The organism is Nostoc sp. CCY 9925, assembly GCF_963920935.1.
In the GTDB taxonomy this organism is placed as follows: Bacteria; Cyanobacteriota; Cyanobacteriia; order Cyanobacteriales; family Nostocaceae; genus Nostoc.
This window is the reverse complement of sequence record NZ_CAWUDO010000040.1, coordinates 1-57,671: the sequence shown is the minus strand read 5'-3', so window position 1 is coordinate 57,671 and position 57,671 is coordinate 1. Positions and strand designations below refer to the sequence as shown.

46 protein-coding genes and 1 pseudogene (1 of these 47 running past the window's edge) are annotated in these 57,671 nt (G+C 40.9%); 23 read left to right on the top strand and 24 right to left on the bottom strand.

Annotated features, from left to right (window positions below; translation table 11 throughout):
* Both panB and ACM0OY_RS20400 read right to left on the bottom strand, forming a co-directional pair.
* Positions 1-741: the 5' portion of a 3-methyl-2-oxobutanoate hydroxymethyltransferase gene (panB, locus tag ACM0OY_RS20405; protein ID WP_414570675.1), read on the bottom strand. Its footprint begins 30 nt before the window's first position; 741 of the gene's 771 nt are visible here — the first part of the coding sequence; its start codon is at positions 739-741; its stop codon lies beyond the left edge, outside the window.
* Positions 742-897: 156 nt separating this feature from the next.
* On the bottom strand, positions 898-2,004 hold the full coding sequence (locus ACM0OY_RS20400) for a two-component regulator propeller domain-containing protein (RefSeq protein WP_414570674.1): 1,107 nt from the start codon (positions 2,002-2,004) through the stop codon (positions 898-900).
* 843 nt (positions 2,005-2,847) lie between these two features.
* Between ACM0OY_RS20400 and ACM0OY_RS20395 the strand changes: the two genes are divergently transcribed.
* From ACM0OY_RS20395 to ACM0OY_RS20350, 10 genes are all read left to right on the top strand, one after another.
* On the top strand, positions 2,848-4,278 hold the full coding sequence (locus tag ACM0OY_RS20395) for a form I ribulose bisphosphate carboxylase large subunit (protein ID WP_414570673.1): 1,431 nt from the start codon (positions 2,848-2,850) through the stop codon (positions 4,276-4,278).
* A gap of 119 nt (positions 4,279-4,397) precedes the next feature.
* The gene (gene rcbX, locus ACM0OY_RS20390) at positions 4,398-4,796 is read left to right on the top strand and encodes a RuBisCO chaperone RbcX (protein ID WP_414570672.1); all 399 of its coding nucleotides are present in this window, start codon (positions 4,398-4,400) and stop codon (positions 4,794-4,796) included.
* Positions 4,797-4,868: 72 nt separating this feature from the next.
* Positions 4,869-5,198: a ribulose bisphosphate carboxylase small subunit gene (locus ACM0OY_RS20385; RefSeq protein WP_073640462.1), complete on the top strand. Its 330-nt coding sequence runs from the start codon at positions 4,869-4,871 to the stop codon at positions 5,196-5,198.
* 121 nt (positions 5,199-5,319) lie between these two features.
* Entirely contained in the window at positions 5,320-5,946 is a 627-nt protein-coding gene (locus ACM0OY_RS20380) for a GDSL-type esterase/lipase family protein (protein WP_414570671.1), read from the top strand.
* A gap of 45 nt (positions 5,947-5,991) precedes the next feature.
* Positions 5,992-6,684 carry a Uma2 family endonuclease gene (locus ACM0OY_RS20375; protein ID WP_414570670.1) on the top strand — a complete coding sequence of 231 codons (693 nt, stop codon included), beginning with the start codon at positions 5,992-5,994 and terminating at the stop codon, positions 6,682-6,684.
* Between the two features lie 239 nt (positions 6,685-6,923).
* Positions 6,924-8,186, top strand: coding sequence for a ribulose bisphosphate carboxylase small subunit (locus ACM0OY_RS20370; protein WP_414570669.1), 1,263 nt, complete (start codon positions 6,924-6,926; stop codon positions 8,184-8,186).
* Between the two features lie 270 nt (positions 8,187-8,456).
* Complete coding sequence (locus tag ACM0OY_RS20365; RefSeq protein ID WP_414570668.1) at positions 8,457-9,212, top strand: DUF2993 domain-containing protein; 756 nt, start codon at positions 8,457-8,459, stop codon at positions 9,210-9,212.
* Positions 9,213-9,317: 105 nt separating this feature from the next.
* Positions 9,318-11,012, top strand: a complete 1,695-nt coding sequence (gene crtO, locus ACM0OY_RS20360) for a beta-carotene ketolase CrtO (protein WP_414570667.1) — start codon at positions 9,318-9,320, stop codon at positions 11,010-11,012.
* 276 nt (positions 11,013-11,288) lie between these two features.
* Positions 11,289-12,269 carry an ABC transporter substrate-binding protein gene (locus ACM0OY_RS20355; protein ID WP_414570666.1) on the top strand — a complete coding sequence of 327 codons (981 nt, stop codon included), beginning with the start codon at positions 11,289-11,291 and terminating at the stop codon, positions 12,267-12,269.
* A gap of 9 nt (positions 12,270-12,278) precedes the next feature.
* On the top strand, positions 12,279-14,069 hold the full coding sequence (locus ACM0OY_RS20350; RefSeq protein ID WP_414570665.1) for a diguanylate cyclase domain-containing protein: 1,791 nt from the start codon (positions 12,279-12,281) through the stop codon (positions 14,067-14,069).
* Between the two features lie 251 nt (positions 14,070-14,320).
* Here the strand turns inward: ACM0OY_RS20350 and ACM0OY_RS20345 are convergent, their stop codons facing one another.
* Positions 14,321-16,252: a pentapeptide repeat-containing protein gene (locus ACM0OY_RS20345; RefSeq protein WP_414570664.1), complete on the bottom strand. Its 1,932-nt coding sequence runs from the start codon at positions 16,250-16,252 to the stop codon at positions 14,321-14,323.
* Between the two features lie 293 nt (positions 16,253-16,545).
* Between ACM0OY_RS20345 and ACM0OY_RS20340 the strand changes: the two genes are divergently transcribed.
* Both ACM0OY_RS20340 and ACM0OY_RS20335 read left to right on the top strand, forming a co-directional pair.
* Positions 16,546-16,683, top strand: a complete 138-nt coding sequence (locus ACM0OY_RS20340; protein WP_414570663.1) for a hypothetical protein — start codon at positions 16,546-16,548, stop codon at positions 16,681-16,683.
* A gap of 323 nt (positions 16,684-17,006) precedes the next feature.
* Positions 17,007-17,750, top strand: coding sequence for a tetratricopeptide repeat protein (locus ACM0OY_RS20335; protein ID WP_414570662.1), 744 nt, complete (start codon positions 17,007-17,009; stop codon positions 17,748-17,750).
* 32 nt (positions 17,751-17,782) lie between these two features.
* On the opposite strand, the gene ACM0OY_RS20330 is transcribed toward ACM0OY_RS20335, so the two are convergent.
* From ACM0OY_RS20330 to ACM0OY_RS20320, 3 genes are read right to left on the bottom strand one after another with little or no spacing between them, the layout of a single operon-like run.
* Positions 17,783-18,169, bottom strand: a complete 387-nt coding sequence (locus tag ACM0OY_RS20330; RefSeq protein ID WP_414570661.1) for a DUF4351 domain-containing protein — start codon at positions 18,167-18,169, stop codon at positions 17,783-17,785.
* A complete protein-coding gene (locus ACM0OY_RS20325; protein ID WP_414570660.1) occupies positions 18,132-18,401 on the bottom strand; it encodes a hypothetical protein in 270 nt (89 codons plus the stop codon). Before ACM0OY_RS20325 ends, ACM0OY_RS20330 begins: the two co-directional genes overlap by 38 nt.
* Positions 18,355-20,748 (bottom strand): tetratricopeptide repeat protein, encoded by a 2,394-nt coding sequence (locus tag ACM0OY_RS20320; RefSeq protein WP_414570659.1) that lies wholly within the window; start codon positions 20,746-20,748, stop codon positions 18,355-18,357. Before ACM0OY_RS20320 ends, ACM0OY_RS20325 begins: the two co-directional genes overlap by 47 nt.
* Before the next feature lie 772 nt (positions 20,749-21,520).
* Here ACM0OY_RS20320 and ACM0OY_RS20315 point away from each other — a divergent pair.
* The gene (locus ACM0OY_RS20315) at positions 21,521-24,658 is read left to right on the top strand and encodes a plasmid replication protein, CyRepA1 family (protein WP_414570658.1); all 3,138 of its coding nucleotides are present in this window, start codon (positions 21,521-21,523) and stop codon (positions 24,656-24,658) included.
* Between the two features lie 28 nt (positions 24,659-24,686).
* Here ACM0OY_RS20315 and ACM0OY_RS20310 read toward each other — a convergent pair whose 3' ends face one another.
* From ACM0OY_RS20310 to ACM0OY_RS20295, 4 genes are all read right to left on the bottom strand, one after another.
* Positions 24,687-25,706 (bottom strand): diguanylate cyclase domain-containing protein, encoded by a 1,020-nt coding sequence (locus tag ACM0OY_RS20310; protein WP_414570657.1) that lies wholly within the window; start codon positions 25,704-25,706, stop codon positions 24,687-24,689.
* Between the two features lie 595 nt (positions 25,707-26,301).
* On the bottom strand, positions 26,302-26,541 hold the full coding sequence (locus ACM0OY_RS20305) for a DUF6737 family protein (RefSeq protein ID WP_414570656.1): 240 nt from the start codon (positions 26,539-26,541) through the stop codon (positions 26,302-26,304).
* A 41-nt stretch (positions 26,542-26,582) separates the two neighbouring features.
* A complete protein-coding gene (locus tag ACM0OY_RS20300; RefSeq protein WP_414570655.1) occupies positions 26,583-27,350 on the bottom strand; it encodes a class I SAM-dependent methyltransferase in 768 nt (255 codons plus the stop codon).
* 263 nt (positions 27,351-27,613) lie between these two features.
* Positions 27,614-29,233 carry a cyclic peptide export ABC transporter gene (locus ACM0OY_RS20295; protein ID WP_414570654.1) on the bottom strand — a complete coding sequence of 540 codons (1,620 nt, stop codon included), beginning with the start codon at positions 29,231-29,233 and terminating at the stop codon, positions 27,614-27,616.
* A 241-nt stretch (positions 29,234-29,474) separates the two neighbouring features.
* On the opposite strand from ACM0OY_RS20295, the gene ACM0OY_RS20290 reads away from it, so the two are divergent.
* The 5 genes from ACM0OY_RS20290 to ACM0OY_RS20270 all read left to right on the top strand — a co-directional run bounded on the left by ACM0OY_RS20290 (position 29,475) and on the right by ACM0OY_RS20270 (position 37,721).
* On the top strand, positions 29,475-31,130 hold the full coding sequence (locus ACM0OY_RS20290) for a B12-binding domain-containing radical SAM protein (RefSeq protein ID WP_414570653.1): 1,656 nt from the start codon (positions 29,475-29,477) through the stop codon (positions 31,128-31,130).
* A gap of 962 nt (positions 31,131-32,092) precedes the next feature.
* On the top strand, positions 32,093-32,698 hold the full coding sequence (locus tag ACM0OY_RS20285) for a CDP-alcohol phosphatidyltransferase family protein (RefSeq protein WP_414570652.1): 606 nt from the start codon (positions 32,093-32,095) through the stop codon (positions 32,696-32,698).
* 114 nt (positions 32,699-32,812) lie between these two features.
* Complete coding sequence (locus ACM0OY_RS20280) at positions 32,813-33,490, top strand: 2OG-Fe(II) oxygenase (protein WP_414570651.1); 678 nt, start codon at positions 32,813-32,815, stop codon at positions 33,488-33,490.
* 201 nt (positions 33,491-33,691) lie between these two features.
* On the top strand, positions 33,692-35,362 hold the full coding sequence (locus ACM0OY_RS20275; RefSeq protein ID WP_414570650.1) for an alpha-amylase family glycosyl hydrolase: 1,671 nt from the start codon (positions 33,692-33,694) through the stop codon (positions 35,360-35,362).
* Between the two features lie 763 nt (positions 35,363-36,125).
* A complete protein-coding gene (locus ACM0OY_RS20270) occupies positions 36,126-37,721 on the top strand; it encodes a glycosyltransferase family 39 protein (RefSeq protein ID WP_414570649.1) in 1,596 nt (531 codons plus the stop codon).
* Here the strand turns inward: ACM0OY_RS20270 and ACM0OY_RS20265 are convergent.
* The 9 genes and pseudogenes from ACM0OY_RS20265 to ACM0OY_RS20225 form a co-directional block, all read right to left on the bottom strand.
* A pseudogene (locus ACM0OY_RS20265) lies at positions 37,692-37,854 on the bottom strand (IS4 family transposase); the annotation flags it as partial. The gene ACM0OY_RS20270 and the pseudogene ACM0OY_RS20265 sit on opposite strands and share 30 nt — an antisense overlap.
* 538 nt (positions 37,855-38,392) lie before the next feature.
* Positions 38,393-39,529, bottom strand: a complete 1,137-nt coding sequence (locus ACM0OY_RS20260) for a cob(I)yrinic acid a,c-diamide adenosyltransferase (RefSeq protein WP_414570648.1) — start codon at positions 39,527-39,529, stop codon at positions 38,393-38,395.
* 364 nt (positions 39,530-39,893) lie between these two features.
* Positions 39,894-41,717 carry an ABC transporter ATP-binding protein gene (locus ACM0OY_RS20255; protein ID WP_414570647.1) on the bottom strand — a complete coding sequence of 608 codons (1,824 nt, stop codon included), beginning with the start codon at positions 41,715-41,717 and terminating at the stop codon, positions 39,894-39,896.
* A gap of 112 nt (positions 41,718-41,829) precedes the next feature.
* Positions 41,830-42,882: an aliphatic sulfonate ABC transporter substrate-binding protein gene (locus tag ACM0OY_RS20250; RefSeq protein ID WP_414570646.1), complete on the bottom strand. Its 1,053-nt coding sequence runs from the start codon at positions 42,880-42,882 to the stop codon at positions 41,830-41,832.
* Between the two features lie 92 nt (positions 42,883-42,974).
* Positions 42,975-43,973, bottom strand: coding sequence for an aldo/keto reductase (locus ACM0OY_RS20245; RefSeq protein ID WP_414570645.1), 999 nt, complete (start codon positions 43,971-43,973; stop codon positions 42,975-42,977).
* Positions 43,974-44,051: 78 nt separating this feature from the next.
* A complete protein-coding gene (locus ACM0OY_RS20240) occupies positions 44,052-44,726 on the bottom strand; it encodes a class I SAM-dependent methyltransferase (RefSeq protein WP_414570644.1) in 675 nt (224 codons plus the stop codon).
* Positions 44,727-44,733: 7 nt separating this feature from the next.
* The gene (locus tag ACM0OY_RS20235; protein ID WP_414570643.1) at positions 44,734-45,387 is read right to left on the bottom strand and encodes a dienelactone hydrolase family protein; all 654 of its coding nucleotides are present in this window, start codon (positions 45,385-45,387) and stop codon (positions 44,734-44,736) included.
* Between the two features lie 75 nt (positions 45,388-45,462).
* The gene (locus ACM0OY_RS20230) at positions 45,463-47,001 is read right to left on the bottom strand and encodes an amidohydrolase family protein (RefSeq protein ID WP_414570642.1); all 1,539 of its coding nucleotides are present in this window, start codon (positions 46,999-47,001) and stop codon (positions 45,463-45,465) included.
* Between the two features lie 146 nt (positions 47,002-47,147).
* Positions 47,148-48,512, bottom strand: a complete 1,365-nt coding sequence (locus tag ACM0OY_RS20225) for an LLM class flavin-dependent oxidoreductase (RefSeq protein WP_414570641.1) — start codon at positions 48,510-48,512, stop codon at positions 47,148-47,150.
* Positions 48,513-49,134: 622 nt separating this feature from the next.
* Between ACM0OY_RS20225 and fraC the strand changes: the two genes are divergently transcribed.
* The 4 genes from fraC to ACM0OY_RS20205 all read left to right on the top strand — a co-directional run bounded on the left by fraC (position 49,135) and on the right by ACM0OY_RS20205 (position 52,183).
* Entirely contained in the window at positions 49,135-49,677 is a 543-nt protein-coding gene (fraC, locus tag ACM0OY_RS20220; RefSeq protein WP_414570640.1) for a filament integrity protein FraC, read from the top strand.
* Between the two features lie 60 nt (positions 49,678-49,737).
* A complete protein-coding gene (gene fraD / locus ACM0OY_RS20215) occupies positions 49,738-50,745 on the top strand; it encodes a septal junction protein FraD (protein ID WP_414570639.1) in 1,008 nt (335 codons plus the stop codon).
* Between the two features lie 122 nt (positions 50,746-50,867).
* Positions 50,868-51,644 carry an ABC transporter permease gene (locus ACM0OY_RS20210; protein WP_414570638.1) on the top strand — a complete coding sequence of 259 codons (777 nt, stop codon included), beginning with the start codon at positions 50,868-50,870 and terminating at the stop codon, positions 51,642-51,644.
* A gap of 200 nt (positions 51,645-51,844) precedes the next feature.
* Positions 51,845-52,183, top strand: coding sequence for a diguanylate cyclase domain-containing protein (locus ACM0OY_RS20205; RefSeq protein ID WP_414570637.1), 339 nt, complete (start codon positions 51,845-51,847; stop codon positions 52,181-52,183).
* Between the two features lie 254 nt (positions 52,184-52,437).
* Here the strand turns inward: ACM0OY_RS20205 and ACM0OY_RS20200 are convergent, their stop codons facing one another.
* The 3 genes from ACM0OY_RS20200 to ACM0OY_RS20190 all read right to left on the bottom strand — a co-directional run bounded on the left by ACM0OY_RS20200 (position 52,438) and on the right by ACM0OY_RS20190 (position 53,888).
* Complete coding sequence (locus tag ACM0OY_RS20200) at positions 52,438-53,097, bottom strand: pentapeptide repeat-containing protein (protein ID WP_414570636.1); 660 nt, start codon at positions 53,095-53,097, stop codon at positions 52,438-52,440.
* 244 nt (positions 53,098-53,341) lie between these two features.
* On the bottom strand, positions 53,342-53,677 hold the full coding sequence (locus ACM0OY_RS20195; protein ID WP_414570635.1) for a type II toxin-antitoxin system PemK/MazF family toxin: 336 nt from the start codon (positions 53,675-53,677) through the stop codon (positions 53,342-53,344).
* Positions 53,664-53,888, bottom strand: a complete 225-nt coding sequence (locus ACM0OY_RS20190; protein WP_414570634.1) for a ribbon-helix-helix domain-containing protein — start codon at positions 53,886-53,888, stop codon at positions 53,664-53,666. Before ACM0OY_RS20190 ends, ACM0OY_RS20195 begins: the two co-directional genes overlap by 14 nt.
* A 219-nt stretch (positions 53,889-54,107) precedes the next feature.
* On the opposite strand from ACM0OY_RS20190, the gene ACM0OY_RS20185 reads away from it, so the two are divergent.
* Positions 54,108-54,437: a helix-turn-helix domain-containing protein gene (locus ACM0OY_RS20185; RefSeq protein WP_229496735.1), complete on the top strand. Its 330-nt coding sequence runs from the start codon at positions 54,108-54,110 to the stop codon at positions 54,435-54,437.
* Positions 54,438-54,481: 44 nt separating this feature from the next.
* Here ACM0OY_RS20185 and ACM0OY_RS20180 read toward each other — a convergent pair whose 3' ends face one another.
* Positions 54,482-54,673 (bottom strand): hypothetical protein, encoded by a 192-nt coding sequence (locus tag ACM0OY_RS20180; RefSeq protein WP_414570633.1) that lies wholly within the window; start codon positions 54,671-54,673, stop codon positions 54,482-54,484.
* Between the two features lie 7 nt (positions 54,674-54,680).
* On the bottom strand, positions 54,681-57,380 hold the full coding sequence (locus tag ACM0OY_RS20175; protein ID WP_414570632.1) for a caspase, EACC1-associated type: 2,700 nt from the start codon (positions 57,378-57,380) through the stop codon (positions 54,681-54,683).
* Positions 57,381-57,671 lie beyond the last annotated feature (291 nt).

Here is a 57,671-nt window from a genome sequence, read left to right as displayed (position 1 = left end):
AGCATAATCTTGCACAGCTTTAGTAATCATCTCCCGTAAATTTGTGTAAATTTTGGCAAATGGTGGACTCTTTTCCGCAAGACCAAGTATATCTGAGGTAACTAAAACTTGGCCATCACAGTGAGGCCCTGCACCAATACCAATTGTGGGAATGGTAAGTTTTTGTGTAATTTGCATTGCCAAATCTGCGGGTATATGCTCTAACAACATAGCAAAAGCACCGGCTTGTTCGAGGGCGATCGCTTCATTTAAAATTCTCTGACTCGCTTCTTCGGTTTTACCCTGTTGTCGTAAACCAAGTTGATGTACTGATTGGGGCGTCAAACCGACATGACCCATAACTGGAATTCCGGCTTGCACCAAACGAGCCACAGTTTCCACCATTTCTGGATAACCACCCTCTAACTTCACACCTTGCGCTCCGGTTTCTTTCAAAACCCTACCCGCTGAATGTATCGCTTGTTGGATGCTTTCCTGGTAGCTCAAAAACGGTAAATCAACCAGTAAAAAAGCGCGTTTAACTCCTCGACGTACAGCTTTGGCGTGGTAGATCATTTCATCTAAAGTTATTGGCAGAGTTGTTTGGTAGCCTAGAACTACTGCCATCGAGTCACCCACGAGGATTAAGTCTACACCAGCTGCGTCGAGGAGTTGGGCGATCGCATAATCCCAGGCGGTCAACGCCACAATTGAACGTCCCTGTTGTTTCCATTGAATTAATTGCTGGGTAGTAATTGCCATTGCCAATTTTGGATTTTAGATTTTGGATTTTGGATTTTTTGTCCTCTCTTACAAAGTTCTGATCGGAGGAAACCTCCGCTCAGACTTTGCGCTTTGTCATTGGTCATTAGTCATTTGTCATTTACTAAAGACAGAGGACAAAGGACAAATAACTAATCACTTTACGGCGCGACTGAAGGCAATATGGGGTTTTGCACTGGACATTTTCGGCATTAACCAAGCTAGACCTTCACTAGTACCGATCCACAATTTGTTGCCGATGTCAGGTGCAAGGGCAAGAATCCGACTAGAAGGAAGTCCAGCAACTTCAGCGTCTAACACAGCTCCTGTATTTGGATTTAATCGTAACAAACCATCGTGAGTACCGACCCAGACACTACCATCTTTAGCAAAACGTACTGCTGTGACGTTACGCCCACGTAATCGCGTTACAGACCGCAACACTGCCCCAGTTTTTGGATTAATGACTAGCAAATTATTCGGCATTCCCGCCCAAATCAACCCTTCTGGACTGATAGCTAAGGCTTGAACGGTGGTTCCCGGTAAATCTGCGATTCGCTTCATAATTGCAGCACTAGCAGTATTAACCCGCACTACTCCATCAAGAGTGCCAACCCACAGGTGACCTTCAGCATCTAAGGTCAGGGTGTTGGCGCTGACACCAGGCAGATTTTTTAATGTTGTCATAATCAAACCTTGGTCGGGACTAATTAGGGCTAAACCACTATCAGTTCCAGCCCACAAATAGCCGCGCTTGTCAACTAACAGCGACAATACCCGTCTAGAAGGCAAAAATAAATTCTGCGCGGTAATTTCGCTCGTGCGGGGATCTACTCGCATCAGTCCGCCATAACTTCCCACCCACAAGCGTCCTACTTTGTCTTGGGCTAAAGCACCAATGGCAATATTCGGTAAGGTAACACGAGAAACAATCTTGCCAGTTTTCGGATCGATCCGCGATAGTCCTCGCCAAGAACCTACCCAAAGATTACCTGTAACATCTGCCAGTAAGTTGCCTACACGATAATCGGTTTCTGAAGAATTTTCTTGCACTCCCCGTTCATCGGGTAAAGGATCTACTCGCGGAGGCGGCGGTGAAGATGGGTAAGCAGGAGCTAGATCGGATGAATTAATGTCAGGAGTTTTTTGTGCCCATGCGATACTCGGCAGAGTTATTAACCCCAGCAAGATAGAAGAAATCAATAAACTAGTACGCTTGCAAAACAATACCACGATGACATTTCCTTTGGAGACACTACCCATAGCCGTTGTCTAAACAGGCTTTTGGTTAACTTCAGTGTTCCCCTCACTTGGATTTTTTAAACATTGAAAATTGGGCATGGGGCATTGGGTATGGGGCAAACAGAGAGTGTTGACTGTTGACTGTTGACTGTTGATGCTCGAAGTTATTCTCCTTGTCTCTGTTGTCCCCCTCATCCCAATGCCCCATTCCCCAGACACTATTAATGACATTTTGTAAATCTTTCTTAACAAAATGTTTAAATCTTTATGTAATAACAAATTTAAATAAATAAGTTAAAAACTTTCAAAGAATAACTTATCGAATTCTTGATATATTGTGAAACAAGTTACAAATTACGTGGTGTGCAATTTTTTATCTTTCACTTACCACTCTGCTAAATCTCTGTCAAGCAAATTCTTTTCTGGTATCTTTCCCAATCAATGGGAAGATAAAAGGAGTGTGGAGGCCCGAATGTGTGCCAGCCAGCCCAATCGCCTGAATACCCCAGTTTGTGGGGGAATTATCTAAATGCTGCCCGCAAAGTGCGGAAGTTTTGGTGAAATTGAGAAGGTTTAGTCGGGTGCGAGAAACAGATAAAAAAGAATTTTGATGTATAGGAAGAGGAAACAGTAGAAGCGCTAGGTCGTGTGCCCCTAGAAGGGGAGAACACTGGTGAGGAGGGTTACCACCGCTACCAAAGTGTCCGCCGCAAAAAAAAACTGCTAACCTCTGCCAAAAGCAACCCCTAACAAAAATTTTTCCCGATCTTCTCCCCGCTCAAAGGGGGAAAGAGCGGGGTGTGGGAAAGTTGCACAGTACGTGATTTGATAAGTAAAAAGAGTGACTTCTGGGAAGGATAAAATATGTCTTACGCTCAAACGAAGACTCAGAGCAAATCTGGGTATCAAGCCGGGGTTAAGGATTACAGACTAACTTATTACACCCCCGATTACACACCTAAAGATACAGATCTTCTAGCAGCATTCCGTGTTACGCCCCAGCCCGGAGTTCCTCCCGAAGAAGCAGGTGCGGCTGTAGCGGCTGAGTCTTCCACTGGTACTTGGACAACCGTGTGGACTGACTTGCTCACCGACCTCGATCGCTACAAAGGTCGTTGCTATGACATCGAACCAGTTCCCGGCGAAGACAACCAGTTTATTTGCTATGTTGCCTATCCTTTGGATCTGTTTGAAGAAGGTTCTGTAACCAACGTATTGACCTCGATTGTAGGTAACGTATTTGGTTTTAAAGCCTTGCGGGCACTGCGTTTGGAAGACATCCGCTTTCCAGTAGCTTACATCAAGACCTTCCAAGGTCCTCCTCACGGTATCCAAGTTGAGCGTGACAAATTAAACAAATACGGTCGTCCTTTGTTGGGTTGTACCATCAAACCCAAATTGGGTTTGTCTGCTAAGAACTACGGACGCGCTGTATATGAGTGCTTACGCGGTGGTTTGGACTTCACCAAAGACGACGAAAACATCAACTCAGCACCATTCCAAAGATGGCGCGATCGCTTCTTGTTCGTATCTGAAGCTATTGCCAAAGCCCAAGCAGAAACCGGTGAAATCAAAGGTCACTACCTAAACGTCACCGCTCCCACCTGTGAACAAATGTTGCAACGGGCTGAGTACGCTAAAGAACTCAAACAGCCCATCATCATGCATGACTACCTGACAGCAGGTTTCACCGCTAACACCACATTGGCTCGTTGGTGCCGTGACAACGGTATTCTGTTGCACATCCACCGCGCTATGCACGCTGTTATCGACCGTCAAAAGAACCACGGTATTCACTTCCGTGTATTAGCCAAAGCCCTGCGCTTGTCTGGTGGTGACCACATCCACACCGGCACCGTAGTTGGTAAGTTGGAAGGTGAACGTGGCATCACAATGGGCTTCGTTGACCTATTGCGTGAAAACTACATTGAGCAAGACAAGTCTCGTGGTATCTACTTTACCCAAGACTGGGCTTCTCTACCTGGTGTAATGGCAGTTGCTTCTGGTGGTATTCACATTTGGCACATGCCTGCACTCGTAGAAATCTTTGGAGATGACTCCGTACTGCAATTCGGTGGTGGTACTCTCGGTCACCCTTGGGGTAATGCTCCTGGTGCTACAGCTAACCGCGTTGCTTTAGAAGCTTGCGTTCAAGCTCGTAACGAAGGTCGCAACTTGGCTCGTGAAGGTAATGACATTATCCGTGAAGCTGCTAAGTGGTCTCCTGAATTAGCCGTTGCTTGCGAACTGTGGAAAGAAATCAAGTTTGAGTTTGAAGCTATGGATACCGTCTGATCCAAAGTTAGGAGTTAGAAGTAGAGACGCGACTAATCGCGTCTCTACAAGAGTTAAGAGTTACATTAACTCATAACTCATAACTCATAACTCATAACTGTTAAGGGCTGGGGTCAAGCATGAATCTCAAGCAAATTGCGAAGGACACATCCAAAACTCTCCAAAGCTACCTGACATATCAGGCGCTAAGGACAGTATTGGCACAGCTGGACGAAACTAATCCTCCGTTAGCACTTTGGCTGCATAACTTTTCTGCCGATAAAGTCCAAGATGGAGAAACTTACATCAAACAACTATTTCGAGAAAAGCCAGATTTGGCATTGCGGATTATGACTGTTAGAGAACATATTGCCGAAGAAGTCACAGATTTCTTACCGGAAATGGTTCGCACTGGCATTCAGCAAGCCAACATGGAACAACGTCGCCAGCATCTAGAACGCATCACACAAATAGATACATCGAACCCCAGTCTGTACCCAGAGCAGCAAACAACCTCAGACCCAAATAATGAACAGTGAATAGTCAGCAATGATAACTGCTGACTGATAACTGACAAGTCAACTCAACCGCAATCCTTTAATACTAAAGCTATGCAAACTCTACCAAAAGAGCGTCGTTACGAAACCCTTTCTTATCTGCCTCCTCTGTCTGATGCTCAAATTGCCAAGCAGATCCAGTACATCTTGAATCAAGGTTACATTCCAGCGGTTGAATTCAACGAAACCTCTGAGCCAACAGAATTATACTGGACACTGTGGAAGCTGCCTTTGTTCGGCGCTAAATCTACTCAAGAAGTGTTGAACGAAGTTCAATCTTGCCGTTCTCAGTATTCCAACAACTACATCCGCGTTGTGGGTTTTGACAACATCAAGCAGTGCCAAATTCTCAGCTTTATCGTTCACAAACCCAGCAGATACTAAAAACTAAAAGGTAAAAGCTAAAGCCTGATACCTTTGAAGTTGATTTATTAAGAGAGGTAAAATTAATTGCCTCTCTTGTTTTTTTGTATGTAAAACTTTAAATTCCATAAATATTTATTTAATGAATTCAGCACAGCTACGTGAAGTCAGAATTTGTTTTGTTGGTGACTCCTTTGTTAACGGTACTGGCGACCCTGAATGTCTGGGTTGGACGGGGAGAGTATGTGCTAACGCTAATGAAAAAGGTTATGACATAACTTACTATAATTTAGGAATTAGGCGTGATACGAGTAGCGATATAGCAAAGCGTTGGTTACAAGAAGTATCACTTCGTTTACCAAAAGAATATGATGGCAGAGTTGTTTTTTCTTTGGGATTAAATGACACAACAGTAGAAAACGGTAAAACTCGTGTATATTTAGCAGATTCACTCAAAAATGCCGAGGAAATTTTAAGTAAAGCGCAACAGTTATATCCTGTTTTAATGATTGGCCCAGCACCATACGCAGAACAAGAAGACCTTGAAAGAAGGCAAAGAAACAACGATTTAACCCAAAATTTAGCTTTAATTTGTCAAGAGTTAAATGTGCCTTATTTAGATGTGTTTCCAGTTCTGGAAAAATCCAATATTTGGATAGATGAAGCAAGAGCTAATGATGGCGCTCATCCTAGAGCAGGAGGTTATACAGAATTTGCCAAAATCGTAGAAAATTGGGACGCTTGGTTAAATTGGTTTCCTTTAAGTTAAATTTCCTATACTAAATGCAGCAACACTCATTTGAGGAACCTGCTCATGGCAGCATCGATAGAACAAAACTTCGATAAAAGTATCCGCATTCCGCCGTTAGAAAGTGGAGACAGACTCTCTCGCCACGAATTTGAGCGTCGATACTCAGCAATGCCTCATGTTAAAAAAGCAGAATTAATAGAAGGAATTGTATACGTGGCATCACCTTTGCGTTTTAATAGTCATGGAAAACCACATGGAGATTTAATCATCTGGTTAGGAACTTATAAAGTTGCCACTCCTGGGGTTGAGTTGGGTGATAACGTCACAGTGCGTTTAGATTTAGACAATGAACCTCAGCCTGATGTTGTATTGTTGATTGATGAAAAGTTGGGCGGACAAGCACGTATTAGTAATGATGATTATATTGAAGGTGCGCCAGAATTAATTGCTGAAGTAGCAGCTAGCAGTGCTGCTAATGATTTACATGATAAGAAAAAAGTTTACCGTCGCAACGGTGTTAAAGAATATATTGTTTGGCGAATTTTAGAAAATCAATTAGATTGGTTCTGTCTAGAAAATGGTGAGTACATATCACTAGAACCAGACATAAATAATGTAATTAAAAGTCGTATTTTTCCTGGCTTATGGTTGGACGTACAGGCACTCTGTACAGGGGAAATGACAAAGGTTTTAGCAATATTGCAACAAGGACTGAGTAGTGAAGAACATGCAGAGTTTGTGCAAAGTTTAGCATAGAAACCCTGGCTAATGGAATTCGTGGCTATAGAGACAAAACCTACCTCCGTGGGTTTGTAATTATATTAAAAATCATACTAAGGGAATAGAATTTGCGGTTACAGAGATAAAACCTACCTCTGTGTTTCAAATTGTGTGAAAAAACCGATCGCCATCAATAATCAACGAAAAGCGATCGCTATACCCAAAAAAAACTTAACATTAACTTTAGAAGGGCTAACTGTTTATAAGATAGGTTCATGGGTTACTACATTGCTCCGCGATTTTTGGACAAACTTGCTGTCCACATCACCAAAAATTTCTTGAAGCTTCCTGGTGTCAGAGTACCCATCATTTTGGGTATTCATGGACGTAAAGGTGAAGGTAAGTCTTTTCAATGCGAGTTAGTCTTCGAGAAAATGGGTATCGAGGTGACTCACATATCCGGCGGCGAATTGGAAAGTCCAGATGCAGGAGATCCAGCACGGTTGATTCGGCTGCGCTATCGAGAAACAGCAGAACTGATCAAAGTACGCGGTAAAATGTGCGTGCTGATGATTAACGATTTAGATGCCGGTGCTGGACGCTTCGATGAAGGCACTCAATATACTGTAAACACGCAGTTGGTGAATGCCACACTGATGAATATTGCCGATAATCCCACAGATGTGCAGTTGCCTGGAAGCTATGATTCTACGCCTTTACATCGCGTACCGATTATTGTCACAGGCAATGATTTTTCCACCCTGTATGCACCCTTAATTCGGGATGGACGGATGGATAAATTTTATTGGGAACCAGACCGAGACGATAAAGTGGGAATTGTCAAGGGAATTTTTGAACCGGATGGACTTTCCCAGCGGGAAATTGAACAGCTAGTTGATACTTTTGCCAATCAATCCATTGACTTTTTTAGTGCGTTGCGATCGCGCATTTATGACGAACAAATCCGCAACTTCATTCATCAAATCGGTTTTGAACGTGTATCATTACGTGTGGTTAACAGCACTGAAGGACCACCAGAATTTAAAAAACCAGATTTCAGGCTGTCTCACTTAATCGAGTCTGGTCATTTGATGGTTGGCGAACAAAAACGAGTGGAAAATTCTCAATTAGTTGATGAGTATAACCGACTGAATCGAGGTAGAAATTATCAACCAGCACCACCGCCTGTTGTAACACCAACTACTCAACCGTCAACTAATGGCGCAACTACAAATGGATTCCCGAAAAAAGGAGCATCGAGTCCACATTTGAGCTTGGAAACACAAGCACAAATCCGCGAAATATTGTCTCAAGGTTACAAAATTAGTATTGAACACGTAGATGAGCGTCGCTTCCGTACAGGTTCTTGGCAAAGTTGTGTTAACAGCCACATTGATGCCGAATCGGATGCAATATCAAATTTGGAATCATCTCTAGCAGAATATAGCAATGAATATGTGCGCTTAGTAGCGATCGATCCAAAAGCCAAGCGGCGAGTTTTAGAGACAATTATTCAGCGGCCGAATGGTAAAAATTAAGGGATTTCCAAAGAAAAAAACATCCAACTTTTGTTGTGTGGTTAACATCTTGTCCGCTTTGAGTTGTGGGCATGAGACATCCACCCCACAAGTAGTAGTCATTTATTTCTTGCTTGCCAACCTCCTGAATGTAGGATATATCCGAAATCAGCAACGCCTTTTTATTTGATTACTCATTCCTCCAACTTGCATATATCGCAATATAGATTCGCTCTTGAGTATCCAGCCTTTACAGTAAAAAATAAGAGGATATTTAGGAGATTAGAATTCATGTCTGATGAGCATAGATTGGAGGAAAAATTATTATCCCAAGAAGCTGAAAGAAGGATATCAGAAAATCTCGATGAAATACAACAAATAGAAATAGATGTAAAAACCGATCTGTTAAAAATAGTTCAGGGACAAGCAGATGGGGTTTCGTTTGCAGGTGAAGGATTAGTTATTCAAAAAGACATTCGCGTACAGGAAATCAAACTGCAAACAGATGGTATTGCCATCAATCCCTTAAGTGCTATTTTCGGCGAAATTAAACTCGATCGCCCAGTAAATACCATTGCTAAGATTACACTGACAGAAGCAGATATGAACCGCGCTTTGTCGTCAGACTTTATTGGCAAGCAGATGCCAAACTTTGAGTTAGATGTAGATGGCGAAATTGTCAGTTTTGAGCCGCAACAAATTCAGGTATTTTTACCTGCTGCTGGCAAAATAGAATTTAGAGGAAAAGTGTTGTTAAAGGAAAAGGGAAATACTCGGCCTTTAGCTTATAGTGCGATCGCTCGTCCACGCAAACATTCCCAACCCGCAATGTTGGAGAGTTTTAACTGTACTGAGGGAGAAGGTGTTTCAATAGAATTAATTACAGCATTAATGCACAAAGCCAAAGAATTGATGAGTATACCATATTTTAAATGGGACGATATCGTATTTCATATCAAAGATTTAGATGTAGAAATTGGTAATTTAATACTTCTGATAGAAGCTCAGGTAAAGCAAATACCCTCATCAGATGTAGTACCTCTTTAGTAGGATTGACACTAATTAAAGATAATTTTTGTTACTGATGGGTGATTTAAATTTCCCAAAAGTTTTTTAAGCTTAATAAAGCTACTTAATTTCAAAGTAACAACTATGCAAGAGTATGATGTTGTACTGATTGGTGCTGGACACAATGGGCTAGTTTGTGCCGCTTATTTATTGAAAGCCGGTTATAGTGTCCTTTTACTAGAAAAGCGTTCCGTTCCAGGCGGTGCAGCAACAACTGAAGAGTGTTTACCACAAGAAGCTCCTGGATTTAAATTTAACTTATGCGCCATTGACCATGAGTTTATTCACTTAGGGCCAGTAGTTGAAGAACTAGAATTAGAAAAATATGGTTTGCATTATTTAGAGTGCGATCCAGTTGTTTTCTGTCCTCATCCTGATGGCAAATATTTCTTAGGACATAAGTCGGTAGAAAAGACTTGTGCAGAAATCGCTCGTTATAGCGATCGCGATGCCAAAAAATACGCAGAATTTGTTGATTTTTGGCAAAGGGCTTTGGGTGCAATGATTCCCATGTTTAATGCACCGCCGAAGTCAATTATTGACATCCTGGGTAACTACGACATTACAAAACTGAAAGATTTATTTTCTGTCATTGGTTCGCCAAACAAAACGCTGGACTTTATTCGCACCATGTTAACCAGCGGTGAGGATTTACTTAACGAGTGGTTTGATTCAGAATTTCTCAAAGCGCCACTAGCAAGGCTAGCATCAGAACTTGGTGCGCCGCCATCACAAAAAACCCTTGCCATTGGTGCAATTATGATGGCAATGCGTCATAATCCAGGCATGGCAAGACCTCGCGGCGGGACTGGCGCACTTGTGCAAGCTTTGGTGAATTTAGTCAAAAGTAAGGGTGGCGTTATTCTCACAGACCAGCATGTAGAAAAAGTTTTAATTGATGATGGCAAAGCTGTGGGTGTGCGAGTCGCTGGTGGTAAAGAATATCGTGCCAAACATGGGGTAATTTCTAATATTGACGCTAAGCGCTTGTTCTTACAAATGACTGATAAAAGCGAAATTGATGGAGTCGATCCTGACTTATGGGAAAGATTAGAACGCCGCATCGTTAACAACAACGAAACTATCCTCAAGATCGATTTGGCTTTGAACGAACCACTGCACTTTCCCCACCACGAACACAAAGACGAATACCTTGTTGGATCTATCTTAATTGCAGATTCTGTAGCTCATGTAGAACAGGCTCATAGTAAATGTACCTTGGGAGAAATTCCCGATGCTGACCCATCAATGTATGTGGTGATGCCTAGCTACTTAGACCCCACATTGGCACCACCAGGCAAGCATACTGTGTGGATTGAGTTTTTTGCCCCTTATCAAATTGCGGGTGCAGAAGGTACAGGTTTGAAAGGCACTGGTTGGACAGATGAATTGAAAAACCAAGTTGCAGACAGGGTGGTTGATAAATTGGCTAATTACGCACCCAATGTGAAAAATGCAACTATCGCCCGTCGTGTAGAAAGTCCAGCAGAACTCGGAGAAAGATTAGGCGCATACAAAGGGAATTATTACCATGTTGATATGACCTTAGATCAAATGGTATTTTTCCGTCCCTTGCCAGAGATAGCGAATTACAAAACCCCAATTGACAACTTATTTCTCACTGGTGCAGGAACTCATCCAGGCGGTTCCATTTCTGGAATGCCGGGACGCAATTGTGCCCGCGCGTTTTTACAGGCAAAGCATCCCATCAGTCAAACTTTGAAGGATGCAAGAGATTCGATTAAGTCCACTGTCGAGTCAGTATTTGGGATTATTTAAATCGCAATGTAGATCCAATAGTATAATCACACTTACCCTCAGATTTTTTCTGGATCTGGGGGAATTTTATTTTCTGTTTCCTCACTCGCCTTTTATTGATGAAGGTGTGCCAAATATTATATTTTTTCAACGCATAGGTACGCTGAGGATAACGCAAAAGTACGCTGAGGTTTTATCAAGATAATTGGCTATATACCAAAATAGTTAGGTGCATCTTCATAGAGTTAATTTAATTGAATATTTCATCAAGAGTGATTAATAAATATCAAATATTCTATGTTTAAACTACTCAGATGCTTTAGTATTTTTCTCATTACCACCTGTTTGCTATTTGCTTGTCATGCTTGGGCACCGACTGAATTAAAACGCCCTCCCTTGAAAGTGATATTTGCATCTTTTGTTGGGGAGTATCCAGGTATCATTGCTCAAGAAAAAGGATTCTTCAAAGCCCAAGGGGTAGATGTGGAACTAATTTATAAACGATACACCCAATTGGAAAGAGCAAATTTCAGTGCGGGTAAGTATGATGGTATTACAGCGTCCTTGGGAAGTTTTATAATATTGAGTGCCACAAATCCTGATATACAAGGCGTGCTAATTATAGATGAATCAACAGGAGCAGATGTAGTAGTCGCCCAACCACAAATTAAAACCGTCACTGACTTGCAAGGGAAAAAACTGGGCGCAAATCTAGGCGGTTTTAGCGAAGTTTTCGCGACTGAGATGTTAAAAACTGCCAATTTAACCAGTGATGATGTGAAATTGGTTAAATTAGAGGCTTTAGAAATTCCTCAAGGCCTGAAAAATAATGTTATTCAAGCCGGACACACTTGGCAACCCCATCTTTCTGAAGCTATTAAATCAGGGGGACATATCCTATTTACCAGCAAACAAACCCCTGGCTTGATTTTAGATATGATTATCTTTCGCAATGATACAATCCGCGATCGCCCAGAAGACATTCGTGCATTTGTGCGAGGATGGCTACAAGCCGCGGCCTACTGGAAAGCAAATGTCCAGGAAGGAAACGCAATCGTTAGCAAAGCTTTAAAAATTCCTAGCAATACAATCTCTCTGGAGGGAGTAAACCTCACTGATTTAGCTGAAAATCAAAAATTATTTCAATCTAGCAACCCTAAATCCATCTACAAAACTGCCAAGATATATGCAGACTTTTTTATTCGCTCTGGAAATGTGACGCGTATTCCTGAGTTAAAAAGTTTGTTCAATTCTTCCTTCTTGAACTCTCCCTCCTAGTTTAAAGCCATGCAGCAGACTTTTTTGGGCAGCATTCGGACAAAGTTGATCGCCTCGTTTCTGATTGTTGCTTTGATTCCGTTGCTGTTATTGGCAGTTATCAACAAACAGACAACTGAAAAAGCACTAACTGACAACGCCCGGCAAGCCCTATCTGCGGCAGCTAACGAAACCGCTAATAGAATAGATGCCTTTATTGATGGAAATCTCAATGCTGTGCGCGTAGAGGCGTTTTTACCAGGTTTGGCACGCTACCTCAGCCTAACTTCAAAACAGCGAGATGACACCCCCGAAATGCAATTGGCGACAGAAACATTAATTCGTCTCAGTCGCAAAGATATGCTCAATATTCTCTCATACTCTTTGCTCGACTTAAACGGGAAAAATGTATTGGATACACAGACATCGAATATTGGCAAAGATGAATCAGTTGAAAATTATTTTAAAAAACCATTGCAAACTGGGTTGTCATTCGTTTCTAGCATGAAGCGATCGCCGACAATTCCTGACCTTGTTAACCTCTTTTTTAGCAGTCCAGTTCGCAATGCCAAGGGAGATCTATTAGGTGTATTGCGTGTTTCATATAATGCCACTGTTGTTCAGCAGTTAGTAACTCGAGAAACTGAACGGGCTGGGGCAAAATCCTTTGCTATTCTTTTAGATGAAAATAATATTTATTTGGCACATAGCATTGCACCAAAACTGCTTTTTAAATTAATTGTACCTCTGCCTTTAAATGTTCTAACTCAATTACAAAGGAAAGGGCGTTTACTTAATTCTCCTCTCAAAGAATTGGCAACTAATGAGTCCCAACTTAAGCAAGCATTAGATAATAAACAGCCATATTTAATTACATCTTTGTCAGCAACAGGTAATCAGGTTAATCTGATTGCGATCGCTCGTTTAAAATATAAACCTTGGTCTGTGTTGTTCGCACAGCCTCTTGCTGTTGCCCTAGCACCTGTAGAAAAGCAAATTCGTGACACAATGTTTCTATTTGCAATTATCGCTTCACTAGTGACAATCATCGCTTTTGCCATTGGGCAACTGCTAACAATGCCAATAATTTACCTTACCAATATAGTTTTCCAGTTTACCGCAGGTAACTTAGATATTCGCGCCAAAATTAGCTCAAAAGATGAAATAGGTCAACTAGCAAAATCGTTTAACAACATGGCACTTCAGTTACAAACATCTTTAGAAACTTTGGAACAACGGGTACAAGAGAGAACAGCAGAGTTAGTAATTGCTAAAGAAAAAGCGGAAGATGTAAATCAGAAACTAGAACAATTAGTAAATCTAGATGGTTTGACTCAGGTAGCTAACCGTCGGTGCTTCAATGAACGACTGCAAGCAGAATGGAAACGCCTTGCACGAGAACAACAACCCCTGTCACTGATTTTATTCGATGTTGATAAATTCAAATCTTACAACGACTACTATGGTCATCTTGGAGGCGATGATTGTTTAATCACAATAGCACAAACAGTGCAACAGATAATTCATCGTCCTGCTGATCTAGTAGCGCGTTACGGAGGAGAAGAGTTTTCGGTACTCCTCCCTAATACTGACTTAGTAGGAGCGATCATAGTAGCACAAAATATTCAGCAAGGAATTTACCTTCGGGCTATTCCCCATACACAGTCTGATATCAAGGATATCGTCACAGTTAGTTTGGGTATTACTTGTATCATACCCACTTGCGATATCAAGCCAGATACACTCATCGCTTCAGCCGATAAAGCACTGTACAATGCCAAACAACAGGGTCGCGATCGCTATTGTATTCATTTAACGTAAGTCTCCATTAGTTAATTATATGTTCATACTGCACCATCTAGATTACTTAATTGCTTTGGCTGAAGCTTGACTTAATTTTTTAGACTGTTTTTATTGATGCTGTATAAAAAAAGCGCGATGCCTGCGGCGGGCGTAGCCATCGCCATTGAAAAAGAATTCACATAAATCAGAAATTTCGACAATCAAAACTAAAAAGTGGCAAATTTAAACCCGCCACTCTCTTACAAACTTTAATTTTGAACTAGCCTAGACTATTTCTTTGACTGCCATTGTTGTTCTTTCCACTCTTGAAATTCTTCGTCGCAATCACGATTTCTGATTTCATTATTAGGCAGAGTGGTATGGCAATGGTAAGCATCTTTGATAATATCATTGAGATTGATATGGCAGCGGGTGGTATTACATAGGTCTACTTTAGTAAAATTGACATCACTAATATCAGCACCACTGAGGTCAGTATCACTGAATTTAGCATCATCGAGTTTGGCGTTGCTGAGCTTGGCGCCACTGAGGTCGGCACCATAGAGGTCAGCTTCACGGAGATCGGCTTTGCTGAGGTCTGCACCACTGAGGTTGGCTTTCCTGAGGTTGGCTTTCCTGAGGTCTGCACCACTGAGGTCTGCACCACTGAGGTTGGCATCATAGAGGTTAGCTTTCATAAAGGTTGCACCATTAAGGTTAGCCTTGATAAAGGTTGCACCATTAAGGGCGGCTTCGGTAAAAGTGGCATAGCGGAGGTCAGCACCACTGAGGTCAGCATTGGTGAGGATGGCTTTATCAAGCGTCGCTACACAAAGTTTAGTTTTGATTAATTTGACCCCACGAAGGTCGGCGTCAATAAGTTTAGCCTCAGTAAGATTGGCTTCAGTAAGGTTAGCTCCGCTGAGGTTAGCTCCGCTGAGGTTAGCATTGGTGAGATTGACATCACTAAGGTCGGCATTGCGGAGGTTAGCATTGCAGAGATTCCCGTCAGGCTCAATTAAATGCATTTTATTAATTAAACGCACTATATCAGGCTTGGGTAACTTGAGTAAAAATAAAATACTAGCTAGAGAATTGGTATTTAGCAGAAACATCAGAGATTTAATTACTACATTATAAAACCGCAATTCACTTTCTCGGTCGGGGAATATGGTGTTGTTGTTATAGATTGCATCCTTAAATATGGTGTTATTGTTATAGATTGCATCCTTAAATATAGCGCCTTTGATATTAGCCCCACTGAGATTTGCATTGCAGAGGTTAGCTCCTGTAAAGTCGGCTTTACGGAGGTTCGCTTCGCTCAGGTCGGCATCACGCAGGTTGGCTTTTTTAAAGGAGGTAGAGCTGGCTTGAGCTTTCTGGAGTATTTTTTTGCTAAATTCTTGACCTGGGCGGAGAACAATGTTGATCTTACGAAGGGTAGCTTTGCGGAGGTTAGCCTCGCTGAGATTTGCGTTGCAGAGGTTAGCCTTGTTGAAGCGTGTCCCACACAGGTTTGCCTTTGTCAGATCTACTCGACTGAAATCAACTCTGCTGAAGTCGATATTCTCGAATTTAGCCCCTTTGAAGTTAGTACCTTGGAAACGTATACTAGTCAGGTCAAAATCCAATTTGTTTAAAAGATCAGCATCACCTAAGAAAGATAAAATACTTGCTTTACGTGTAATATCAATGTTGTTTTCGTCATTCTCAAACATTCTTACGAGAGATAATGTTTTTGCTTTAATTACATCTAGTGCAGCGTCTGGATCTATATCTCCCTCTGCTTGAGAAGAAGAGTTCATTAACTTTTTTAATTTTTTGTCAATCAGTAGTTGGGAGAATTTGTCAAAGTAACCTTGCAGAGCATCTTCACGCTGTTTATCCGCATCCCTTTTTTTATCAGCTTTTTTTTGCCAGTTCGGAAACTGACAGCCAAAATATAATAATATAACTGGAACAGGTATTACAGTTACAACATCCCACAATGTTACCTTGTTATTGGTAACAGTAATCTTAGTAATGATGTTGTCTTTTGTTTTTTCGACAACATTTGTTGAGCTTTTATCTATCGAAAAATTAGATAACTTTTTTGAAAAGCTTGAAAAGAATGTAGGATTAATAATACTACATGCACCAAAGATAACCACTATTACTATCAATACTGTAAAAATAGGAGTTTGTCTAACGGAACGAGATATAGAATTGGTGTAATTCCTCATACCTTCCCCTTTTGTAGTAGTTTCTTTGTTGACATATAATCCCTACACAGTAAAGGTCTCATTTTCCAGATTCAAATCGTCAAATTCCCTAAAATGGTCGAACCATTATCAGACGGGAGCTTTGATTCTTTAAGGGCGAGGTTATGGGTACAGACTCACTAGAAGAAGTAAGTTTATAAAATTTGACAACGTGTCCCGCTTGCCATGTATTTGGCATACAGCTTAGTTCCCTGTGTCCGCCTAACTGACGAAATTTCCACAGTGTTCTCCTTTTGACAACAACCTCTTAGAGCATGTCTGATGAAAAACTAGTACGATCGCACCCTGATTCATCAAAACCAAAATTAGCAAACAAGTACGATCGCTATCTAGATAGCAACACAAATTACCGTTTTTTAGCTCAAGAGGCTCTAAACAAAGCAACTGCTTGAAGTATATTTAATATGTTATTATGCGCTATAATTAACATAAAAAAAACAATTATAGGACTAGTATTTGATTTATGAAAAAATCTAAGTATATGTAGGGTGTGTTACGGCTTCCGTAACGCACCAGAATATTCGGATGGTGCGTTAGCTTACGGCATAACACTACTGAAATATTTTCAGAAATCAAATATGATTCCTATATAAAATTTCAGTAAAGTCTTTTTTTGAGAAAATTACAAGATGAATGAGTAAAAACTACTAAACTTTGATAAGATTCAAAAAATAACAAATTTGAACAACGGAATTATAAGTTCTGTAGATAAAACATGGTTTTTAGATACGGGTTTGTTGCATCTATCTTGATAAATTTCTTTGCCTTTGGCTGTAGTGATGGGGCAAACTCATCAATAGAAAATACCACACAAGTTGTACAGGAAAATAATGTAACCCAGCTTTTTATAGAAGCGAATGCTAGCCAAGAATCAGAAGTGTTCTTTGAACAAGGCAATAAATTATTAGATAAACAACGTTATAAAGATGCAATCAAAGCATACGACAAAGCGATCGCCATGAAAGCTGAGATTGCTGAAGCTTGGATCAACCGTGGCATAGCTTTAACATCCCTCCAACGCTATAAAGACGCTCTTGTATCTTACGATCGAGCGATCGCCATTAAGCCTGACAAGGATGAAGCCTGGTATAACCGTGGTATAGCCTTAACATCCCTCCAACGCTACAAGGACGCTCTTGTATCTTACGATCGAGCGATCGCCATCAAACCTAACAAGTATGAGGCTTTAACTAACCGGGGCATTGCTTTAACAAAGTTGCAACGCTATCAAGAAGCGATCGCATCTTATAATAAAGCGATCGGCATCAAAAAAGATTTGCACCAAGCGTATTACAATAAAGCTTGTTCTTATGCTTTACAGGGCAATGTAGAATTAGCAATTGAAAACCTAGATCGAGCGATTCAACTTGTTCCTGGAAAGTACAAAAAGTTAGCTAAAACTGACCCAGACTTTAGCAAAGTGCGTCATCAAAAGCGGTTTCAGGAATTACTTCAATAGACGAGCATTGGGGAGTCAGTGCGGTGAGGCAACTAGCTGAGATTCTCAAACCAAGCTTCCAAATCTGCAACAGAAGAAAAATCTAGCAATGCCTCACCTAGATTTTCTAGCTCAGAAGTTGACAGATTTTCAATTCTGCCCTTCATTTGTGGACTAATTTCTCCCAAGCGGCGGTTAAGTTGACGCATCAGCAATTTTAATTCTCCTTGCTTTTCCCCTTGTTCAAGTCCTTGTCGCATCCAACTTGTAACTATCTGCATAACTTTTTCCTGCTCTTTTGGTTCAATGGTAGGAAGTTGTTCTTGAAACACGATTTCTTCTTGGGAATTCAATTCCAAATATGTATCAATAAAGCCGGAAATTAGCTGCACTTGTGCAGGGTTAAATCGAAGACTTGTTAGCAATTGTAATGATGTCAAGTTTCACTTGGGGACGTTCAGTTGCACTCATCCGCATTTTTGCCATCAAAGCACTAGCCAAGGGATTTCGCTGATTCATAAAATCCTGCCAATGCAATTGATTTAGCTGGATAATATCATAATTAGGTACTAGTGCGATCGCTATGTCTTTAAAAGCAATCCCAAATCTCAAAGCCAAAATTTTATTAGTGCGATCGCTTATATTCTTCGAGCAATTGCGGCAAGTAATCATAACCATCCACACCAATAAATTGAATCATCTTAGTTCGGGAATTTGCTATTACTTGCTCTACAGCGTCATCTCCTAATTTACTTTGTAAAATAGTGATTAAACCAGCCGCTTGTCGCCATTCCACCGCAGTAATTTGTTCTAAGAAATACATTCCCAGGCAGCTATTGTATACCGCTGTTTCTAAATGATTCAGGTTGTAGTGACTTTCTGCTAAATACAAAAAGTTCAACCCTTGCAGATATTTATCACCAGAAAATTGCACTGCCTCAGTGCCTTTTTGTAAGTATTCTATGGCAGCTTGGGGTTTCTCTAAGGCGACGTGGGCAATACCAAGACTGATGTAACAAAGGGCTTGAGTTTGGTGTGCAGCCAAATTGATACCAAATGCTGAATCACGCAATTTTTCTGACAATTCCAAACCTCGGCGCAAGTATTCTATTGCTTGTTCATAAACATTTGGTTCTATGCATTCCATCTGCTGCGCCGCAAACACTTCGCTATAGCCTAAACTTGCGAGGGCGTGCGCTTCTCCCAAGCGATCGCCTACTTGACGAGATAAAATTAATGCTCTCTGGCTATAATTAATCGCCTGAGAATAATTTTTTTGAGCAACGCAAACACGGCTACTGTGGTTGAGATTGGCAATTTCACAGGGTTCATCCCCTGCTTGGCGGGCAATTTCTAAAGCTTGTTGGTGGAATGAGTTGGCTTCTGGATATTTACCTAAAATAAACTGAGAATAACCCAATAGCGTCAGTATCCGTGCTTTTTCTTGAGTACCTTCCACTTCTTTGAGTGGGGTATCTAAATAATCGATCGCATCTCGCAGCGCATCTCTACCGAAAAAGGCAAATACTCCGCCGTAAAGGGGAAAGTATTGGCGGTGGGCAAAAGTTCTGAGAATTTGTAAAACGATTTGAAAACAGGCTTTTGCTAATTCTTCACCTTTGGTGCGATCGATATTAGTAGCGACACGAAAACCATGAGATAACTCGCACCAAACTACAGCAAAACTGAGAAAAGTGGCAATGGACGCAGATGTACCCCATTTGGCATCATAGGGTTGTCTTTCAAACCAAGTCACCAAAGCTTGCTGCATTCTTTGGACAATTATTGTTAACTCCACCCAGTCTTTGATGTTGATATAAGACTGGCGGACAACTACTTCCTTTGCAGATATGCCATCAGCTAACACACAAAACAACAGTTTTGTTAAAGGACTGTTGACTTTTTGTGCCCATGAAGCCCAAGGTTCTTGTTGTAGTCGGGACTGTGTTAATTCTAATGGAGTTGCTGTTGGTTCGTAAATCCAACTTACAAGAGAACTTTCTACTTGCTGATAGGATTCTACACCGCTGGCAATGGCGATCGCTAGTTGTTCTATTTCTTGTTTCAGCTGAAGATTTTCATCAACAAATACCGTTTCTTTTAATTCTTGGGCTAGTTTTTGTAATTGACTTTGGCTGAAAACTTCGTTTTGGTTGGGGTCAATGATTTCTAACAAAACTGAAAAACGAGAAGCTTCTGAAGCTGTGAGAATTTGTTGCACAGCTGCGCTAACTGCGGCTTGATTGCGTTTTTGTTTTTGGACTCGTTCCCATTCGCTTTGAATACTTTCTAATGCTTTCATGGTACGATTTAAACGAGCTTTTTTTAATTCCGGAGTTTCTCTTTGGAACAAATCCGGAGCAATTTTCACCTTATTTAGTTCAGATTGGGTAGAATTTAAGCGATCGCTCAAACAGCGTTCAAATATTTCACCATTACCAGCGCTAACATTTTCTACTAATTGACGATATATATATTCTTTGGAGCAAATTTGACCTTTGAGCGCAGTAGTAACAATTTCCTCAATTAACTTTTGATAACTGTCAGATAAGGAATTAAGTACCACGTCTGGAGTAGGTTTTGCTACTAGATTATCGGTTTCACAAGTAGAAGCAGGCGTTACTAAACTTTGATCGGAAGTAGGAGAAGCGGGTATTTGTTCTTGAGTTGGTGTTAAGCTTTTCTGAGAACTTTTATATTTAGATAAATAATAATCTGCTAAAGAACCGCACACAAATTCTTCTCGAAAGCGGTCGATTTTCGCAGTTGAACGGAGTTGCATTTGACGATATTTATGATACCAAAAAGCAGAAATGAGTAGGCCTGCCATGATTCCTATACCAACTCCGGTAAGAGCTAATTTTGGAACTTCCAAAGTCTCATTTTGTTGCCCAGATTCGACAGTAAAATTGGAAGAGTCACTTTCAGCAACAGCATAGTTACTTCTGTAAATTAGCTGCACGCTAGTTGCGATCGCCAACGACAAGAACAATCTAAATATTAACTTTGATTTCCACATAATCTGATAGTTTACAAATATGTTATCTTTTTCTAAGTGACTTCGAATTTAACGTTAAGACAAAAAAAACCACAGTTTTTTGTCAACCAACTATAGGAATCATATTTGATTTTTGAAATATACGTAGGGTGTGTTATGCCGTAGGCTAACGCACCAAAACCTTCGGGTGGTGCGTTACGGAAGCCGTAACACACCCTACACATACTTAGATTTTTTCAGAAATCAAATACTAGTCCTATATCTCACCAACAAATGGATAGTCAAAAATCAAGCTAACTAATACGTCACGGCAAAAATAAACTGACCATTTGCAATACCTTAAAAGCTTGTAATATGAAGTATTTCTTCATTTTACTTTTTACTTTTGGCTTTTGCCTTCTTCTACTAGATATCTCTTTTATTAAGAAAATTCAACTCATTAATAGAAATTAAACTTTCCCAACACTAGTTTCCGGAAGATATTCTTAATTCTTAACATTTGTGCCTATAGGAATACTGACAAAGCAAGATTTTAGCTTATGGCTGATGGCAATGGTATTCCTTAACGGAAAAATTTACTGATAAATAAAAATTTATAGCAAACAAATATCACAATACAAAATTATTACTTCGGGGATCTACTAGGCAGAATAACCCACTAAACTATTAACCGATGTGTCTCCCCAAACGCAGTCAAAAAAGCATCATTAAAACATCGCGATCTTGCTTAGAAAAAACCAGGAGATGCATGTTAATGTTTTAATCTCATCGTCTTGCCTTCGCGCCTTTTGCTATGCATCTGCACTATTTACATCCCCAACACCTTGAAGAGTTAGTCAAGAGTAGTGGTATAGAGTTACACTTAGTGCAACTTAATTTTCAGTCGCTCCAAGGTGTAGCTGCTTATGAGTATTTGTTGATTTCTGAGCTACTTCCGCGCACCAATACTGGAATGGTAAAAAGTAGTTGGTTGCAGCGTTATGCTCATATCACTGAAGGTGGTTGGTGGTGTTCTGGACTAGACCCCTTGAATAATTGGCAAATGATGGAATGGGGGTGCTTTAAGCCAAACCAACCCCGACAAAATAATAAAGGCAAATCTATCAAATACGAACATCCCCCCAGCACGCCAACGCGGGTGTTTTGTCTGCGGGTAACACTGCAAATCTGGCAGCAAGTTGCAGAGCGTTACAATTTAGTCATGCCGGATGATATCACCATTACCTCTGGTGGTGAAGCTAGAGGTTTTTGGCAGTGGGTGATGGAAAAGAATATTCCCCTCATCATCTGCGAGGGTGTGAAAAAAGCAGCAACGCTATTGACACAAGGATATGTAGCTATTGGTGTTCCTGGAATTACTAGTGGTTATCGGGTTGTGAAAGATGAGTTTGGTAAAGTCACCCGTCGTCAATTAATTTCTGACTTAGCCGTATTTGCGATAACAAAGCGTTGCTTTTATATTTGCTTTGATTTTGAAACTCAACCCAACAAAATTGCTGCTATTAATAATGCCATTTCCCAACTTGGTTGTTTATTCCAGCAAAAAAATTGTCCTGTTAAAGTCATTGAACTTCCAGGGAGAGAAAAAGGTGTTGATGATTTTATCGTTGCCAAAGGTGCAACTAATTTCGAGAAACTTTATCGCCAAAGTCTGGATTTAGAAATTTATCTTGCTCAAACCAAACCCCACACCGAGTTAAACATTCCGGCTGCCCTGACTTTTAACCGTCCTTACATAGGTGAAATACCTTTCCCCACATCTGGATTAGTAGGAGTTAAATCAGCAAAAGGAACAGGTAAAACCACAGGACTCCAAAGCGTTGTTCAGCAAGCAAAAAATAGAAATCAACCTGTTTTATTAATTACTCATAGAATCCTGTTAGGAAGATTTTTGTGTGAAAAAATTGGGATTAAATGGGGAATGGGGAATGGGGAGATGAGGGAGAATAATCAATGCCTCATGCCCCAATCTTTCGGTTTGTGTGTTGATTCTATTTGGAAATTAAACTCTGAAGATTGGCATGGGGCAATAGTAGTTTTGGATGAAGTAGAACAATCTTTGTGGCATCTATTAAACAGTAATACTTGTAAACACAAACGTGTAAAAATATTAAAAATATTCCAACAACTGATTGCGACAGTTTTAACAACTGGGGGTTTAGTAATTGCTCAAGATGCTGATTTATCAGATGTTTCATTGGAATATTTACAGGGATTGTCAGGAATTAAATTAACGCCTTGGGTAGTTATTAACGAATGGAAACCCCAGAAAGGTTGGGACGTGACTTTTTATGATTCCCCAAATCCAACGCCGTTAATTCATCAACTAGAATTAGATTTACTTGCCGGACGTAAATGTTACGTGACTACCGATAGTCGTGCTGGGCGTTATAGTTGTGAAACCATTGAACGTTATTTGCAAGAGCGTTTACAAAAATTAAGACGGAAGTTTCCTCAAACTCTAGTAGTTAGTAGCCATACTACAAACACACCTGGTCACGCAGCGGTTGATTTTATCGCAGCTATTAATCAAAAAATATCTGAATATGACGGTGTTTTTGTCACTCCTAGTCTTGGTACAGGAATTAGTATTGATGTTCAACATTTCGACCGAGTTTATGGCATTTTTCAAGGCGTGATTCCTGACTCAGAAGCGCGACAAGCGTTAGCAAGAGTGCGGGATGATGTGCCGCGTGTTGTCTGGTGCGCTAAGCGAGGTATTGGTCTAATTGGTAGCGGTAGTACAAATTATCGCTTGCTATCTGATTGGTATCAAGAAAATCAAAAAGAAAATTTAGCTTTGCTCAGTCCATTACATAAAATAGATGTAGATTTACCTTTAGTTCATGACCCAATTCATTTGCGAACTTGGGCAAAGTTATCTGCTAGGGTAAATGCATCGATTCGCCTCTATCGCCAATCGATGCAAGATGGCTTAATTGCTGATGGACATCTAATTCAGCTGCGAAGTAATGCTGTTCACAATAATATTATTCGAGATTTACGCCTTGCTTTTTTGGCCAGCGATCCCAATGATTTAGCAACCCGGAGAAGGTTAATTTTAGAAATTGTCAAAGTTCAAAAAGATTGGGCACAAAGCCGTCAAAAGGCTAAAGACATTAAACGCAAAATTAAAGAAATTAAACAACAAAATCAATTAGCAGTGGCAACCGCTGTAGCTAATGCTAAAGATCTCGATTATGTAGAATATGAGCAGCTATTAGTTAAACATTCTTTGGCTGATGAAGAACGTAACCAAATTAACAAGTATGTTCTCAGACAAAAATATGGAATAGAAGTTACTCCTGGGCTGAAATTGCAAGACGATCGCGGATATTATAGTCAATTATTAATTCACTATTATCTGACTCATGAAAGCGAGTATTTTCACATTAGAGACGAGCAAGAATGGCATCAGCAATTATTTTGGGGTGAAGGTAAAGTTTTTCTACCAGATTTAAAGACTTACACTCTTAAAGTTGAGGCAATGAGAGTGTTGGGAATGCTGCAATTTCTGGAAGAAAGACGAGAGTTTGCGGAAAATGATAGTGATTTAATACTACTAAAAAATGTTGCTTTTCAGCATAGCAAGCATATTAAAAGAGTGCTTGGTATTAATTTTGTAGTAGAAAAAGAACAACTTTGGGGAATCAAAATACTCAGTAGATTATTAAACTTATTAGGTTTGAAGCTGAAGCGAGTAAACGACGTCTATCAAATTGATTTAGCCACGCTAAATGATGGTAGGGAAAAAATATTTGCAGTTTGGCATCAACGGGATGAATTGATATTAGATCATGTTAAAAGTGGTGGCTATAGAGTGGCTGATTATTCGTCAGAGTGGAAGGTTGAGATTATCGAAACCAAGCCTGAAAAGTTAGACTTTACGAACCTGTACACGAACCAAGCCGCTATTTCTCAGGGCTACTAAAAGCCTAGATTTATCCGTAGCGAATGTGTTACAGAATAGATTGCCGCTTGAGGCGTTTGTGAGCATACATTAACTCGTCAGATCTGGCAACGAGTTGTTCTAGTGACATGTTGATTTCTGGTGAGTAACGCTGTATTCCCATACTCATAGAAATTTGATAGCTACGGTTTTGGTGTTGATTGAAGCTGGCAATGTTTGTTTGCAAATGTGTTTGGATACTATCTGCATCTTTGAAGTAGCTGGAGATGAAAACAATGAACTCATCTCCACCTAAGCGAGCAACAATATCCGACTTCCGAAAACTTTGCTTGAGTAATCGACCAGCATCAACAATCAAAGCATCTCCGATATCGTGACCGAGGGTGTCATTAATCTGTTTTAGTCCGTCTAAATCAATGAATATCACCCAGCATAAGAGCTTCATTCGCTGAGCGATTTTCAGTTGTTGTTCAGCCAGTAGGAAGAAACCACGCCGATTATGCAATCCTGTTAATTCATCGGTTAGTGATAACTGCCTTCCTTCGATCTCTGCTTGTTTGCGGTTCTGAATTTCCTGGATGAGTTCTATCTGGGCGATCGCTTGACGACTTAGGCGATATAGTGCATCTAACTGCTGGTCACTTAACTGACGAGGCATCATATCGATGACACACAATGTCCCTATGGCAAATCCATTGGGTGTAACTAAGGACACACCAGCATAAAAACGAATTTTGGGATTATTTTTAACTAAAGGATTGTTTACAAAGCGCTCGTCTTTGATGGCGTTGCCAACTACTAATATCTTCTGTGGTTGCAGAATGGCATAGGAGCAAAAAGCCCACTCTCTGGGTATTTCCCTGGCTTTTAGTCCCACCTTGGATTTAATCCATTGGCGATCGCTATCAATTAAGCTAATTAAGGCAATTGGAGTTTTACAAATGTAGGCAGCAAGAGCAGTCAGGTCATCAAATCCTTGTTCCGGCAGCGTATCGAGAATATTGTAATCCTCTAATGCTTTGAGCCTTTCTGCTTCATTTTCAGGTATGGGAGCAGGTCGGGTTTTCACAGATGAGCGTCTCAAATTTAGGCAACAAAGTCCACTAGCCTGGAAATTTTGCAATAATCGCAGGATTCTCTCTCGAGCGTCAAACCTGCACGATATAAACATCTCTGCAACAGAAATTAAAATTCGGTTGAATCTTGTACAGAGATATTGTATTGCATTATGTTCTTCATGCCTTCGATCTGCTCTGTTGTTCATTTCACCCTAACTTTCAGTATGCAAATTCCCTGAATATATAGATGCTTACAAGGTCTTGTGCCCAAACCCAGGTCAAAAGCAATCGAAATTCGCTAAAAATTATCAAAACTTATTAGATTGTGAGAGTTCTTCGTCAAAGCTTGATATTTTTGATACTACAAATTTTTCTAAACCCTGAGAAGAGTTTGGAGTTCGGTTTGCAAAATTCTTTAGTAATCTGATTTGTACCAATTTTTTTGGTAAAAGTATTATGAACTAGACAAAATATTCGTCTATGGCATTAATTTTGATGAATTGGAAGATCCCCGACTTCTCTAAGAAGTCGGGGATCTAAAAATAACTAGCCACTTATAACTAATGCGATCAAGCACTAGCCATAAAACTTGTTTTACTTAACAATTCAAAATTTAGAATTATTATACGACTCTAAAATTCCACTGCGAATAATTAGTTGGGGCCAAACTAACACAAAAAATCCCATCCAAGTCGCTACAGGGATGGAGACTAGAACTGTTAGCCAGATAGTTTTAAATACTAACCAGCTACCAGCAATCAGCGTTATACCTGTGAGCAGTATAGACCAGGGTTGACACCACCAAGGTTTGTAGTTCCAAGGATTGAGGGATTTTTGCTCAGACATTGATTTTATTTAGCAAATATGCAAATGTTCCTGGAACAAGTTTAAACCTCATAGTGCTTTTTTTCTTCCGTGGTCTGTGTATTGGGGCAGGCAATAAATGTCCAAGTTGCCATATATGTTCCATCAAATACACTCGAATAATCAGCATTGCTATCAGAAACAAACCAATCAGGAATTACCTTCTGCTGTCGAACTCTCTCATCTAAACCGACTTGCAAGGATATGTTTTCGTGAACAATTTTTGCTTGAGCAATTTCTAGCATTTTTTCTACTGAATTTTGTAACCACTTTGCTCGAACAAATAGGCTGTGAGATGGATGGTTTCCATAAGCAAAAGGTACAACGATCGCCAGATATCCTTTAGAGTTTAGTATTTTATCCAAGCATAATTGAATAATTTCTAGATCGTCTTTTTTTTCTTGGGTTTCCTTGTCAACGCTATGAAATAGCAAACCTGCTAACACGACGGCATCAAACTTTTGATTTTTTTCAACTAATTCAGACAAGAAAAGCGATAAATCTTTGGCAACAAACTTTCTATTAGGGTAGAGCTTTAAACATTTTTCAATAGCCAATTCACTATGATCTACTCCTAGATAATCACATCGATTGGGTAAATATTTGCTTAAAGCAGCGTTACCACAACCTAAATCTAATAAAGAAAAGGGTTTTTCTTGAAATATTTCATCTAGAAAACTAGATGTAGGTGTATAACGTGTGAAATTTTCAGGTGCTTGAAAGTAAGAATAATAGTCATCTTCAAAACGTTCTTCTTCCGATGTTTTGCGCTCAGGAATCAAATTATTCATTATCAAAACCTTTGATTACAATCTTGCTTTTAATTGATTTTCCTCAGCGTTCAAAACTCCTAATTAAAGAAGCATTTAGTTTGATAGCCTTTTAGGAAAAGTACTAGGTAGCGACTAGTTTTCTATTACCAGAATATTTGCTGTTGTTAATTTTAAAAATCTCTTTTAAGGTAGATTATAAATTCATCCTTATACAGGTTGCCAAATGTCTTATAGAATGCCCACACGATTTTCAACTACTAATTCACTAAAGCGGTAGGATATCAAGTTTTGTCATATTCTATTTGTCCATAATCAAGTTTGATAATTCGGTCTGCTAAATGAAAATAGCGATCGTCATGGCTAATTACCAAGACTGTTTTTCCACGCGATCGCAGTTCTGGTAATAGTTGAGTATAAAAGATTTCTTTGAATATTGGATCTTGATCCGCTGCCCACTCATCAAATAGATAAATAGGTCTATCTTCCAAGTATGCTGTCAGTAAAGCTAGGCGTTTACGTTGTCCTTGAGAAAGAGCAGTAGTAGAAAGTTGTCCATTTTCAACTTTTACTTTATGGTCTAATTGCAGTTTTTGGAGATATTTTCTAGCTTGAGTATCCAAGTTTAAATTTTTTAATCCCAAAAGTTCGTCGAATAAATAAAAATCGGAGAACACCACAGAAAAATGCTGCCGATACCATTCTCGGTTTTGTTCGCTGATTAACTCGTTATCAAACCAAATTTCGCCATTGTCTGGGATGTAAAGACCAGTAATTAGTTTAGCTAAAGTAGATTTACCGCTACCATTGCCGCCGACAATAAAAACTAATTCTTGAGGATAAAGTATGAGGTCAATGGGACCGAAAATAAAGCTGTTGTCTTCTTGATTTGTGTAGTAAGTGCGAGTGATACTTTTAAATTTCAAAGTCTGCCATGAAGATTTAATGGCAGGTGGAACAGCCGATACTTCAGAATTATTAGCTAAAGATAAGCCCAATGAATCTATTTTCTGCAAGGCAATACTGGCTTTGCTTAATAGGGGCAGTTTGCTGATGATGTTATCCATTGGTAACACCAAGTAAGTAAAAGTTAAAATATAGCCCGAGAGAGTTTCGGGATTAATAGCTAGTAAATTAGGCAGGGCAAACAACACAAAACCGATGGCAAAAAAGAAAACGAGTTGACCCCAGCTAGAAGTTGTGGCAAAAAGGGTTAAACCGTTAACATTATGATGCCGAAATTCATTAGCAGTTGCTTGCAGTTTTTCTTCTAAAAAAACTTGACGCCGCCGATAATTTAGCTTGAGTTCCTTGACACCTTCGGTAATGGTACGAAAATGCTTAAACAATCGGTCTTCATCATCACGAGCCAGGGCTAGCAATTTCCCTCCTTTAGTCAATAGCCACTGACAACTGGCGATCGCTACTATGGAAATAGCACAAACCATCACCAGTACCAACCAAGAAAGCCAGGTGATATATGCTATGCAACCGAAAACGATCGCTAAATTAATAAACAAAAAAGGCATCTGATAAACAGCATTAGCAACTGCTTGAATATCCTCAGTTAAAGTTGCCAATAGTCGCGGGTTTCCCAAACGTTCCAAAAGGCTCAACTCAGAAGCCAGAATTTGGCGACTCAAACGCATTCGTAATTGCAAAACTGCATTTTGAGAAAGGCGAATCAACATTACTTGGGAAATAATGCTGGTAATCAGCGCAACTATGGCCAACCCCGCAAAACCCCAAGCGATGGATGTCAGACGCTCAGGATTACCGCTACTAGCAGCACGGCTAATCAAAGCAATCAAACCAGCACTACTACCGCCACTCAAGAATCCAGTAGCGATCGCGATCGCTACCATACCCCAAGCAGAACGTAAAAGAAAGTAAATCAAATTCATGATAGACGCCTATGCTACATGCTCAGGGAGTGGTGACTGGGGACTGGGGAGATGGGGAGACAAGCAGACAAATTGGAATAAGTCTTTCCCCTTGTCCTCTTCCCATGCCCCATTTTCAGGTAAGTTTTCTATCTTACAATTAAAAACTTCTGAAAGATCGCGGTAAGCTAGTTGGAATTAAAACTGATTGTGTCAGTAGATTGTTAAATTAGCTGCTCAGTTTTCCGGGGTGAAATTTGTAATGACTGTAAATCTCAAGTCTTTAGAAAACCCAATTGCTCTAGCGGCCGATTCCAAAACCGCTGCTAATGCTCAAAAAAATCGCTACATTCCTTTGCATCATCGACGTATCCTTTGTGTCTTTCCCAAATACAGCCGCTCATTTGGTACATTTCATTACGCCTATCCACTCATGGGTAATGTCCGGGCTTTTATGCCACCACAAGGTATTTTAATTGTAGCTGCTTACTTACCTCAAGAATGGGAAGTCCGGTTTATTGATGAGAACGTCAAATCAACAACTAAGGCTGATTATCAATGGGCTGATGTGGTAATTGTCAGTGGGATGCATATCCAAAAACCGCAGATTAATCAAATTAATGAACTTGCCCATCGAGCCGGCAAAATCACAGTTCTTGGTGGCCCTTCTGTATCTGGTTGCCCAGAATATTATCCAGAATTTGATATTTTACATTTGGGTGAATTGGGAGATGCAACCGATCGCCTGATCGAGTATCTAGACCAAAACTCAGAACGTCCCCAAGCGCAAATTCGCTTTGAAACTAAAGAACGTTTGCCCCTAACTGAGTTCCCCACCCCAGCTTATCATTTATTAAATATCAATGATTATTTCCTAGCAAACGTGCAGTTTTCTAGTGGTTGCCCTTATCGTTGCGAGTTTTGTGATATTCCAGAACTCTATGGACGCAACCCGCGGATGAAAACGCCGGAGCAAGTTGTCGCTGAGTTGGATGCAATGCGGCAATCGGGCAATTTGGGAGCAGTGTATTTTGTCGATGATAACTTTGTTGGCGATCGCCGCGCCGCCATGAAGTTGCTTCCTCACCTCATCGATTGGCAAAAACGCAATGGCTATCCCATCCAATTTGCCTGCGAAGCAACACTGAATCTGGCTCAAAGCCCCAAACTGCTGGAAATGATGCGCGAAGCCTATTTTTGCACCATCTTTTGCGGCATTGAAACACCAGAACCAGAAGCTCTTCATGCTATTTCCAAAGACCAAAATCTGAGTATGCCGATTTTAAAAGCGATTCAGGTTTTAAATAGCTATGGGATGGAAGTAGTTTCGGGGATCATTATTGGCTTAGATACAGATACACCAGAAACAGGCGATCGCATTCTCGAATTTATTCGGGCGTCGCAAATTCCCATGTTGACAATCAACCTACTTCATGCATTACCGAGAACTCCTTTATGGCGGAGATTAGAAGCAGAAGGGCGACTTGTATTTGATGAAAACCGCGAATCGAATGTAGAGTTTTTAATGCCTTACGAGCAAGTTGTCGAAATGTGGCGGCGCTGCATCACCACAGCTTATGAGCCGGAATTTTTATATCAGCGGTTCGCCTACAACATGGAACACACTTACCCAAATCGCATCAAAGTTCCTAACAGCCCAGCTCGGACTTCTGGGGCTAATATTCGCAAAGGTTTAACTTATTTAAGCAATATTTTGCTGCGAATAGGTATATTTAGTAACTATCGTCAAACTTTCTGGAAAATGGCCAAACCAGCACTGAAAGCAGGTGATATTGAAAGCCTGATTCACGTTGGGCTTGTGGGGCATCATTTGATTAAGTTTGCCCAAGATTGTGCCAAAAACCAAGAATCGGCTTCGTTTTATTCCCAAAAAATCCTGACTAAGGTTCGTAGCTAGTAGCTATTTAGCGTGTGTGTGTGACCACCACTTGCATTGTTAATGCATCGCCCTTAGACATCTGGTGAAAAACAATGTAGAGACGTAGCGCTGTTACGTCTTTTTTAACGTCAGTTCGATAAACCTCTCCCCAACCCCTCTCCGTGTCAGAGCTACGGTGTACACACAAGTCAGATCCAGTTTTATTCCAATACGCTTGGGATAAGCCAGAAAGCCCTCATGTAGAGACGCGATTTATCGCGTCTAAAAGACTGACACGTTCACAAGACGCGATAAATCGCCGTCTCTACAGAGAATTTACTCGTCAATTATTCGTTCACAGACTACTATTTCCGACTTGTGTGTACACCGTAGGTGTCAGAGAGGGGCAGAAATATTCTTGACAACGAGAAAATGATGGTTTCAAAGCCTCTCTCCCTGTGGGCTACGGTGTACACACATCTGTGTAGGAAACCAAAATCCTCGTAGATCCGTCATTATCCTCCTTAAAAAGGATGTGAGTTCGACGAACCTCTCCCTGTCTTAAACTAAAGTTCAAGCCTGTCCCTCTCCGAGTCGGAGAGGGACGGTTTTGCGTAGTAAAACCAGGGAGAGGTTTCAATATTTACGCCAATTAGGTGGTTACTACACGAGCCATCGAACTCACGTTAAAAAGGAGGACTTTGAGAGGTTTTTGCCCCCCTTGGAAAGGGGGGTTGGGGGGATCAAAAGTTTGCGGGGCAACTCTAGAAGACTTGTGTGTACACCGTAGCTCTGTGGGGGAGAGGAATGGAAGCGGGTTAGATTCGTCGAATTCACGTTTTTTTTAATTCTGAATTCCCCTGTAGGACATACAGCGTTGCTACCCTAATGTATGATTTAATTCCTAAAAAATTGATATAAAATAATAATCTGTATCTTTAGACAGATGTGGTAATTATCAGTGTAGATAGTCAAAGACCACATCAAATTCAAGTTCATTTATGACGACAAAGACTTGGGATGCTCAACTTGCTTACTGGCTAGTTCGACCTCTAAAAGACAGTTGGGTAAATCCCAATCATCTCACCACAGTCCGACTTATAACAGGACTGGCGGCGGCTGTTGCATTGGCGGTTGGCAATGGTATCTGGGCTAACATTGGCACAGTGCTGTTTGCTTTATCCAATTTTTTAGACCACACCGATGGTGAATTAGCCCGTTTAAGTGGGAAAAGCAGCAAATGGGGACATCAGTACGACCTTTTTAGTGATGCCATTATCCACATTCTCTTATTTATGGGTATTGGGTATGGTCTTAAAGGAGGTGAACTTGGTTCGTGGGCGTTGCTTATGGGGATAGTATCCGGCGTATCTGTTGCTTGCATCTTTCATTTGCGAAACCAAATGGAACAGCGCTTAGGCAAAGACGCCACCCGTCAACCGAATTTTGCCGGCTTTGACATTGAAGATGTGCTGTATTTGTTTCCCATAGTCACCTTACTCAATGGACTACAGCCGTTACTAATTGCAGCTACAATTGGTGCGCCAATGTTTGCTGTATGGGTAATTTGGCAATTTTTTGCACTCCCACAGTCTCAAGCAAATTAGCGAATGGGGAAATGGGGAGCGGGGGCACAAGGGCAAAGAGGAGAATAATAACTCCTCAGTCAACAATCTCTGAGTATATGGCATTGATGATTTTAAATTTTAAGTTGTTGATTAATGGAGCTTCAAACTGAAATTTATCAAGCTATAGCAGCCGTTGATTATCAAAAACTTCAAGCTGAGTTTCAAGCACAGAATGAATTTTTGGTACTGGAAAACTTTCTTCCTAATTCCATTCTCAATAAGTTTTTGAGTTTGTTACCATCGCTGCAACCTGCTATCAATCGCAACTATATTCCCAATCATAAAAAAGGTGGTAGCATTAGCCGCTATAGCTTAGATAGCCTAGCGCCGATTTTTGGAGAATTTTATCAACTAAATGCCTTTTTCGAGTTTCTCAACAAAATTACGGGTGAAAAACTGCTTCCTTGTCCTAATTACGATCCCCACACTTACGCGCTATACTATTACACTGAGCCTGGAGATCATATCCAATATCACTACGATACATCTTACTATCGCGGCAAGCGCTACACAGTGTTACTCGGTTTAGTTGAGCGTTCGTCAAGCAAGTTGGAATATCAACTCTACAGGGATATTCCTGACCGAGAGACACAAATGCGATCGCTTTCCTTGACTCCTGGTACTCTAGTATTATTCAATGGTGACAATCTTTACCATAGAGTTACTCCTTTAGGCCAGAATGAACAGCGAATCGTTTTGACTTTGGAGTATGTCACCGACACCCATATGGGTATGTTAAAACGTTTTGTCTCCAATATCAAAGATGCGTAGGCGTAGCCCGTCGTAGACATCGCCTATTTTGGTTTTAATCAAGTCTTTCGCTCTTAAGGTAAATAATTTCGCTGAATGTAAGTCAAAAGTAAAATAAAAAAGACTGAAAAAATTTATTACCTGAGAAAGACGCTACAAATTATTTAGTAATAGAAAATCATTTTATTGATTACATTTATAGAAATTTCTATAAATTTGGAAATGGCAAATTTAATTGAATTTACCTTGTTCGCTCCTCGTAACCAAGGAGCAGTTTTAATTGGATCATTTTCTGATTGGCAAGAAATCCCAATGACAAAAAATGAAGATGGTTATTTTCGCACTCAAATACAACTAAAAGACGGGATTTATCAATATAAATTTCGTGTTCAAACCAAAAGTCCCAATTTTGCACCTGATGAATGGATAGATGTTATTGACCCCAAAGCAACAGATGTTAATGAAACAGAAAAACACGCTATCGTGCGGATTAAAGACGGGCAACGTATTGTTGATACTTATGTTTGGCAACATGATGACATGCCGTTGCCTGATAATCGTGAATTAGTCATGTATGAAATGCACGTTGCTGATTTTACTGGTGATGAGGTTGACGCTAATAAACGAGGCAAATATTTAGGGGTAATTGCCAAGTTAGATTATCTGCGTGAATTGGGAATTAATGCAATTGAATTAATGCCAGTCAACGAGTACCCAGGCAACTATAGCTGGGGCTATAAAGTACGCCACTACTTTGCTACAGAATCTAGTTACGGTTCCACTGAAGATTTAAAACAATTAATAGACGAGTGTCATGCTAGAGGCATTCGTGTCTTTATGGATGCAATTTACAATCATACAGATGAAGAATGTCCATTACTGCTGATTGACCGGAATTATTGGTACTACGAACACAAGCATTATCCAGAAGACCCAGATAATTATTGGGGGCCAGAGTTTAACTATGATAATTATGACGAAAAATTAAATGTTAAGCCTGCATGGAAATACATCGGTGATGTAGTGCAATTTTGGATTCAAGAATATCATATTGATGGAATTCGCTTTGATGCAGTGCGCCAATTAGCTAACTTTGAATTTCTCGACTGGCTAGCTAAGCAAGCAAAAAAACATGCCGCACCCAAGCATTTTTATAACATTGCCGAACACATTCCCGATACAAACACTGTAGTCAAACCAGATGGGCCATTAGATGGTTGTTGGCATGAAAGTTTTCGCTACTTCTTAGTTCCATATATTTGTGGAAAATCATTTGAATTAGAACAATTAAAGCAGATTTTAGATCCTAGAAAGCAGGGTTACGCAAGTGCCACCAATGTGATAAATTATTTGGCAACACACGATCGCCAACGTCTATTGCGAGAATTAGGCGACGCGGGTATCTTTGACGCCGAGGCATTTAAGCGAGCAAAGTTAGCAGGAGTCCTGTTAATGACAGCGATGGGTATACCAATGCTGTGGATGGGAGAAGAATTTGGTGAATATCAGCAAAAAAGCGAAAGTGTCACTCAACCACAAAAGGTTACTTGGTCTTTGTTAACAAGTGACGAGAATCATAATTTATTTAAGTATTATCAAAAACTGATTGCTTTACGCAAGCAAAATCTAGCCCTGCAAAATGACAATATCGAATTTTTCTACGAAGACGCAAATGATAAAGTGCTGGCTTACAGCCGCTGGGATAAACAGGATTCTCATGTTGTCGTCGTGGTAAATTTTTCTCCCTTAAATCTAATTAGGTACGAAATTCCAAACTTTCCCAGTGCTGAGTATTGGCGAGATTGGTTCGGTAACTGTGAAGTGGAAACTCAAGAAGATAGTCTAGTGACTGACTTACCAAGCTATACAGCCAAGGTATTTGTTTGGCAGTAGTCTTAGTTAAAAGCAAATAAAAGCCCTCTGATGGGACAGAGGGCTTTTGGCAGATATGGTTAGCTAAGGGGGCAAAAACAACAAAACTAATGCAAACACTTGGTAATTTGATGTGGGTGCAATAGGTTGCTATGTAAATAAATAGTATCAGATGACTATCATATAGGATACTCATATGCATCACATGTGCAACGATTAATTACTAAGCTAATCGTCATTCATTTTTCCAGAGTGATTCGCTTGTAGTAAGCGCCTCCAGCCCTGGTTTTATCCAACTTAAATGCTCATTAGCTTATTAATGTCAACTTCAGCTAAAACCCTTGAAAAATACTATTCGGTTAGGTTTCAACGAACCTCAACTGACCTTCACTTTTAAAGCTGTCCGAAGCCTATTTATATTTTTTTAATAAAAACTTTATCAAATCTTTTTATCTTTAATAAGAGTATTTCACATTTCACTTGAGTTGTAATATAGAATAATACGGACTGATTATATTTAGTGTGCAAATATATTTGCAAAAGCAGCAAATTTCAAGAAATTTATCCTGCTAAAATCTAATATTTTTGCCTCTAGATTTAAATTTATATGTAATTTAATACAGTTTAGTTTTTAATTTATTTAAAACTGAATTTAGCAAGTCGCATCAAATAGGAGTACAATCCTATCCATCTTACGAATTTTAAGTTCTCAAAAAATAATTTTTGGCTAAAAAAATCAAATTTTATTCATCTTGACTAAAGCTTTAACAGGAGTGAAAACCGTATGAAAAAGCAATTGTCAGAAAACTGGCTTTTTTCTCAATCTTTGCTACGCTTTTTAATCATCATCTTATTAGTAATAGGTGTCTTTTTTCGCTTCGTCAATCTTGACAAAAAACTGTATTGGAGTGATGAAGTTGTATCATCATTACGTATATCTGGATATATGCAGTCAGAAGTTGAAGCTAATTTACGTAATGGTCATTTAATCAGCATAAAAGAATTGGATAAATACCAGTATCCTAATAGTGAAAAAAACACGATTGATGTCATGAAAGGCATAGTCTTAGAAGACTCACAAATTTTGCCACTACACGTTTTGATGACTAGGTTTTGGGTGAAGTGCTTTGGTAATTCTATAGCAGTGACGAGAAGTTTTTCGGCGTTTATTAGTTTATTAACGTTTCCTTCTATTTATTGGCTATCTAAAGAATTATTTAGGTCTTCACTAACAGGGTGGATAGCCATGGCGTTGGTAGCCGTTTCACCTCCTCATGTTATATATGCACAAGAAGCACGAGCCTATAGTTTATGGATAGTAGCTATTTTAATATCGAGCGCAGCACTGCTGCGAGCCATGCGCTTGAAAACAAAGGTTAGTTGGTGCATTTATACAGCAACATTATCACTAGGGTTTTATAGTCATATATTTTTTGGTTTTGTTGCTCTTGCACAGGCAATTTATGTAGCTGTAATTGAACGCTTCCGATTGAATAAAACGTCGATTTATTACTTGGTGGCGTCGCTTGTAGGATTTATGACTTTCGTCCCTTGGATTTGGATTATTATTACTAATCCTCACGCAGATGCAGTATATTGGGCAAATGTGAAACAAACATTATTTGATTCAGCGACAAGGTGGGCTGGAATTATTAGTCGTGGGTTTCTTGATTTAGGCATTAGCCCTAGTGATTCCAAGCACCTTAAATTTGCTTTAATTCCTTTTGTTGGAATTATTTTAACTCTAATCATTTATTCAATTTATGTTCTTTGTCGTAAAAGCCCGAAAAAAGTTTGGTTATTTATTTTAACATTAATTGGTTCTGTGGGGTTTCCCTTGTTAATCTTAGATTTTATGTTTCAAAAGCGATACGGTACTAGTCGATATACACTTCCCTGCATTTTAGGTATACAGTTAACCGTTGCTTATCTATTTGCCACAAAAATCAGGTTTAACTCTACTAAAATTTTCCAAAAAAAGCTCTGGTCAGTTGCAACTTTTTTGGTAATCATTAGTGGGATTATATCTTGCGGAATTAGTTCTCAATCTCAGATATGGTGGAACAAATTTCCCGAAAAATATGAAGAATATCCTAAAATAGCGAACATAGTTTCTCAATATGATAATGCACTTTTAATTACTGACGGCAAAATAGTTCCAGAAATACAAATACTCGGTCATTTAGTTGTTCCAAAAGTACGATTTCAAATTGTTGCTTCAAATAAATTACCAGAAATTCCTAGTGGTTTTAGCGATATATTTTTGTTCCAACCTTCTGATTTCTTAAAAGCTGGAATTGAGAAAACTTATAACTCAAAATTACAGCAGATAGACAAATTCCTCTGGAAGATAGACCATTTCCACGGAAATACGTTCTAACGGTTGCTGCAAAGCCACAGCAACATCAGCGCATAAATCATTGAGTACTGCGTAAAAAATCCAAGTAGCAAAGAAAAAGCATTTGTACACCATTAGTGCCGCCAACCCATAAATAAGATAAACCCAACAAACGTAACGCTTGCCGACTCACTGACATTGCCTCAACCCACATCAGTCCTTCTACTTCCAGGCAACGTAGCACATCTGTTAAGTGCTGTATGTGTCGATACACTAGACTCAGTACTATTGCTGCCATCACCGGCAGCGTTAGTATACGTAGGCATAGCCCGCCGTAGGCATCGCGTAAGCTACGCTCTTTGCCTTTGACATCTTTGAGATTGGCAAATGTCCCTGGAGTTAATAGCTCTATCAACCGTGATTCGATGTGTTGGTTTGTTGGGGCTGGGCAACTTACCCGATGTCGAAAGTCTGGATTTCCTTGTTTTTTCCGTGGCTTTGTCATGGCTATTCTCAACACCCTTGTGTTGAGTTTAACTATTGAGCTTTAACCACTTGACAAGATTCTATTTTTCTTAACTTGACACCAATGGCAAGATGCCCTCCCCACAAGACTTTTATCAAATTTCGATATGCAAGCTAGATGTCGAACAGCTTAGTTATATCATCTCCCACACTCCCAATTCCCCATACCTCTTTGCAGCATACCTAATTTAAAAATCTACTCCTCGTTTGAGTTCTACGCCTTGATTTGCATAGTGTTTGTGGCAGTAAACCTCTGAGTGAACGCTAGCTAAATCAAAGTATGTCGGTTGATTTTGACAGCGACCAGTGATAATAATTTCAGTATCGCGGGGTTTGCGGAGCAAAGCTTGGACAATGGGTTCAACCGGGAGTAGTTCCAGGTCAACTGTAGGATTGAGTTCGTCGAGAATAATTGTTTTATACAACCCAGAGGCGATCGCAACTTTGGCAATTTCCCAACCGCGTTCGGCTTCTACGTAGTCTAATTCTTGCCGGGAATTGCGCCAAACAATTGCATCTCGACCGCAACGCTGATGATCCACCACTTCTGGATATGACTGCTGCAAAGCGGCGATCGCTGCGTCTTCTGTATAACCACTGCCACCTTTGAGCCACTGCATAATTAATACACGCGTAGAGCCTGGGTGATTTATTCCCCTACCAATTGCCTGCAAGGCTTTGCCCAAAGCACTCGTAGACTTACCTTTACCAGCGCCAGTATAAATTTCAATACCATTAAGTAAGAGTGCTTTAGCAGTTGGGTGATGGTGGGGTTTCATTTCTGAGTGCAAATCTGCAATATCGAGCAACTTTTGTGGTGCAGCGCGTCCGGTAGCAATGATTTCCAACTCTTGGGGTTTAGATTTTAATTTCCGCACCACTTCATCTACTGGCAGCAAACCTAAATCCAGTACAGGGTTAATTTCATCCAAAACCACAACTGAATATAAGCCACTGGCGATCGCACCTTTGGCTACATCCCAACCCCGCGCCGCTTCATCTGTGTCAAAAACAGTAATTTCTTCGGGGCCAAAAAATTCGGCTCTCCCAGTCCGAACCTGGTCAATTAAATGGGGAAAGCCACGTTGCAAAGCTGCGATCGCCCCATCTTCATCATAATCACGCTCAGGCCCCTTTAAAAACCGCAGCAGTAAAACCCGGTTGGAATTAGTAGGTGTATTTATTCCCAACCCAATGGAGCGCAAAACCACCCCTAAAGCCGCCTGGGACTTACCTTTACCAGCACCATCATAGACATGAATTTGACCAACGAGCCGTTCCTGACGCACTTGCGCCGTGCGAATACCGATACCGTTCCTTGTCATTTCTTGAAAAGTTATAATATAGCATCATCTGGGCATTGGGCATGGGGAAAGGGAAAGGGGTAAGGGGGAATGGCACTAAGATAAGCATAAGGCCTTGATATTCCTGACTTTGGGTGTAGGGTGTAGGGTGTGGGGTGTAGGGAATGAATAGGAAGTTGTTTTGTTTGACCAAGCTTCGTTGGGGCAGGGTATAGGGAATAAATTGGATACTTTAAAACACTACACCCGACACCCTACCCCCGACACCTTGCCCTGACCACGTTTCATGTTTTCTTAGTGCCATTCGGGTAAGGGGAAAAGGGGAAAGATTAAATTTATCCCTTTTCCCTTTAACCTTTTCCCCTGCCTCCCCATCCCCCATGCCCTATTTACTAACTTCTACAGGCAGGAATCCACCCGCCTGCATTTTCCATAGTCTGTAGTAAGCGCCGCGCCGTGCTAGGAGTTTGGCGTGATTACCATCTTCGATAATTCGACCTTGGTCGAAGACCAAAATTCTGTCTAGATGGGCAATAGTAGACAGGCGATGAGCTACCACAATCACGGTTTTGCCGTCCATTGCTAAGTTTAGAGTATCCTGGATTGCTTTTTCGGTAATGGAATCGAGACTGGAGGTGGCTTCATCCAAGATCAGGATCGGGGCATCTTTGAGGATTACCCGCGCGATCGCAATCCGCTGTCTCTGCCCTCCAGACAATTTAACACCACGTTCACCCACCAGAGAATGATAACCCTCCTTCATCTGGGCGATAAAATCGTGAGCATAGGCTTTGCGTGCAGCCTCAGTCACTTCCTCATCGGTTGCATCTATGCGTCCGTAACGAATATTTTCGATTAATGTGCGATGGAACAGAGATGGATCTTGGGGAATTAAGCTGATCTGGGCGTGTAAGGCATTCTGAGTCATATCTCGAATATCGACCCCATCAATGAGAATTTGCCCTGATTGGGCGTCAAAAAGACGCAAAATTAAATTCACAAAGGTGGATTTTCCAGAGCCGGAAAAGCCCACCAAGCCGACACGCTCACCTGGTTGGATGGCAATGGAGAGGTTTTCAAAGACTTGTTTGCCAGCGGAGTAGCTAAAATACACTTGCCGAAACTCAATTTTACCTTGGGTGATGGGATGAGCGATCGCTTGATCGCGATCGATTAACTCATGGGGTTGAACAATTACGGAGATACCATTGGCGACATTGCCGATATGTTCAAAGAATTCTATAAACCGTCGGCTCAAATTGCGGGCTTCACTAATGATCAACAGTGATAGACTAGTTGCCACAACGAAGTCAGCAGTAGCGATCGCTCCTTGATTCCAAAGCGAGAGTGAGTAATACAGAGTGCCGATTTTCAGAACAGCTGCTGAGATGAACTGAAACCAGCGAATTCTCTCTGAGTACCAGTTAGACTTTCTCACCTCTTTGATTTCGTATCTTAATTGCTCATTTAAATAGCGTCGTTCAAAATCCAGACGAGCAAACAAGCGGCTACTACTGAGATTTGTCACCGCATCTACAATGATCCCAGTTGTCTCACTTCTTGCGGCTGCCGCTCTTCGCGAGTAAATTCGGCAGCGAGTTGCCAGCCAGAACGAAATACTGACGAAGAAAACTGCCCACACCCCTACAAGTGCAGCAAGCGGAGGATAGGCGCGATACAGTAATATCGTCGAGACAGTATAGACGATAATCAAAGACATAAATTCAGTAATCAGCATTTGCATCGTCTGGGTCACACCCAGAGAAGTTTCGCCGATGCGATGTGCCAATGCCCCAGCAAAACTACTACTCAGGTAGCGATGCGAATGGTGTTGTAAATAGGCATATAGGGAACGGACGATGTGCTGTCGGTGGATCGGATGGAGAATGGTTTGCAACAGTCCAGCCGATCGCCCGAATATCACTTCACCCACACTCAAAGCGGTGAACAGCATCAGCGGTTGGCTGATAGCATCAAGAATGGGCTTGGTGTCGCCAGTTGAGCGCGTCACGCTCCGGATGATCTCGCCAATGGCATAGGGCAACATAATACCACAGGTTGCGTGTGTTGCCTCCAGGAGCACCATTGCCAGATACCACCAGCGGAACTGGTTAACAAAATAACAAATGAACCTGAAGGTCGTATCAGGCAAGTTTGGCGCATCAGCAGCACGTTGAAAAGATTTGGAAAGTCTAATCTTTTTGATCATGAAAGTCGTTCTCGTAGTAGCAAGCTGTTCTGTAAAATAAAAATGGACGGCTTCTTTAGCCGCCCTATGGCGTTAAATTAAGTACAAAGTGAAAAATACTGCGCGAGAGTTTCTAAACCATAATTTCAGCAGGTGTGATTGCAGCATACAAATCGGGCGGAAGTAACGCATCCTGAATGTTGATTCTCTTTGGTATGACACCCTGTTCAAAGAACAAATCTGCTACACGTTGTTGTTCTGTAATCAGTGCTTGGCTAAGACCTCTGCGTCCAACGAAAGTGCGACGAGACATCACCCTTGCTACCACATCCTTATCAAGTTTTTGTTCAGCGATCATCAATTTGGCTACTTCATCTCGATTCGCGTCTGCCCATTTATCAAGAGCATGAAGCTCCTCAATAAGAATTTTTAGTAAACCAGGATTTTGTTCGGCAAACTTCCTGTCAGCAATATAATAGCCACCAGGAGAATCTAAACCAACAGAATTTTTAAGGACGCGAATTCTACCCATTTTTTCGGCGATCGCATAATGCGGATCTCCTGCCATCCAAACTGGAATTTTACCTTCAATAAAAGCAGCCCGCGCCTCAATAGTTGGTATACTTTTGATTTTAATATCTTTGATGGTCAAGCCAATTGACTGCAAGGCTCTGAGAATAAAATAGTGGGATGCCGAGCCTTTTTGAAAATAAACTTCTTGCCCCTTGATCTCCTCAAATTTTTTCAGTGGAGACTCTGGAGGTACAGCAATAACACTACTTGTCCCTGTTGTTTTGTTTCTTTGTGTACCGACGACATAAACCAGGTCTGACCCAGCTACTTGGGCAAAAATTGGTGGCGTTTCTCCCACAGACCCTACATCAACTCTTCCCGCAGCCATTCCTTCCATCAGTTGTGGCCCTTGGACAAATTGCGCCCATTCCACTTTAATTCCCAAGGGTTCCAAGCGTTTCTCTAAAACTTTCCGATTTCTCACAAGATCCCCCGCACTCTGATACCCCATGCGTAAAACCTTGCTTTTAATACCAAGGGAACTTGAACTGCTAGTAGTGCTGTTTAATATATTTTGTTGACTTTGTTGGCTACAACTTCCTAACAGATATGCCAGAGAAAAACCAGATACACCTGATGTAGCAACATTGAGAAAACGACGGCGTTTAATCATTGGTATAACTAAATAATTCAATAAAGTTCAGATCAACCTTTATGTAGAGACGCAATTCATCGCGTCTAAAAAATTCATCGCGTCTCAAATCCCTAACGCAGAGAATCTCCCCTGCGATATTCAGCAGTGAGGTCATCTAGTTTTTGTTTCAAATTGTCATCGAGTTTTACTTCCAAAGCCTTCAAAGTGTCAGCAAGTTGTTGTGGACGGCTAGCACCAATAATCGGGGCTGTAATAATCGGATTAGCTAAAACCCAAGCTACTGCTAAGGTAGTGAGCGATAATCCTGCAAACTCCGCCACTGTGCGTAATTCCTCCACAGTATTAAACTCGCGATCGCGCCAGTAGCGTTCTTGATAACGTTCTGCGGCGGCACCCAAGGTGAAACGTGTACCTGCGGTGGGACCTTGAGCAAGACTGTGTTTGCCAGTGAGCAAACCGCCAGCTAAGGGATTGTAGGAAATTACACCCAGTCCTTCTTCTTGCGCCAGGGGCAATAATTCCCGCTCAATTTCGCGGAACAATAGGTTATAGCGGGGCTGAATCGAGACGAAGCGAGTTAGATTACGCACATCAGCGCGACCCAAGGCACGGCTAAGTCGATAAGCTAAGAAGTTAGAAATCCCGATATAGCGTGCCTTACCAGCACGAACTACTATATCCAATGCTTCTAGAGTTTCATCGATGGGGGTTGAAACATCGTCAGAGTGCAATTGATACAAGTCGATATAATCTGTTTGCAGCCGTCTTAGAGAAGCATCGATCGCATCCAGAATATGTTTGCGCGAAGCACCCTGATCCCAAGGCGCAGGGCCTACCCGACCTACGCACTTAGTAGCCAGAATAAAATGTTCGCGTTTCCCTTTCAACCAGCGCCCAATAATTTCTTCAGTGCTACCAGCAGTAGCAAGACCACCCCCAAGCGGATAAACGTCGGCTGTGTCCAAAAAGTTGATTCCAGCATCAGCGGCGGTGTCAAGGATCTGCCTGGAAGTTTCTTCATCTGTCTGCAATCCGAAGGTCATGGTGCCCAGACAAAGGCGTGAAACGGTCAATCCGGTTTTACCGAGCTTAGTGGTTGGTATGGTCATGGATATATTCGTTGTTGTTGATTGAAAGAAAGCAGAATTCAGAAACTAGGTTTCTTCGGTAAAGATTGTCATTAGAGATTAGTCAGGCTGTATTGCCTTACCCCACCAAACTCGTTTAAACAGCTTGCTCGTTTGCTCATCCAATATTTCGTAATGTTTCAGCTCTACATCTTTCCAGTCAGATAACAGGTCTAGCAAATATTCTTGAGAGAAAAAATGCATAGTCTGTCCATGACGTTCTAGAAAGTAATTTGGCTCTATTTCGCGCAGGGGTGGGTGACGTTCTGCCCTAACTAGAGCGTCTTCTGTAGAATTAACGTGGAAAACAAATAATCCATTGGGGCGTATTATTCGTCGAATTTCTTCAAACAATTCGCGTGTAATCCGATCTGAAAACATGTGAATAGCAACATTAGACATGACAGCATCAAAAGTTGCACTATCAAAAGGCAGACGTTTTGCCATGTCGGCAACTACAAACTGCGCATTTAGTCCTAACTTTTCTGATTTCTCGCGTCCTTGTCGCACTGCCTCCTCTGAGAAATCCATACCACTCACTGTAAAACCTTGTTGTACAAGACGTAACACGTCGTTTCCTGTACCACAACCAAGGTCAAGCACAGTTTTAACGTTGGCGGACTTGAGAAACGGAAGGTGAATCTTTGTCCATTGGGTTCCCCAATCTAAATCTGTGCCAGCATCCCTACATTTAGAGAAGAATTCGTTCCAGTGAGCAGATGGAGCGTAAGACATAAATGCTTCAGACCACTACAGAAGCTTGACGACGGCTTTGTGAAATCAGCCATTTTTGCAATTTTGAGTCTCCATACACTTCATCAGCAATAAAATGATCGCCTTCGGGTAGTACAGTAAAATCTACTGTCCCACCCAGACCGCGTAAGGTATCGACAATCTGCTGTGTATCCTCAATTGGCAGTTTTTCATCTTTGCCACCTTGGAATATTTGAATGGGAATTTCTTTGAGTCCAGCTAGTTGATTGGGTTCTAAGGTTTTGGGAACACGACCAGATACTGCTACTAAACCAGCGAAGCGACTAGGATGGGAAGCAGCAATCTGCCAAGCTCCAGCCGTACCTAAACTGAATCCAGATAAGATGATACCGGATGGATCGATGGGATGGGAGGCAATCAGTTCATCCAAGAAAGCAATGACATCTGATTCTCGCTCTACCCAAGTCTGTCCTTCTGGAAGCTGAGGGGCTGCAAAGAAGTAAGTTAAGGGGCTTGATTCGTTCACAAAACGAGGTAAACCCCATTTCAGGAGTACATTTAAATCATTGCCGCGATCGCGCGCCCCATGCAAAAACAATACCAGGGGTGCAGGTTTGTTGGTATCTTCAGAAGCGATCGCAAATAGATAAGGCAATAAACCAGAACGGTGTTCGATAGACATAGTTGTAACTCCTAAGCGTGTGTGTTTGATTAAAGTGCTGAGTAAAGTAAAAAGTACTCAGCACTTTTGAGTGCTTTAAGCCACTACAAGGTTTTTATCTACTTGTAAAGATTCGATGTTACCTACTTTGGATTCAACCGCTGTCCCCTTGAAGAAGTCGGGGTTGGCTTGGGTGTAAAACTTGTAGGGATTAGCGAATACATAAGATTTGAAGTCGGCTTCCGAAATCACGCCTTCTTTTACCAAATCCCAGCTTTCAGCCAAGGGGGATGTGAGATCGGGTACATCCCAATGGCCAACATCTGAGGAATAGATGGCGTTGATTTTGACATTCAATGGATTAGCTTTGTCGTTGAATGCTGCGGCGATGGTGCGGTCGTCGGACTCGGAACCAAAGAAGAAACTGTTCACCCAGCGATCGCGGATGTCTTCAATTGTTTCAATTTCTGCTGCGCCAAAATCGTTCAATTCGCTGCCAACTGGCTGGCGGCTATGACGGCTGAATGAAGAACCGAGTACACTCTTGGTCAATTCTTCTTTACTCAGGGAATATCCTTGAGTAATTTCGCCACCGAAACGCTCAAATAACTCGAACAACTCATCAGAATTTGTAAATTCTGGATTGTAGTTTTCCAGTCCCTTGACATTGCGCTTGGAGAAACGATCAACCAAATGAATGTAGACGTGGGCACCCCAGTCTGCACCACCTTCTAGCATACCGACGCGCAACTGTGGGAATCGCTTGGTCACACCACCAAAGAACAATGCTTTGGCAAATGCTTGGGAACCATCGGCAAAGTGACCGATGTGGTTATTCATGTAGTTACTGATGGAAGAGCGTCCAGTCCAACCTTGACTACCGTAATGGGTAGTAATGGGTACACCTAGTTCTACGGCCTTAGCCCAGAATGGATCGTAGTCATATTCGCTATCTAATCCGTAAAAGTCGATATAGGAAGCATACTTGGCGATTTCCGGGAATTGATCGGCTGGGTATTTATCAGCGATCGCCTTAATTGGTCGTTTCACACCACCAGGAATATTTGCCACTTTCAAACCCAGTGTTTTCACTGCAAATTCTAGCTCCTCAATAGCCTCTTGAGGATTACTCATAGGGATGCCAGCTACCACCGTCAGGCGATCGCTATATTTCTTGTAAATATCAGCATGATAGTGATTCACCGCCCTTTGCAGTGCTTGACGGTTCTCTGGACTTGCGCCAGCCGGTGCTAAGACATTGTTGGGAAATAGCACTGAATAGTCTGACCCCTGTTCGGCCTGACGCTCATAGAGCAATGCAGGAATGGTGTAAGTAGCAAGATCCAGCGTATTGCGGGTGACTCTTGCCCACCAAGGCGATCGAATTGTACGGTTGCGTTGACGTTCTTCAGGAGTTTGTTGATACCAATCTTTACCATTGCTCTTGGAGTTGAGACGCGAAGCTTCCGCCTTACGTAATTCATCCACGAGTTTCGCACCGCCATAATTAGCGATGTAATCCTCAAAAGCTGGGGTGAAATCATTGGTATGAACGTCAGTATCGATTACTGGATAATCAAGAGTTGCTCTGATTGCAGCGGAGTGCGAAGTCTTTAATCGGCTATATTCAGTCATGATTTTTGCTTCCAAAAATTACAATTGGTTATTAGTCATTAGTCATTAGTCATTAGTTATTCACCTTTGCCGCCTACCTCTTGGGGTGGGGATCTACAGAAGGTGTGCTGTAAAAGGTGTGGCTTCGGCATCTGTGAGAAATTCCTTTACGCCAACACCAATCTTTCATCCGCTTGTTTGACGGCAAAACCATTGCTCGGCCGACCCAATCCTAGGTTTTCACGCAAGGTAGTACCCTCGTATTCAGTACGAAATAATCCGCGTTTTTGTAAGACGGGAATGACTAGGTTAACGAAATCATCTAATCCTGTAGGTAGGATTGGCGGCATGATATTAAAGCCATCTGCTGCACCGTTGTTAAACCATTCTTCTAGCTGGTCGGCAATGGTTTCGGGAGTACCAAGGATGGTTCGATGGCCTCTGGCGGTAGCAAGCGAGAGATACAACTGCCGCAGCGTCAGAGTGCCGCGAGTAGCTAAATCTTTGACTAATTTGAGACGACTTTTGTTGTTGTTCGTGTCGGTGGGCAGTTCGGGAGCTAGATCGTCTAGAGAATATTTAGATAAATCGACACCTTTGTAATAGTTTTTCAATATACCCCAGGCGACATCAGGGTGAATCAACGATTGTAGGAATTCGTACTTTTCTTGAGCTTCTGATTCGGTACGGCCAATGATTGGAAAAGCACCAGGCATTATTTTCAGATCGTCTGGCGATCGCCCATATTTCCCTAGCCGACCTTTGACATCGGCATAAAATTCCTGGGCATCGGCTAGGGTTTGATTAGCCGTAAAGATAACTTCGGCGGTACGCGCAGCCAAGTCCCGTCCGGCTTCTGAAGCTCCAGCCTGCACAATTACTGGGTAGCCTTGGGGCGGACGACCGACGTTCAAAGGGCCTTTGACAGAAAAATGTTTGCCCTTGTGATTGAGTATGTGCAGTTTGTCGGTGTCGAAATAGATACCAGAGTCCTTATCACGGATGAAGGCGTCGTCTTCCCAGCTATCCCACAGTCCTTTCACCACTTCCACAAACTCTTCGGCACGTTCGTAACGCTGGCTGTGTTCTGGGTGTTGGTCGTGGCCGAAATTATGAGCGGCATTTTCATTGCCTGTGGTGACTACATTCCAGCCTGCCCGACCTTTACTCAGATAGTCCAAAGAAGCAAACTTACGTGCTAGTGTGTAGGGCTGTTCATAGGTGGTGGAGGCGGTAGCAATAAAGCCGATATTTTGGGTGACGGAAGACAAAGCTGAGAACAGGGTGACCGGCTCGAAATGAGCAAGTTTTCCATTGCGTTTCTGAGTTTCCGGACTGCCGCCCCAGACTCCTGGGCTGTCTGCTAGAAAAACTGCATCGAACAAGCCACGTTCAGCAGTCTGAGTAATTTCCTTATAATGCTCGAAATTTAAACCAGCATCTGCTTGTGAATCGGGATGCCGCCAAGCAGAAACATGATGTCCGGTTGCTTGAATGAATGCACCTAAACGAAACTTACGTGTTTTGTTCATATATTTTGCTCTTTTCTTACTAGTGCGCTAGCACTAGCTCTACCGGGGGTATCGCTGATTTGTGTATACCCAATGAGTTTTCATGTCTGCGTCAGGGATGTCTGAAGCAGATATGAAAAGACACTGAATTTAGTGATGGAATGCTTTGGCAATAACCAAATTTACTTGCACAAGCTCATACCATTTGGGATTTTAGATTGTGAAACAGTCAGTAGTAATCGCTTTTGGCTATCTATAATATCGCAATCATTTTTCAAATTGGTATTACTAATTGCTCTACAAGCAGTGAGATCGCGGAACTGGAGGTCAGGTTAATACCACAGTAGAACTAGGGGTGCTACTGCTTGGCGATTGAATTACCATAAATTTCTATAGCAATTTGACTCAGCAGATACAGTTTACACAATACACACAAAAAAAAATGTACTGGAAATCACAATTGCATGATAAACGAATTATTAGTTTTCCAAACATTAAGTATTGCAAACTGAGCGATCGCTCGGCATTGGGCATTGGTTATTTCTCCCCACACTTCCTACTCCCCACTAATAGGATAATTTCCCCCATCACCGCCACTATCCCGGTTATACTCTCTACAGTTAACCCTTACCATTGACTTTTTATGCCTGAAAGTTGGATGCTTCCGAGGATTTTTCCCATTGGTGGAATTCTGTTTGACTTTTTATTTGTACTGATTGCCATCCCCATTGAGGCATATGTTTTGCACAAACGGCTAAAATTTGATAAAAAAACTAGCATTTTTTATGGCATTTCTATTAATCTGTTTTCTAGTGTAATTGGTTGGTCTATATTTTTTGTCTCGGAACCTATGTTGCCAATACAGGTGAAATCAGAGTTAATTAATTATATGTTTTTTAATAATTTTAAATCACCTGGGACACAGACTCTACTAATTTTAACTGCTTTTATAATTTTCTTTGGTACTTTTATCGTTAAATATATTCTTTTGAGGGGGTTACTCTTATCCTTATTAAAGGAACCATTTGCTAAAAAAGAAGAAGAAATTCAATTGTTTAATAGACAAAAATGGCGCGGTTTTAGCAGGATCAAATTGCAAAGTACAAATGTAGTTACTACTGTATTAATAGCAAATTCTCTGAGTTATAGTGTGATAACTATTATTTTACTACTCCGCTCCAAGTAGCAAATAAATAATTGTTCTATTTAGAGCAAAGACAGTAATTAATCAGGTGTAGGGAGAAATATGAATACGCTACTTAAAGATTTATTTGGAGTTTTCAGATTTGCTGAAGGACTTTACGCAGGAATTAGAAAGATCTTAGTTCCGCCTAAAGCTTATTCTTGGCAGACATTTATTTATATGAGTGTTTTTTCTTGGGTACTTTCATATTTTGCTATAGGTTATATAAAAGATATAATTGCATTTTTTGGTTGGTTGTTTTTAATTGCTGGTACAGCTTGGTATACAACAGAAGATCCTTTGAGGGTTCCTGGCACTTTTATGCCGGTGGGAGCAGTAATCACTGGATTTTTAGTTAGTGTTTTTGCATTTGGCAGCCAAAGGGATGTAATTACACCAACAACAATTGTTTTTTGGCCGACAATTTCAGCACTAATTACGGCAATACCAGAATTTATTGAAGGAACTGATACAGATGCTAAAGCTCAAATTCCTAAACCAGAAGACCGCCAAAAAATCATAATTTTAGTTGCTAGTAGTATGCTGCTAAGCTGCTGGATTCAGTTTTATTTTGTAGTGGATAATTGGTTAGAACAATATCCCAGCTTACAGGCAGATACTTTTAAAAATAGTACCTTTGTTCTCAGAAATGAAGACTCAGCTAAGGCACCACCAAATGGGATTTTAATTTTAGACAAACTTCAACCAATAGTGGAAGAACAAATAGGTGAAACAGCTTGGTCGGAAGTGGAAAAATGGTTATTAGATGCAAAACAGCGAGTAGGAAGCTTGGGTAGAGGAGTAATTCAAAAAAACCTGGGAAAATATGAAGAGAAGGAATTATGGCGTGTTGAACCGCGTGTATCTAATACTAAATCTGGGTATATATTAGATTTACTAAGTATTTGGACAGGACCGAGTTCTAATCCACGGGGGTATTACTTAAAGAAATCTTGTCGGATTGAACCAGTTGCAGCAGCTGGTAGATCGGGCGATAAAATCACAGTTGGAGAAATTGAATGCGATCGCTTGAATAAATTTATCGCTGGTTCGCCGCCTCCGCAGCAATAAAGAGTGGGGAGATGGCTTCGCCAAGGGAAAAGGGGAAAGGGGAAAGGAAAAAGGAATTAAACAAAGTTCTTCCCCTTTACCGACCCGAAGGGTTTTAACTAATGACTAATGACTAATTACTAATGACAACCAGAATTTTTGTACTCGCCAAGAATGTGTTTCAGGAAGTGATACGCGATCGCATCCTATATATTATTGGTTTTTATGCGTTAATACTCGCCGCCGCTTTCGGTGTTCTTCCTCAATTTGCAGCAGCTACGGAAGACAAAATGTTTTTAGATTTTGGCATGGCGGCGATGAATGCGATCGGGTTAATTGTGACAATATTTGTTGGTACGGGACTAGTTAATAAAGAAATTGAAAAACGCACTATCTTAGTATTAATTGCTAAACCTGTTAGCCGCAGTGAAATTATTGTCGGTAAGTATTTGGGATTATCCGCAGTCCTAGCTGTACTGATAGCTATGATGACAGTAATTTATCTGTTATTTCTGCAATTTGGTAACATTACTTACTCAATAGCGAGTATTTTAATTGCGGCAATTTTCTTATTTTTGCAGTTGTCATTAATCACCTCTGTGGCTATCGCCTTTGGTGTTTTTACAGCTTCATTGCTGGCGACTGTTTTAACATTTGCAGTGTATTTAATGGGGAATATTACCCAAGATTTGGTAGAATTTGGTCGTCTTAGTCGCAACCTTGGGATAGAACGTTTAACTCAAGGTTTGTTTCTAGTTTTGCCAGATTTATCTCGATTAGATTTAAAAAACCATGCTGTTTATGGTTTGCAAGCACTACCTGATACAACGGCACTGTTTATCAATGCTAGCTATGGGTTACTCTACAGTGCCATGTTGTTAGCGATCGCTATTTTTATCTTCTCACGACGCGAGTTTTAGAGCGTATTTTAAAACTATAAGATTAGACCTCTTGCATAAATCAAAAATAAACAACCCCACCCCGCCTTTGCTAACGCAAACGCTCCCCTCCCCGCTTGCGGGGAGGGGTTGGGGGTGGGGTGTTAGGGACTTTTGCAAGAGGTTTATTCATATTTGATTTTTGAAAAAGCTGAGTAAAACTCAAAAAGCCTGCTTTCTCGTTGCCTATTGCAAGTGCGCTAAAAAGTATTGTTCAACGTCCAGCCGATTTAGTTGCTCGTTACGGTGGTGAAGAATTTGTTGTGATTCTTCCTAACACGGAACATCAAGGAGCGATTTATGTGGCTCAAAAAATGTTAGAAGCAGTACGCAACTTAGCAATTCCTCATGCCAAGTCTGGTATATGTGCTTATCTTACTGTCAGTATAGGCTTTGTCAGCATTGTGCCAAATTCAAAATTCTTACCCCAAGATCTAATTGAAGCAGCCGACAAAGCACTTTATACAGCTAAACATCAAGGGCGCGATCGCATCAGTGCTGGTGTGGTTAATGGTTTCTGATTTATGGGCATTGGGTATTGGGGGAGATGAGGAGATAGTAAGACAAGGAAAATAACTATAGGAATCCGGTTTGATTCCTGAAATTATTTGCGTAGATAGGCAAGAGGCAAAAGGCAAAAGGCAACAGGATTCTAGAAGATTAAGTGTACCTAGTTTTTTTCAAAAATCAAATATGAGTCTTATAATAACCATTTGTTTATCCCTTTTCCCTTCCCCCCTTACCCTTTTCCCAACTTGTACAAGAAATCTAATAACTAATAACTAATGAGTATTTGAGGTTCTTTAATAGTACCATCAGGCATGATTGTATCTCGTAATTTTGCATAAATCAGGTTTGTCTGGTAAAGGTTTGCTTTACTCAAGTTGGTTTTAGTTAAGTTTGCCCATGTTAAGTCTGCACTGGTTAAATTAGCTTCAGTGAGATTAGCTTCTAGCAATATTGCCCCACAGAGCTTTGCTTTTGTGAGATTTGCTCTAATTAAATTCGTTTCAATCAGCGATGCTTCAATTAATTTGGCTTCAGTTAAGTCTGCTTCCCTCAAATCCGCAGCACATAATGAAGTACCCCAAAGGTTACTATTTATTAATTTCACTCGCCATAAAAAACTTCCACACAAATTTGCTTGCCTTAAGTCCGCATTAATTAAATTAGCTTCACATAAAGAGGCTTCATACAAATTGGCTTCGCATAAAGTAGCTTCCATCAAATTTGCGCCACTTAAATTAGCGCGAGTCAGAATAGAACCAGATAGATTGGTACCACGCAAATCTGCTCCTATAAAGTTAAATCCACTTAAATCCAGTCCTTTCAGATCAATTTCACTCAAGTCATATCCACTGAAATTGTGACGCTGAAAACATTTGTTTGTGATTTGATTTAAGATAAATTCTTGCTTGTCAGCATAATTATTCATGGTATTCACCTCTGGGTGTAACTTATCTCAAAGGGCGATCGCGAGAGTTACCGTATATTGAGAGTACACCTCAAATGGAGATCAAAACGATCAATAATCAACAATAAATTCCGAAAAAATCGTCAATAACCTAAAAATACGCTCTTAAAGTCTTTTTTAAAACAAAAAATGCTGACATAAGTCAGGAAATATTGATACGCTATAATTCATAATTCATAATTGAGATTGAAAAAGATAAGAAAATTTAATTTCCATAAGGTCTAGAATTTTGCAGAATTCTGCTGCCTTCAGTTGCATAACTTCTGAGCCTTTTTGAAGGCTTCGTTAAACCACTAACCTCTGGATTAAGCAAAACTTCAAAGGGATAAACACGGCTTACATTATAAGTAAGCGGTAAAATTGTAACAGTTATACCAGCAATATTACTTATGTTATTACTCACAATCAGGACTGGACGACGTTTACCCATTTCTGAACCCATCACCGGACTAAGATTTTCGTAATAAATATCACCCTTACGGGTTCGGCAGTCGCTACAACGGGGGGAACCCCCGCAACGCGCTGCCTCACCACGTTTCATCTGTTAAACCATCTGCCCCTGTCACAACCCAATCGTTATCAAATTCAGCAGATGCTTCTCGGTAAGCTGCCTCTAATTCTCGGTTTCGCAGCAATTCTAATGCTTCTTCAATTACTTGAGAACGAGATTTACATCCTTTATTGAGCTTGTAGTTTTCGACAAACTCCACTAAAGATGGTGGCAAGGAAATAGAGAGTTTTTCTACATTCATCTTCCTACCAATTAGTAGCAAAAATAATTCGTACTAATATCCTAGCTTACTAAAGCGATCGCACTTTCCCACAGGCGATCGCTTGGGTAAGCTCTTGGTTCATAATGATTTCTAGTTGGAGTCTTTAAACTAAGTTTTGCATCAAAGCCCAGCAGGTGCGTAGTTTACAGCCGTAGGCATCGCTTATACTTTAATATGCTATTAACAGTGGAGTAAAAAATGAGCAACGAAAATGATGTTTATATTAGTAACGGAAATGTCTTTGCTGATCTAGGATTGTCTAATCCTGAAGAGCGCTTAATTAAAGCAGAACTGGCACGCAAAATTAGTGAAATTATTGCTAATCGCCAATTAAATCAAGTCCAAGCAGCGGAAGTTCTTGGAATAGATCAACCAAAAATATCTGCTTTAACTAGAGGTAAACTAAAAGATTTTTCAATAGATAGATTGATCAGATTTATAAACATTTTAGGTAATGATGTAGAAATTACAATTAAGCCTAAACCAGAAAGCCGCTCCATTGCTTGCACGACTGTAGTTTGTGAATAATTATTAACCTAAAAGGTATACAGATCGTGATAATTTAACGCGCATTATTTCTGCAAGAAAGGCAACCAAATATGAGCAACGAATCTATTTTGATACATCGCTTGGGTAAGCTCTTGGTTGATAATGAAGTCTTCATCAATCTCTTTTGTATCATTTTTATTTTTTATAGAAAAAATTTTTCCTCTAGTTAACTTTGGATTTGAGGCATCGAATATGTTTTTATTGAGGAGATACAAAATTTAGTTATCCAATAGCTGGACTAATTATATAATTTAATATCAAACCAAATGCTAAACCTAAACAAGAGATTCCAATTAATATTGAAAATGAGCGATTAGCGCCAAAAACTAACTTGATTTTACCATTTAACAAAATTAAAAAGACAGGAATTTGAAACAGGTAAGATAAAACAAATAACAAAATACTTGCTCCTAAAGCAATTAAGATTCCCATAAATGTCCAGCCATAACTTACTATTTCAGCCCAAACAAACACTGTTGGAATTCCAAATAAGCTGCCAAAAAGAAAGATAAAAAAGAGATTCATCTGTTCAGTACTTAAGTTATTACTATATTCTTCTGATACTTTTAGTTCTGCTTCAACAAAAGCTGATAGCGAAGCCGTAGAGCCAAACGAAACCCACATTAGAATTTTCCCTAGTGGATCAGGGAACTTCCTAAAAGGCAACAACCATGAAAGTTCTATCATTGGTAATTGCCACCCTAAAAATGCCCAGACACAGAAAATTAAGATTAATCGTATCCAAGGCAGATTTTTTTTTGTTTTCTGAGTTACTACAGGTTGTAAATGGGCTTTTGCAGGTTCGGGAATTGTTGCTAATTGTATTTGAGAATTGGTTGTTTCCTTACGGTAATGAGGTAGCACAGGTTGAGGAGTTTCTCCAAGTTCTGGTGATTCCTGTTTGTCATTTTGCTGAATCTCAAATACAAGAAAATTCTGATTTTCACTTAGTTCCAATTTTAAATCCTCATTTAAGGAGATAATCGGTTCTTTTTGAGAAATAACTCGTTCCTCAATCTGAATTACTGTTTTATTTGAAAGTTCTAAAATTCGTTGAAAACGTTGAAGTTCTTCACGAGTTGTATCACTAAGAGGATATTCAAATTGAATTGACTCTCTAAACACCTCTTCATACTGTTGTAACCTTTGCCGATGTTCCTCGATCGCAGCAATAATTGGATTTTCAATTGCAGTCACATTCTCAGCAGTCAGATTCAACGCTTGATGACGTTGCGTTAGTTGAGAGCGTTTGACAGCACTGAGGGGATATTCTTGCTGAACAGCTTGTGTAAATTCTTGCTCATATTGCCGCAAGTTTACTTGATGCGTTTCAATCTCGGCATTAATCCGCTTCTTGATCGCCTCCACATCTTCTTCACTCAACCCCAACGTCTGCCAGGTTTCCTGCAACTGCTTTTGCGTCACCTCATCAGGATAATGCTGGCGCTGCGTCGCCTTCACAAACGCCTGTTCGTACTGCTGGAGTTTTTGGTGATAGCTTTCAATCTGGGTTGTGATTTGCGCTTCAATTGGTGCAACATCTACATCAGTCAGTGCCAAGCGCTGCTGCTGTTGATGTAAGTTAGTCTGGGTTGCCTGACCCAGAGGATATTCCTGCTGGGTGGCAGTAAAAAACAGCCGTTTGTATTCTTGGAGTTTCTGATGATATGCTTCCACCTCAGCCGTAATCTGAGATTGAATCGCGGCAATATCTCGATCCGCAAGTTGTAATTGTTGCTGGGTTTGCCGTAAGCGATCGCGGCTTGCCGTACTCAGGGGAAACTCCTGTCGTAGTGCCGTTGTAAATGCCTGCTGATATGTTTGGAGGTTTTGCTGATGTGTCTTAAAGCGTGCAGTCACCTGTGCCTCAATGGGCATCGTGTCCTCATTCCGCAGCCCCAAAATTTGCTGGAGATTTTGCAGATCCTGGCGATCGCTATCGGTAATCGTCTCGTCTCGCTCCAGTAGTTCGGCGAACACCTGCTGATACTGCTGGAGGTTTTTGCGGAACTGCTTGCGATACGGTTCTAACACTTCATCTTCGATGGCCTTGGCTTGAGCTGTCTCCAATCCCAAGCGAGTCCTGAGTACATCCAATGTGCGACGACCAACAAAGGAAATTTCGCCTCGATGAATAAATCGCGCTACCTCCTTACGGTATCGCTGTCTGGAATCGCCCGGAGCCACCTTTGCCAGTTGAATTTTAAAGCCTTCTCGGATTGCATAGATTTCCGGCTTCATAGCAGGCTGAAGTTCTCGCACCTTCTGACTGGCGTATTCATGGAGTTCATCGATGGAGATAAACTCATCCCCATCGCGATCGGCTTCTCCCGATTTGATGCCTGCAACCAAAAAACGAGTGTAAATCGATAAATCTTGCCCCTCTTCTTCAAAGGAATATTGAGTCGAAGTAGAAGAAGTCAACACGGCTCGTCCTTCACCGCCCAACTGCTGCCGGATGTCAATTGTCCCGTCATCTTTGGCGGACATTCCCTCGGCAAAGGCACCACTAAAGCAGCTATCCAGGATTACCACCTGCCGCCGACAACGGCTTTCACTCATGCGATCGTGAATAAAATTGGCAGATACCGCCGTTGCACGAATCAGTTCGCCCTGCGGCGTTTTACTGGTGTTGCGAGTTGCCAGATACAGCCTACCGCGATCGTCTTTGATGCCGTGTCCCGAAAAGTATAGCAGCAGCAAATCATCTTTGTGGCGACTGGAAAACAGCGTTTCGATCGCAATTTCTACAACTTGTCGTTCAGGATTTTTTAGCAGCGTAATATCTGAGGCAGCAAATCCGCCCATCTCTGGATGCAGCAGTACCTCGCACACTGCTTCCACATCTCTAACTGCACTGGGCAAAGGGTTCAGCCCTGGCTCATACTCACTGACTCCAATCAGCAACGCTACCTTCGCCATTTAACTCACCTATGCTGCGATCGAATCCTATGCCGCTTTCATTTCTGTGTTGTTTTTTTCATACCAAGTTTTAGAATATCACCTATACCAAGGGACTGGGGACTGGGTGAAAAGTCTCTTTGTGTCTAAGTTTTACCATCTGTTAATGTCCTAACCTCCTTGGCTGTTGCTACAACATTGCATGTCGATACAACTCAATTGCGAGGCGATGCAACTCAATTGCGAGGCGACACAATTCAATTGCGAGGCGACACAACTCAATTGCGAGGCGACACAACTCAATTGCGAGGC

What these genes read in the sequence shown, in the direction of transcription:
- ACM0OY_RS20400 (WP_414570674.1), bottom strand. Translation starts at nt 2,004, where the DNA reads ATGGGTAGTGTCTCCAAAGGAAATGTCATCGTGGTATTGTTTTGCAAG.
- ACM0OY_RS20300 (WP_414570655.1), bottom strand. Translation starts at nt 27,350, where the DNA reads ATGAATAATTTGATTCCTGAGCGCAAAACATCGGAAGAAGAACGTTTT.
- ACM0OY_RS20190 (WP_414570634.1), bottom strand. Translation starts at nt 53,888, where the DNA reads ATGAATGTAGAAAAACTCTCTATTTCCTTGCCACCATCTTTAGTGGAG.
- ACM0OY_RS20355 (WP_414570666.1), top strand. Translation starts at nt 11,289, where the DNA reads ATGTTTAAACTACTCAGATGCTTTAGTATTTTTCTCATTACCACCTGT.
- ACM0OY_RS20295 (WP_414570654.1), bottom strand. Translation starts at nt 29,233, where the DNA reads ATGAATTTGATTTACTTTCTTTTACGTTCTGCTTGGGGTATGGTAGCG.
- ACM0OY_RS20350 (WP_414570665.1), top strand. Translation starts at nt 12,279, where the DNA reads ATGCAGCAGACTTTTTTGGGCAGCATTCGGACAAAGTTGATCGCCTCG.
- ACM0OY_RS20315 (WP_414570658.1), top strand. Translation starts at nt 21,521, where the DNA reads ATGCATCTGCACTATTTACATCCCCAACACCTTGAAGAGTTAGTCAAG.
- ACM0OY_RS20210 (WP_414570638.1), top strand. Translation starts at nt 50,868, where the DNA reads ATGACAACCAGAATTTTTGTACTCGCCAAGAATGTGTTTCAGGAAGTG.
- ACM0OY_RS20365 (WP_414570668.1), top strand. Translation starts at nt 8,457, where the DNA reads ATGTCTGATGAGCATAGATTGGAGGAAAAATTATTATCCCAAGAAGCT.
- ACM0OY_RS20280 (WP_414570651.1), top strand. Translation starts at nt 32,813, where the DNA reads ATGGAGCTTCAAACTGAAATTTATCAAGCTATAGCAGCCGTTGATTAT.
- ACM0OY_RS20270 (WP_414570649.1), top strand. Translation starts at nt 36,126, where the DNA reads ATGAAAAAGCAATTGTCAGAAAACTGGCTTTTTTCTCAATCTTTGCTA.
- ACM0OY_RS20230 (WP_414570642.1), bottom strand. Translation starts at nt 47,001, where the DNA reads ATGACTGAATATAGCCGATTAAAGACTTCGCACTCCGCTGCAATCAGA.
- ACM0OY_RS20340 (WP_414570663.1), top strand. Translation starts at nt 16,546, where the DNA reads ATGTCTGATGAAAAACTAGTACGATCGCACCCTGATTCATCAAAACCA.
- ACM0OY_RS20260 (WP_414570648.1), bottom strand. Translation starts at nt 39,529, where the DNA reads ATGACAAGGAACGGTATCGGTATTCGCACGGCGCAAGTGCGTCAGGAA.
- ACM0OY_RS20245 (WP_414570645.1), bottom strand. Translation starts at nt 43,973, where the DNA reads ATGACCATACCAACCACTAAGCTCGGTAAAACCGGATTGACCGTTTCA.
- ACM0OY_RS20375 (WP_414570670.1), top strand. Translation starts at nt 5,992, where the DNA reads ATGGCAGCATCGATAGAACAAAACTTCGATAAAAGTATCCGCATTCCG.
- rcbX (WP_414570672.1), top strand. Translation starts at nt 4,398, where the DNA reads ATGAATCTCAAGCAAATTGCGAAGGACACATCCAAAACTCTCCAAAGC.
- ACM0OY_RS20320 (WP_414570659.1), bottom strand. Translation starts at nt 20,748, where the DNA reads ATGTGGAAATCAAAGTTAATATTTAGATTGTTCTTGTCGTTGGCGATC.
- ACM0OY_RS20250 (WP_414570646.1), bottom strand. Translation starts at nt 42,882, where the DNA reads ATGATTAAACGCCGTCGTTTTCTCAATGTTGCTACATCAGGTGTATCT.
- ACM0OY_RS20175 (WP_414570632.1), bottom strand. Translation starts at nt 57,380, where the DNA reads ATGGCGAAGGTAGCGTTGCTGATTGGAGTCAGTGAGTATGAGCCAGGG.
- ACM0OY_RS20235 (WP_414570643.1), bottom strand. Translation starts at nt 45,387, where the DNA reads ATGTCTATCGAACACCGTTCTGGTTTATTGCCTTATCTATTTGCGATC.
- ACM0OY_RS20275 (WP_414570650.1), top strand. Translation starts at nt 33,692, where the DNA reads ATGGCAAATTTAATTGAATTTACCTTGTTCGCTCCTCGTAACCAAGGA.
- ACM0OY_RS20200 (WP_414570636.1), bottom strand. Translation starts at nt 53,097, where the DNA reads ATGAATAATTATGCTGACAAGCAAGAATTTATCTTAAATCAAATCACA.
- ACM0OY_RS20225 (WP_414570641.1), bottom strand. Translation starts at nt 48,512, where the DNA reads ATGAACAAAACACGTAAGTTTCGTTTAGGTGCATTCATTCAAGCAACC.
- ACM0OY_RS20195 (WP_414570635.1), bottom strand. Translation starts at nt 53,677, where the DNA reads ATGAAACGTGGTGAGGCAGCGCGTTGCGGGGGTTCCCCCCGTTGTAGC.
- ACM0OY_RS20185 (WP_229496735.1), top strand. Translation starts at nt 54,108, where the DNA reads ATGAGCAACGAAAATGATGTTTATATTAGTAACGGAAATGTCTTTGCT.
- ACM0OY_RS20285 (WP_414570652.1), top strand. Translation starts at nt 32,093, where the DNA reads ATGACGACAAAGACTTGGGATGCTCAACTTGCTTACTGGCTAGTTCGA.
- fraD (WP_414570639.1), top strand. Translation starts at nt 49,738, where the DNA reads ATGAATACGCTACTTAAAGATTTATTTGGAGTTTTCAGATTTGCTGAA.
- ACM0OY_RS20305 (WP_414570656.1), bottom strand. Translation starts at nt 26,541, where the DNA reads ATGTCTGAGCAAAAATCCCTCAATCCTTGGAACTACAAACCTTGGTGG.
- ACM0OY_RS20380 (WP_414570671.1), top strand. Translation starts at nt 5,320, where the DNA reads ATGAATTCAGCACAGCTACGTGAAGTCAGAATTTGTTTTGTTGGTGAC.
- ACM0OY_RS20385 (WP_073640462.1), top strand. Translation starts at nt 4,869, where the DNA reads ATGCAAACTCTACCAAAAGAGCGTCGTTACGAAACCCTTTCTTATCTG.
- ACM0OY_RS20255 (WP_414570647.1), bottom strand. Translation starts at nt 41,717, where the DNA reads ATGATCAAAAAGATTAGACTTTCCAAATCTTTTCAACGTGCTGCTGAT.
- ACM0OY_RS20290 (WP_414570653.1), top strand. Translation starts at nt 29,475, where the DNA reads ATGACTGTAAATCTCAAGTCTTTAGAAAACCCAATTGCTCTAGCGGCC.
- ACM0OY_RS20395 (WP_414570673.1), top strand. Translation starts at nt 2,848, where the DNA reads ATGTCTTACGCTCAAACGAAGACTCAGAGCAAATCTGGGTATCAAGCC.
- ACM0OY_RS20335 (WP_414570662.1), top strand. Translation starts at nt 17,007, where the DNA reads ATGGTTTTTAGATACGGGTTTGTTGCATCTATCTTGATAAATTTCTTT.
- fraC (WP_414570640.1), top strand. Translation starts at nt 49,135, where the DNA reads ATGCCTGAAAGTTGGATGCTTCCGAGGATTTTTCCCATTGGTGGAATT.
- ACM0OY_RS20345 (WP_414570664.1), bottom strand. Translation starts at nt 16,252, where the DNA reads ATGAGGAATTACACCAATTCTATATCTCGTTCCGTTAGACAAACTCCT.
- ACM0OY_RS20240 (WP_414570644.1), bottom strand. Translation starts at nt 44,726, where the DNA reads ATGTCTTACGCTCCATCTGCTCACTGGAACGAATTCTTCTCTAAATGT.
- ACM0OY_RS20370 (WP_414570669.1), top strand. Translation starts at nt 6,924, where the DNA reads ATGGGTTACTACATTGCTCCGCGATTTTTGGACAAACTTGCTGTCCAC.
- crtO (WP_414570667.1), top strand. Translation starts at nt 9,318, where the DNA reads ATGCAAGAGTATGATGTTGTACTGATTGGTGCTGGACACAATGGGCTA.
- ACM0OY_RS20325 (WP_414570660.1), bottom strand. Translation starts at nt 18,401, where the DNA reads ATGATTACTTGCCGCAATTGCTCGAAGAATATAAGCGATCGCACTAAT.